Source organism: Pseudomonas sp. NFXW11 (assembly GCF_049887815.1).
Lineage (GTDB): Bacteria > Pseudomonadota > Gammaproteobacteria > Pseudomonadales > Pseudomonadaceae > Aquipseudomonas.
Genome location: NZ_JAGEKI010000001.1, coordinates 344074 through 401744, shown reverse-complemented (window position 1 = coordinate 401744; position 57671 = coordinate 344074). Strand labels below are relative to the sequence as shown.

General features: G+C 64.5%; 43 protein-coding genes (2 of these 43 only partly in view). 22 read left to right on the top strand and 21 right to left on the bottom strand.

What is annotated here, in order from left to right; translation table 11 throughout:
- Window positions 1-1038 carry the 5' portion of a flavin-containing monooxygenase gene (locus J4P02_RS01775; RefSeq protein WP_426187158.1) on the bottom strand. It extends 531 nt beyond the left edge of the window, so the window shows 1038 of its 1569 coding nt (coding positions 1-1038); it begins with the start codon at window positions 1036-1038; its stop codon lies beyond the left edge, outside the window.
- 268 nt (window positions 1039-1306) lie between these two features.
- Between J4P02_RS01775 and J4P02_RS01770 the strand changes: the two genes are divergently transcribed.
- From J4P02_RS01770 to J4P02_RS01725, 10 genes are all read left to right on the top strand, one after another.
- Window positions 1307-2302 carry an alpha/beta fold hydrolase gene (locus tag J4P02_RS01770; RefSeq protein ID WP_426187156.1) on the top strand — a complete coding sequence of 332 codons (996 nt, stop codon included), beginning with the start codon at window positions 1307-1309 and terminating at the stop codon, window positions 2300-2302.
- A 294-nt stretch (window positions 2303-2596) separates the two neighbouring features.
- Window positions 2597-3874, top strand: a complete 1278-nt coding sequence (locus J4P02_RS01765; protein WP_426187154.1) for an alkane 1-monooxygenase — start codon at window positions 2597-2599, stop codon at window positions 3872-3874.
- Window positions 3875-4033: 159 nt separating this feature from the next.
- Window positions 4034-4525: an alkane oxidation protein activator PraA gene (praA, locus tag J4P02_RS01760; protein ID WP_426187152.1), complete on the top strand. Its 492-nt coding sequence runs from the start codon at window positions 4034-4036 to the stop codon at window positions 4523-4525.
- 203 nt (window positions 4526-4728) lie between these two features.
- A complete protein-coding gene (gene praB, locus J4P02_RS01755) occupies window positions 4729-5220 on the top strand; it encodes an alkane oxidation protein activator PraB (protein ID WP_426187150.1) in 492 nt (163 codons plus the stop codon).
- A gap of 124 nt (window positions 5221-5344) precedes the next feature.
- Complete coding sequence (locus tag J4P02_RS01750; protein WP_426187148.1) at window positions 5345-6760, top strand: outer membrane protein transport protein; 1416 nt, start codon at window positions 5345-5347, stop codon at window positions 6758-6760.
- 276 nt (window positions 6761-7036) lie between these two features.
- The gene (locus J4P02_RS01745; protein ID WP_426187146.1) at window positions 7037-9586 is read left to right on the top strand and encodes an acyl-CoA dehydrogenase; all 2550 of its coding nucleotides are present in this window, start codon (window positions 7037-7039) and stop codon (window positions 9584-9586) included.
- A 30-nt stretch (window positions 9587-9616) separates the two neighbouring features.
- Window positions 9617-10969 (top strand): 3-oxoacyl-ACP reductase, encoded by a 1353-nt coding sequence (locus J4P02_RS01740; protein WP_426187144.1) that lies wholly within the window; start codon window positions 9617-9619, stop codon window positions 10967-10969.
- A 3-nt stretch (window positions 10970-10972) separates the two neighbouring features.
- Complete coding sequence (locus J4P02_RS01735) at window positions 10973-11863, top strand: MaoC family dehydratase (protein WP_426187142.1); 891 nt, start codon at window positions 10973-10975, stop codon at window positions 11861-11863.
- Window positions 11863-13161, top strand: coding sequence for an acetyl-CoA C-acetyltransferase (locus tag J4P02_RS01730; protein WP_426187140.1), 1299 nt, complete (start codon window positions 11863-11865; stop codon window positions 13159-13161). Before J4P02_RS01735 ends, J4P02_RS01730 begins: the two co-directional genes overlap by 1 nt.
- A gap of 19 nt (window positions 13162-13180) precedes the next feature.
- Entirely contained in the window at window positions 13181-14884 is a 1704-nt protein-coding gene (locus tag J4P02_RS01725) for an AMP-binding protein (RefSeq protein ID WP_426187138.1), read from the top strand.
- Window positions 14885-14956: 72 nt separating this feature from the next.
- On the opposite strand, the gene J4P02_RS01720 is transcribed toward J4P02_RS01725, so the two are convergent.
- From J4P02_RS01720 to J4P02_RS01705, 4 genes are all read right to left on the bottom strand, one after another.
- Window positions 14957-16240, bottom strand: coding sequence for an efflux RND transporter periplasmic adaptor subunit (locus J4P02_RS01720; protein WP_426187136.1), 1284 nt, complete (start codon window positions 16238-16240; stop codon window positions 14957-14959).
- Window positions 16221-17645 carry a TolC family protein gene (locus J4P02_RS01715; protein WP_426187703.1) on the bottom strand — a complete coding sequence of 475 codons (1425 nt, stop codon included), beginning with the start codon at window positions 17643-17645 and terminating at the stop codon, window positions 16221-16223. The genes J4P02_RS01720 and J4P02_RS01715 overlap by 20 nt, the downstream gene beginning before the upstream one ends.
- A 64-nt stretch (window positions 17646-17709) precedes the next feature.
- Window positions 17710-18909, bottom strand: a complete 1200-nt coding sequence (locus tag J4P02_RS01710; protein WP_426187134.1) for an ABC transporter permease — start codon at window positions 18907-18909, stop codon at window positions 17710-17712.
- A complete protein-coding gene (locus J4P02_RS01705) occupies window positions 18906-19610 on the bottom strand; it encodes an ABC transporter ATP-binding protein (RefSeq protein WP_426187132.1) in 705 nt (234 codons plus the stop codon). Before J4P02_RS01705 ends, J4P02_RS01710 begins: the two co-directional genes overlap by 4 nt.
- A gap of 354 nt (window positions 19611-19964) precedes the next feature.
- On the opposite strand from J4P02_RS01705, the gene J4P02_RS01700 reads away from it, so the two are divergent.
- Both J4P02_RS01700 and J4P02_RS01695 read left to right on the top strand, forming a co-directional pair.
- Window positions 19965-20705, top strand: a complete 741-nt coding sequence (locus tag J4P02_RS01700) for a TetR/AcrR family transcriptional regulator (RefSeq protein ID WP_426187130.1) — start codon at window positions 19965-19967, stop codon at window positions 20703-20705.
- A gap of 109 nt (window positions 20706-20814) precedes the next feature.
- Complete coding sequence (locus J4P02_RS01695; RefSeq protein ID WP_426187128.1) at window positions 20815-21762, top strand: alpha/beta fold hydrolase; 948 nt, start codon at window positions 20815-20817, stop codon at window positions 21760-21762.
- Window positions 21763-21817: 55 nt separating this feature from the next.
- Here the strand turns inward: J4P02_RS01695 and J4P02_RS01690 are convergent, their stop codons facing one another.
- Genes J4P02_RS01690 through J4P02_RS01680 form a run of 3 tightly spaced genes read right to left on the bottom strand, consistent with a single transcriptional unit; the run spans window position 21818 to window position 25624 of the window.
- A complete protein-coding gene (locus J4P02_RS01690; protein WP_426187126.1) occupies window positions 21818-23131 on the bottom strand; it encodes an NAD(P)/FAD-dependent oxidoreductase in 1314 nt (437 codons plus the stop codon).
- Window positions 23128-24216, bottom strand: coding sequence for a polyamine ABC transporter substrate-binding protein (locus J4P02_RS01685; protein WP_426187124.1), 1089 nt, complete (start codon window positions 24214-24216; stop codon window positions 23128-23130). The genes J4P02_RS01690 and J4P02_RS01685 overlap by 4 nt, the downstream gene beginning before the upstream one ends.
- A gap of 49 nt (window positions 24217-24265) precedes the next feature.
- Window positions 24266-25624, bottom strand: a complete 1359-nt coding sequence (locus tag J4P02_RS01680; protein WP_426187122.1) for a glutamine synthetase family protein — start codon at window positions 25622-25624, stop codon at window positions 24266-24268.
- Between the two features lie 163 nt (window positions 25625-25787).
- On the opposite strand from J4P02_RS01680, the gene J4P02_RS01675 reads away from it, so the two are divergent.
- The 4 genes from J4P02_RS01675 (at window position 25788) to J4P02_RS01660 (ending at window position 30510) form a co-directional block, all read left to right on the top strand.
- Complete coding sequence (locus J4P02_RS01675; RefSeq protein WP_426187120.1) at window positions 25788-26696, top strand: helix-turn-helix domain-containing protein; 909 nt, start codon at window positions 25788-25790, stop codon at window positions 26694-26696.
- A gap of 110 nt (window positions 26697-26806) precedes the next feature.
- Window positions 26807-28045, top strand: coding sequence for an MgtC/SapB family protein (locus tag J4P02_RS01670; protein ID WP_426187118.1), 1239 nt, complete (start codon window positions 26807-26809; stop codon window positions 28043-28045).
- Window positions 28046-28162: 117 nt separating this feature from the next.
- Complete coding sequence (locus tag J4P02_RS01665; RefSeq protein ID WP_426187116.1) at window positions 28163-29086, top strand: universal stress protein; 924 nt, start codon at window positions 28163-28165, stop codon at window positions 29084-29086.
- A gap of 62 nt (window positions 29087-29148) precedes the next feature.
- Window positions 29149-30510 (top strand): MBL fold metallo-hydrolase RNA specificity domain-containing protein, encoded by a 1362-nt coding sequence (locus tag J4P02_RS01660; protein ID WP_426187114.1) that lies wholly within the window; start codon window positions 29149-29151, stop codon window positions 30508-30510.
- A gap of 8 nt (window positions 30511-30518) precedes the next feature.
- Here the strand turns inward: J4P02_RS01660 and fnr are convergent, their stop codons facing one another.
- The 4 genes from fnr to J4P02_RS01640 form a co-directional block, all read right to left on the bottom strand.
- Complete coding sequence (gene fnr, locus J4P02_RS01655; protein ID WP_426187112.1) at window positions 30519-31271, bottom strand: fumarate/nitrate reduction transcriptional regulator Fnr; 753 nt, start codon at window positions 31269-31271, stop codon at window positions 30519-30521.
- A 97-nt stretch (window positions 31272-31368) separates the two neighbouring features.
- Complete coding sequence (locus J4P02_RS01650; protein ID WP_426187111.1) at window positions 31369-32058, bottom strand: peptidoglycan DD-metalloendopeptidase family protein; 690 nt, start codon at window positions 32056-32058, stop codon at window positions 31369-31371.
- Window positions 32059-32259: 201 nt separating this feature from the next.
- Window positions 32260-34260 carry a peptidase U32 family protein gene (locus J4P02_RS01645; RefSeq protein WP_426187109.1) on the bottom strand — a complete coding sequence of 667 codons (2001 nt, stop codon included), beginning with the start codon at window positions 34258-34260 and terminating at the stop codon, window positions 32260-32262.
- A gap of 124 nt (window positions 34261-34384) precedes the next feature.
- Window positions 34385-34765 (bottom strand): RidA family protein, encoded by a 381-nt coding sequence (locus J4P02_RS01640; RefSeq protein ID WP_426187107.1) that lies wholly within the window; start codon window positions 34763-34765, stop codon window positions 34385-34387.
- Window positions 34766-35076: 311 nt separating this feature from the next.
- On the opposite strand from J4P02_RS01640, the gene J4P02_RS01635 reads away from it, so the two are divergent.
- Window positions 35077-38523 (top strand): NACHT domain-containing protein, encoded by a 3447-nt coding sequence (locus J4P02_RS01635; RefSeq protein ID WP_426187105.1) that lies wholly within the window; start codon window positions 35077-35079, stop codon window positions 38521-38523.
- Window positions 38524-38541: 18 nt separating this feature from the next.
- Here J4P02_RS01635 and J4P02_RS01630 read toward each other — a convergent pair whose 3' ends face one another.
- The gene (locus J4P02_RS01630; RefSeq protein ID WP_426187103.1) at window positions 38542-39144 is read right to left on the bottom strand and encodes a TetR/AcrR family transcriptional regulator; all 603 of its coding nucleotides are present in this window, start codon (window positions 39142-39144) and stop codon (window positions 38542-38544) included.
- Window positions 39145-39267: 123 nt separating this feature from the next.
- On the opposite strand from J4P02_RS01630, the gene J4P02_RS01625 reads away from it, so the two are divergent.
- Genes J4P02_RS01625 through J4P02_RS01615 form a run of 3 tightly spaced genes read left to right on the top strand, consistent with a single transcriptional unit; the run spans window position 39268 to window position 44993 of the window.
- Window positions 39268-40419, top strand: a complete 1152-nt coding sequence (locus J4P02_RS01625) for a MexC family multidrug efflux RND transporter periplasmic adaptor subunit (protein WP_426187101.1) — start codon at window positions 39268-39270, stop codon at window positions 40417-40419.
- A gap of 27 nt (window positions 40420-40446) precedes the next feature.
- Window positions 40447-43578, top strand: a complete 3132-nt coding sequence (locus J4P02_RS01620) for a multidrug efflux RND transporter permease subunit (RefSeq protein WP_426187099.1) — start codon at window positions 40447-40449, stop codon at window positions 43576-43578.
- 5 nt (window positions 43579-43583) lie between these two features.
- Window positions 43584-44993: an efflux transporter outer membrane subunit gene (locus J4P02_RS01615; protein WP_426187097.1), complete on the top strand. Its 1410-nt coding sequence runs from the start codon at window positions 43584-43586 to the stop codon at window positions 44991-44993.
- Window positions 44994-45113: 120 nt separating this feature from the next.
- Here the strand turns inward: J4P02_RS01615 and J4P02_RS01610 are convergent, their stop codons facing one another.
- Window positions 45114-45665 (bottom strand): TetR/AcrR family transcriptional regulator, encoded by a 552-nt coding sequence (locus J4P02_RS01610; protein WP_426187095.1) that lies wholly within the window; start codon window positions 45663-45665, stop codon window positions 45114-45116.
- A gap of 270 nt (window positions 45666-45935) precedes the next feature.
- Here J4P02_RS01610 and J4P02_RS01605 point away from each other — a divergent pair, with 270 nt between their 5' ends.
- Window positions 45936-46373 carry a nuclear transport factor 2 family protein gene (locus tag J4P02_RS01605; protein ID WP_426187093.1) on the top strand — a complete coding sequence of 146 codons (438 nt, stop codon included), beginning with the start codon at window positions 45936-45938 and terminating at the stop codon, window positions 46371-46373.
- Window positions 46374-46400: 27 nt separating this feature from the next.
- Here J4P02_RS01605 and J4P02_RS01600 read toward each other — a convergent pair whose 3' ends face one another.
- On the bottom strand, window positions 46401-46658 hold the full coding sequence (locus J4P02_RS01600) for a hypothetical protein (protein WP_426187091.1): 258 nt from the start codon (window positions 46656-46658) through the stop codon (window positions 46401-46403).
- Between the two features lie 215 nt (window positions 46659-46873).
- Between J4P02_RS01600 and J4P02_RS01595 the strand changes: the two genes are divergently transcribed.
- Window positions 46874-47215, top strand: a complete 342-nt coding sequence (locus J4P02_RS01595; RefSeq protein ID WP_426187089.1) for a hypothetical protein — start codon at window positions 46874-46876, stop codon at window positions 47213-47215.
- A gap of 17 nt (window positions 47216-47232) precedes the next feature.
- Here the strand turns inward: J4P02_RS01595 and J4P02_RS01590 are convergent, their stop codons facing one another.
- From J4P02_RS01590 to J4P02_RS01565, 6 genes are all read right to left on the bottom strand, one after another.
- Complete coding sequence (locus tag J4P02_RS01590; protein WP_426187087.1) at window positions 47233-48171, bottom strand: MBL fold metallo-hydrolase; 939 nt, start codon at window positions 48169-48171, stop codon at window positions 47233-47235.
- Window positions 48172-48656: 485 nt separating this feature from the next.
- The gene (locus tag J4P02_RS01585; protein WP_426187085.1) at window positions 48657-49205 is read right to left on the bottom strand and encodes a hypothetical protein; all 549 of its coding nucleotides are present in this window, start codon (window positions 49203-49205) and stop codon (window positions 48657-48659) included.
- Between the two features lie 17 nt (window positions 49206-49222).
- Window positions 49223-51058 (bottom strand): hypothetical protein, encoded by a 1836-nt coding sequence (locus tag J4P02_RS01580; protein ID WP_426187083.1) that lies wholly within the window; start codon window positions 51056-51058, stop codon window positions 49223-49225.
- A 69-nt stretch (window positions 51059-51127) separates the two neighbouring features.
- The gene (locus tag J4P02_RS01575) at window positions 51128-52714 is read right to left on the bottom strand and encodes a hypothetical protein (RefSeq protein WP_426187081.1); all 1587 of its coding nucleotides are present in this window, start codon (window positions 52712-52714) and stop codon (window positions 51128-51130) included.
- Window positions 52707-56576 carry a hypothetical protein gene (locus J4P02_RS01570; RefSeq protein WP_426187079.1) on the bottom strand — a complete coding sequence of 1290 codons (3870 nt, stop codon included), beginning with the start codon at window positions 56574-56576 and terminating at the stop codon, window positions 52707-52709. The genes J4P02_RS01575 and J4P02_RS01570 overlap by 8 nt, the downstream gene beginning before the upstream one ends.
- A 5-nt stretch (window positions 56577-56581) precedes the next feature.
- Window positions 56582-57671, bottom strand: the end of a protein-coding gene (locus J4P02_RS01565) for a hypothetical protein (RefSeq protein WP_426187077.1). Its footprint extends 1286 nt past the window's final position; the window shows 1090 of its 2376 coding nt (coding positions 1287-2376); its start codon lies off the right edge, out of view — the gene reads right to left on this strand; it ends in the stop codon at window positions 56582-56584.

The following is a 57671-nucleotide window of genomic DNA, read 5'->3' as shown; positions in this document are numbered from 1 at the left end:
GAAGCCGGTGCCGAAGATGATGCAGTCGACGCTGTGGCGCTGGCCGTCGGATGTGACCACGGCATCGCCGTCAATGCGCTGGATGGCCTCGCTGATCACCCCGACATTGCCCCGAGACAGCGCCGGGTAGTAGTCGTTGGAAATCAGGATGCGCTTGCAGCCGATGGTGTAGTCGGGGGTCAGGCGCTGGCGCAACTGCCGGTCCGCCACCTGCTTGCGCAAATGGCGCAGGGCCACGCGCTGCACCACCTTCATCAGCGCGGGCCGGCGGGCGAAGGCGATCACCCGGCTTTCCAGGGCCCAGTACAGGGCCGAGCGCATCAGTCGCTGGGTGAACGGCAGGTGCTTGAAGGCCCAGCGCTCCGCGGCGCTGAGCGGGCGGTCGGGCTTGGGCATGATCCACGGCGGGGTGCGCTGGAAGAGTTTCAGTTGGGCCACTCGCGGGGCGATCTTGGGCACGAACTGGATCGCACTGGCGCCGGTGCCGATCACCGCCACGCGCTTGCCTTGCAGGTTGTAGCGATGGTTCCAGTGCTGGGAATGGAAGCGCTGGCCGGTAAAGGACTCCAGCCCGGGAATATCCGGGATTGCCGGGCGCGACAGGCCGCCCATGCCGGACACCAGCACCCGCGCCCTGACTTGGCGACCGTTGCTGAACCGCAGTTGCCAGCACTCGCGGGCTTCATCGAACTGCGCCTGTTCAAGGCCCATGTTGAACCGCAGGAAGGGCTGCAGGGCGAAATCCCGGGCGCAGTTTTCCAGGTAGTCGCGAATTTCCGGCTGTGGCGCGAACTGCCGGGTCCAGTTCGGGTTGGGGGCGAAGGAGAAGGAGTAGACGTGGGATTGCACATCGCAGGCGCAGCCGGGGTAGTGGTTGTCGCGCCAGGTGCCCCCCAGGGAGGGAGCCTGTTCGGCGACGAAGAAATCCGTGATTCCGGCTTGCTTGAGCTTGATCGCCATGCACAGCCCGGCAAAGCCGGCGCCGATGATGGCAATGTCGACGACTTCGGGGTCGTCGGGTGGCGAGTACGCATTCATGGTGTGTACCTCGATTGTGGTGACGCTGGGCTGACTTTCGTCGGTGGGTGAAATCTCAGGATTGCACAATTTAAAATAATGTTTTAAAAATTAATTTAAATAAATCACCTGGAAATGTCACCTGCGTCGTCCACCTGTGGATCTTGCGGGCTCATCTGCGCTCTGGATGAGGCGCCACCGGCGGCAGCAGACCAAGGCGACGGCGACGGCCACGGCCACGGATCATCCCGATCCCGAAGCCGGGCGCAGGGAGCGTGGGGGGCGGGTTATGCAGTGGCTGGTAGCGGCGGCGGTATTCCTGGGGGTCAGCCTGGTGCTCTGGTTGATCAGTGTGCGCATCAATCGGCAGATCGAGCGGCAGGTGCCGATCAATGGCCGCTTCCTCGAAGTGGCGGGCGAACGCCTGCATTACACCGATGAAGGGCGTGGGCCGGTGCTGCTGATGATCCACGGCTTGTCTGGCTGCGCCCGCAACCTGACCCATTCCCTGGCTCCGCAATTGAAGGAGCGGTTTCGGGTGATCAGCCTCGATCGCCCCGGCTCCGGCTACTCCACCCGGGCCCGGGGCGCGGCCGCCGACCTGCCGGCCCAGGCCGCCCTGGTGGCGAAGTTCATTCGCACCCTGGACCTGGGCCAGCCGCTGGTGCTGGGGCATTCCCTGGGGGGCGCGGTTGCACTGTCCCTGGCCCTGGACCATCCGCAGTCGGTGTCCGGGCTGGTGCTGGTGGCGCCCCTGACTCACCCGCAACGCATGCTGCCCCTGGTGTTCCTGTCCTTGGGAGTGCGGCCGGGCCTGCTGCGGCGCTGGATGTCCCTGACCCTGGCGGCGCCCATGGCCATGCTCGGCCGGCGCGGCTTGGTCAAGGCGGTGTTCGCCCCGGACCCGGTGCCCGAGGATTTCGCCGAACGCGGCGGCGGCCTGCTGGGCATGCGCTCGAACAACTTCTACAACGCTTCCAGCGAGATTGCCGTGGTCAATCGCGCCTTGCCCGAGATGGTCAAGCATTACCCCAGCCTGAAGTTGCCGGTGGGGCTGATCTATGGCTCGGCAGACCCGGTACTCAGTTATCGCCGCCACGGCCAGGCCATGCTCGGCAAGGTGCCGGGGCTGATGCTGGAGATAGTGCCCGGGCGTGGGCACATGCTGCCCATCAGCGCAGTCGAGCGGGTGGTGGCCATGGTCCAGCAGGTGGCCGAGCAGGCCGCGCCACAACGCAGCGCGGTGGTGCTGCGCCCGCCGTTCGCGGCTTCAAGAGCAAGCTAGAGGGGCAAGCGAAGGCGGTTCTGACCGTCGTCGAGGCGACTCTGGCAGCAGTGGTAAAGGCTTTACAGGCGACATTCGAAACAGGCCGAAAAAATAGTTGACGAGCTAACGAACCCGAGCTATTTTTTTAAAAAAATGTTTTGAATGTTTTTTTTGAAAGTGCATTTGAGCGGTTAAAATAATGAAAATAACGCCATTTCACGCTTTTGTTTTTTCCCCTGTTCGCGCTCGGCCCCGGGCCGTGGCGCTGTCCTTTATAGCACCGATGTCGACAGTCTTCCTGCGGAGGCTGCCATGAATCTTTCCGTGGCAGCACCTGGCGTCTGGACCGATGGCAAGCGTCACCTGTGGTGGCTCGGCACCTTGCCCATGATCACCCCATTGCTGGCCGGGATGTTCGCCCTGACCACCGGCGTCCAGGTGTTCTGGTGGAGCGGGGTGGTGGTAATCTTCGGCCTGATCCCGCTGATTGACGGGCTGATTGGTGAGGACACCAACAACCCGCCTGAATCAGCCGTCCCCGACCTGGAAAAACAACCCTACTACCGCTTTATCGTCTACACCTGCGCCCTGTTCTCGGTGCTGTCCCTGGTGGTCACCGCCTGGATGGCGATCTCCGGGGTGGACTGGATCAGGGCCGGCGGCCTGTTGCAACTGAGCGAGCAGTGGCACCTGCAGGGCGGCCTGGCAAGTTTCGCCGGGTTCCTCACCGAGCGTTCACAATTGCATGGCAGCGTGGGCTGGTTCACTTACCTGGGCATGGCCATGTCGACCGGTGCCGCCACCGGTATCGCGATCAACATCGCCCATGAGCTGGGGCACAAGAATCGCGGCATGGCCAAGTTCCTGGCCAAGCTGTCCCTGGCCTCGACCTTCTACGGGCACTTCTTCGTCGAGCACAACCGCGGGCACCATGTGCGGGTCGCGACCCCGGAAGATCCGGCCAGCTCGCGCCTGGGTGAATCCTTCTGGAGCTTCCTGCCGCGCACCGTGTGGTTCAGCCTGCGCTCGGCCTGGCACCTGGAAAGCGAGCGCTTGCACAAGCTCGGCCTGCCGACCCTGCACTGGAAGAACGCGGTACTCAGTTCCTGGATGTACAGCGTGGTGCTCTGGGGCGTGCTGATCGCCTGGCTCGGGGCGGCAGTGATTCCCTTCCTGCTGATCCAGGGCATCTACGGCTTCTCGCTGCTGGAAGTGGTGAACTATGTCGAGCACTACGGCCTGCTGCGGCAGAAACAGCCCAATGGCCGCTACGAACGCTGCTCGCCGCGCCATTCGTGGAACAGCAACCGAATCGTCACCAACATCTTCCTGTTCCAGCTGCAACGGCATTCGGACCACCACGCCAACCCAACCCGTTCCTACCAGGCCCTGCGTCATTTCGACGAGTCGCCGCAACTGCCATATGGCTACGCCACCATGATCGTCTGGGCCTATGTGCCGTTCCTCTGGCGCCGGCTGATGGACCACCGGGTGCTGGCGCATTACTCGGGGGATGTGCGGCTGGCCAATATGCACCCGGCCAAGCGCAGCGAATTGCTCAAGCAATACGGCTTCAACCATAGCGACTGATCCAGCGCTCTTTAGTTGTACCGCTCACCCCTTCAAGTGTTGGTGAACTGCCGGCGTTCGCCCGCAATTCGCCTGGCTTGAAGGGTGGGCCAGGCAAGACCGAAGTCCTTAAGCCAAGTTGACCGACAACAACAATAAGCAACTGCAAGGAAATCACGGATGTCTATTTCACCTCTGTTTGCTGCACGTCTGTTCGTGGTCCTGGTGGGGGTGTCGCTGCTCGGCGCCGCCGAGGCCGCGCGCATCGAGCCGGCCAATACCGAGTTCAGCGCCAAGGGCCCCATCAGTTTTGCCAAGAGCATCATCAATGCCGACTGCACCATCCAGGTCAGCGGCAAGGTCAGCCCTGACGGCAGTTTCGCCAGCGTTGACAAGGTGGATTTCAGCGGTGGCCTCAAGTGCGGCCAGGTGGAAGCCACGCACCTGCCCTGGAAGCTGATTGCCAAGGATGAAAGCAGCGGCGCCATGTCCGGCATCCGGGTCACCGTGCACGCCCCTCTGGTGGGCGGCGAGTGCGGCCCGAGCACCGCCGAGGGCAGCTGGAACAACCGCACTGGCAAACTCGAGGCGGCCCAGGTCGCCCTCGACGGTGGCTGCACCATCAAGACCGTATCGATCCAGATGCCACCGACCTTCCGGGTCGCGCCCTGAAACAACCGATTCCATGGAGGGACGCTGATGAACAAACAATCGAATCCGCAAGCCGTGGTGGTTCAAGCCGGGTCGATCTCGCCGTAGCGCGCTCCAGTACCGAATTCGGTCAAGCCGGAGCGCCGATGGCGTCATCGACACCCCTGGCAAGGCTGATAACCCCCTGGCAACTGCCTGTTGCCTAAATCTTGAGGAAAACAACAATGCAAAGCATCAAGACTCTGGTATCCGTAGCTTCCTTCGCCATCTGCCTCGGCGCCGCGTCGATGGCCAACGCCGCTACCATCGCTCCTGCCGGGGCTACCTTCTCGGCTCCGGGCACCATCGCTGTGACTTCGCCAGCTTCGTTCGGCATTCCGGTGAACTGCAACATCACCTTCACCGGTACTGTGGCCGCCAACGGTGCCAACGCCTCGATCACCGGCGCCACCGTCAGCGGCAGCAACTCGCTGTGCAGCGTGCCAGTGCTGCAGAACCTGCCTTGGACCCTGACCGCCACCAGCGCCACCGGCGGCACTGTCACCGGCGTCAGCTTCAAGATCGTCTCCAACTGCAGCGCCACTCCGGTGACCATCAACGCCACCTGGAACAACGCCACCAACACCCTGAGCATTCCTTCGGCGCAAACCGTCGGCAGCTGCAAGATCACTGCTCTGAGCGTCAACCCAAGCCCGGCTTTCACCGTGACTCCATGAAGTTGATGTGATTTCAGCCTGTTGATCACTTGCTGAAAAAAACAGGCGCCTCGTCAGGGGCGCCTGTTGCAGCACCCTGGATCGGTGATGGCCGATCGCGGTCGATAATAATAAGGAGTGGGGCATGAATAATAAGAAACAAAAAATCCAGACGGTCATCGGTCTGGCTGTACTGGGTGGCTTGATCGGTTCCAGCTCGGTGCAAGCGGGTGGCTTCACTACTCCGACCTTTGGTACCCCAGGCTGGGGCCGGGCATTCGGTGGGGGCTCGCTGTTCAAGAATGATCCCAGTGCGGCCTACAACAACCCGGCGGGAATGGCGTTCATCGATCAAAACGTGGCACAGATGACCGTCGACTACGCGCGGATCAAGCTCAAATACAAGGGCAGTGCCTACGATTATCAAGGCAATCCGGCTTCCAGTTCTCCGATCGACGATCCTTTCGCCCAGACCCCACTTGAAGGCAATGGTGGCGAAGGTGGCTTCACCGCCTGGTTGCCGACCGGTTTCTTGGTCATGCCAATCAATGATCGTTTTGCCTTTGGCCTGAGCCAGGTGGTGCCCATGGGCATGCGCAGCACCTGGGACAATGGCTGGAAAGGCCAGGATTTTGCGGTGGACACCAAGATCGAAACCTCAGGGGTCTCTGGCTCCTTTTCGTTCAAGGTCAACGATCAATTCGCCCTCGGTCTGGGCGCGATCCTTCAGCACACCAACGGCTTTGTCAGTCAGAACCTCAACTTGAGTGGCGCCGCGGGGGTTTCCCTGTTGCCGGGTGCGCCTTCAGGTGTGGGGTCCAACCTGATACGGGTCAAGGTGGATAACACTTCCGTCGGCTGGTTCACCGGGGTGACCTGGAAACCCACCGAACAGGACACCCTGGGGGTGAACTATCACGCCAAGATCAAGAACAAGCTGGAGGGTAAATACAGTATTCGTGCCGACGCGCTAGGACGGTCCTACACCGATTCCTCTTCAGGCCCATCCCTGGTGGAAATCGCTTATCCAGGGCTCAAGCTGTTCCCTGATGGCGCCAATGCTTCGGCTCAGCTGGATGTTCCAGCCAGCGCCGCTATCGACTGGGTACACGTGTTCAACGATCGCTTCACCCTCGGTGTCAGCGCACTGTGGACCCAGTGGTCGTCGTTCAAGGACCTGACCCTCAAGTCCGATGGCAACACCATCGTTTCGATCCCCTACAAATACAAAGACTCGATGATGTATTCGGTGGGTGGCGATTACCGTTTCACCGACCAGCTGACACTGCGTGCCGGTGTGGCTTTCGACCAGACGCCGACCCGTGGATCGACCCGTGACCCGCGGATTCCGGACAATGATCGCTGGTTCACCTCGCTGGGCTTTGGCTATGACATCAAGGCTGTTCCGGGGCTGACCATCGACGGCGCTTACTCACGGCAGTTTGTCAAGGAAGCGCGGATCAAGACCCAGAACCAGGACCGTCTTGGCGGCTCTCGCCTGGATGGCAAGGTCGAGGCCTCGGGTGAGGTAGTGAGCCTGTCGGCGACCTATCACTTCTGATTCACGTGGTGTCGTGGCTTGGGTGCGCGGCGGTGCGGGACGCTTGTCCTGTATTGCCGTAGCCCGGTCCGAGACCTGCATTTTCGCTGCAACCTATTGCTCTGGATGACCCCTGGCTGACTGTGTTCAGCCGTTGTGCTTTGTTTAAATCGGTTAAAAAAATATTTCAAAAATAAATTTGAAACGCGCTTGCTTCCTTTGTAGGGTGAGCTTCGAGGGGCCGGCACAACGCCCGGGCTCCAAGTGTTCGCCTGGTTAGAACAAGAGAGGTTTTCCATGATTGTCTGGTTATTGCTGGGAATCGCCGCAGCCTTGGTGCTGGCCTATCGACAAGCCGCCGCGACCCTGTGGCTGGGGGCTGGCCTGGTCTGGCTGGCGGTGGGCTATCTGTTCAATCTGACGGGCAACCTGGGCCTGACCCTGGGCGGCCTGCTGGTGCTGGCGCCGGCCGCGCTGCTGAGCCTCAAGCCGCTGCGCCGCGCGCTGCTGAGCCGCCGCGCCCTGGCCATGTTTCGCAAGATCATGCCGGCCATGTCCGATACCGAGCGTGCCGCCATCGAGTCCGGCACCGTCTGGTGGGACGCCGAGCTGTTCAGCGGCAAGCCGCAATGGAAACGCCTGCTGGAGGCCGCGCCGGCCCGTCTCAGCGCCGAAGAGCAGGCCTTCATGGACAACGAAGTGGAAACCCTGTGCGACATGGCCAATGACTGGGAAACCACCCAGGTCTGGCAGGACCTGTCGCCCAAGGCCTGGCAGTACACCAAGGACGCCGGCTTCCTGGGCATGATCATTCCCAAGCAATACGGCGGCAAAGGCTTCTCCCACTACGCCCATTCCCAGGTGGTGATGAAGCTGTCCACCCGTTGCTCGGTGGCAGCGATCTCGGTGATGGTGCCCAACTCCCTGGGGCCGGCCGAGCTCTTGCTGCACTACGGCACTGAAGCCCAGCGCCAGCACTACCTGCCGCGCCTGGCCCGGGGCGAAGACGTCCCGTGCTTTGCCCTGACCAGCCCCTATGCCGGCTCCGACGCCGGGGCCATTCCGGACACCGGAATCGTCTGCAAGGGCCAGTTCGAGGGCCAGGAAGTGCTGGGCTTCCGGGTCACCTGGGACAAGCGCTACATCACCCTCGGGCCGATCGCCACGGTGCTCGGCCTGGCCTTTCGCGCCGAAGACCCGGACGGCCTGCTGGGCACCCGGGGCAGCCTGGGCATCACCTGCGCGCTGATCCCCACCAGCCATCCCGGGGTTAATACCGGGCGCCGTCACTGGCCGCTGAACGCGGTGTTCCAGAACGGCCCGACCACGGGCAAGGATGTGTTCATTCCCCTGGAATGGGTGATCGGCGGCGCGGCCCAGGTGGGCAATGGCTGGCGCATGCTGATGGAATGCCTGGCCGCCGGGCGGGCTATTTCCCTGCCGTCGTCCAACGTCGGCCTGGGCAAGGTGGCGGTGCGCGGCACCACCGCCTATGCGGCGATGCGCAAGCAGTTCGGCCTGCCGATCGGCAAGTTCGAAGGGGTGCAGGCGCCACTGGCACGCATGGCCGGGCACCTGTACGCCTGTGATGCGGTGCGCAAGGTGTCGGTGGCGGCCCTGGATGCCGGCGAGAAACCCTCGGTGATCTCGGCCATCGCCAAGTACCACGTCACCGAGCGGGCGCGGATCATCGTCAACGACGGCATGGACATAGTGGCTGGCAAGGGCATCTGCATGGGCCCCAACAACTTCCTGGCCCGGGCCTACCAGCAAAGCCCGATCGCCATCACCGTGGAAGGCGCGAACATCATGACCCGCTGCCTGATCATCTACGGCCAGGGGCTGATCCGTTGCCATCCCTATGTGTTCCGCGAAATGGAAGCGGCGCGGGATACCGGGCGCAAGGGCCTGGAGGATTTCGACAGCGCGATGTTCGGGCATATCAGCTTTGTCTTGGCCAACACCGTGCGTGCGGCGGTGCACGGTTTCACCGGCGGCCGCCTGCTCAAGGCCCCGGCCGGCACCGACCGCGCCCTGGCGCCTTACTACCAGCAGATTCAGCGTCTGTCGGTGGTGCTGGCCCTGGCTTCGGACATCTCCATGGGGGTGCTGGGCGGGGCCCTCAAGCGCAAGGAAAGCATCACCGGGCGCCTGGGCGACATTCTTTCCCAGCTGTACATCCTGTCCTGCGTGTTGAAGCGCTTCGAGGACGATGGCCGGCCCCAGGCCGACCTGCCGCTGGTGCATTGGGCGGCCCAGGATGCCTTGCTGCGGGCCCACGAAGCCCTGGCCGAGGTGCTGGACAACTACCCCTCGAAGGCCGCGGCGCGAATCATTCGTGGCCTGAGCTTCCCCTTGGGCATTGCCTTGCGCAAACCCAGTGATCGCCTGCTGGCCGAGGTCGCCGAGCTGGTACAGACCCCGGGCGCGACCCGTGACCGCCTGCTGGGGGATTCCTACATGCCGCAACCGGATATCGACAAGCTGGCCTACGGCGAACTGGCGTTCCGCCTGCAGCCTGCGGTGGAGCTGATCGAGGCGCGGCTCAAGCCGGCGATCAAGCAGGGCATCCTCGCGCCGTTGCCGATTTCGCGGGAGGCCTTCGTGGTCTGGCGGGCCAAGGCCCTGGAGCTGCAACTGATCAGCCACGACGAGGACGAGCTGCTGGGGCGCTATGTGGAATACGGCGACCACGCGATCCAGGTCGACGACTTCCCCCAGGACTTCGGCTTGCTGGAGGCCCTGCAACAGCGTCAGGCGCACTTCGAGCAAGGCGCAAAACCGAGCGCGCGCAAACGCAACGCCAGCAGCGAAGACGCGGCGCTGGCCAGCGATTCGGCCTATTGACCTTCCACGGCTACTGATCGGGATCACTTTATGTCTGACGGTTATCTTTCCTTCGTCAACTCCGGCTGGGGGCGCTGGCTGGCCCAGCGCACCGGCCTGCCGCAACCCGTGCCGCTGCAACGGCACCGCGAGGGGCAGGGCGGCAACCTGTGCAACCCGGTGGTGCTCGCCGCCGCCCCGGGGGGGCGTTTGCTGGGCGAGCTGCAACGGATCTTCGCCGCCACCGACACCGTGGCGGCCCAGGCCGCGAGCATCAATGCACCGTCCACGGTCAAGGTCCAGGGCCTGGTGTTCGATGCCAGCGGCCTGGCGGATATCGCCCAGCTCGACGAGCTGTACCGCTTCTTTCATGCCAATGTGCGACGCCTGAGCGCCCACGGTCGGGTCCTGGTGCTGGGCACGCCGCCGGAACACTGCAAGGAACTGCCCCAGGCGGTGGCGCAACGGGCTTTGGAAGGCTTCGTGCGCTCCCTGGGCAAGGAGCTGCGCCGGGCCATCACCGCGCAGCTGATTTATGTCGAACCGGGGGCCGAGGCCGAGCTGGACAGCAGCCTGCGGTTCTTCCTGTCGCGGCGCTCGGCCTATGTCTCGGGCCAGGTGGTGCGCATTGCGGAATCGCGGGATGTGCTGACCCAGGTCGACTGGCAGCTGCCGCTGCAGGGCCGCCGGGCCCTGGTCACCGGGGCTTGCCGCGGCATCGGCCTGGCGATTGCCAAGGTGCTGGCCCGCGAGGGTGCCCAGGTGGTGTGCCTGGACATTCCCCAGGTCGAAGCCGAACTGCAACAGGCCGCAGCAGGGCTCAAGGGCAGTGCCCTGGCCCTGGACATCACCGCCGCCGATGCCGGGCAACGCCTGCTGGCCTTTGTCGGCGAGCAGGGGGCCTTCGATATCGTCGTGCACAACGCCGGCATCACCCAGGACAAGACCCTGGCGAAGATGACCGAGGCGGCCTGGCGCAAGGTCATGGCGGTGAACCTGGAGGCGCCGCTGCTGCTCAGTCAGGCGCTGCTCGAAGGCCAGGGCCTGAACCCCGGCGGGCGCATCGTGTGCGTGTCGTCGATCTCCGGCATTGCCGGCAACCTTGGGCAAAGCAACTACGCCACCTCCAAGGCCGGGGTCATCGGCCTGGTGCAGAGCCTGGCGCCCCTGGCGGCGCGCCAGCAGGTCACGGTGAATGGCGTGGCCCCGGGTTTTATCGAAACCCAGATGACCGCGAAGATCCCGCTGCTGATCCGCGAGGCCGGACGCCGCATGAACTCCATGAACCAGGGCGGGCAAGCCGTGGATGTGGCGGAAACCATCGCCTGGCTGGCCCACCCGGGTTCCGGCGGGGTCAATGGGCAGGTGGTGCGTGTGTGCGGGCAAAGCCTGCTGGGGGCCTGAAGCATGAGCACAGAGACCGCGATCCGCATCATCGAGCCGCCACCGAGCCGCCACCAGTTGCTCTACGAAGGTATCCGCAGCCTGCGCAAGCCCAAGCTCGAGGCCGCGCCCAGGCTGCCCGTCGAACGCCTGGTGCGCCCGGCGGTGGAGCTGGTTGGCGAGCAGATTGCCCGCTATGCCCAGGCCTGCGGTTTTCGCCGTGAGCACGGGGTGCCGCTGGCGTTTCCCCATACCCTGGCGTTTCCCTTGCATTTGCTGCTGCTCACCGCCCGCAGCTTTCCCTATCCGGCCAGCGGCATGGTCCACCTGGCCAATCGCATTCGCCAGTACCAGCCCCTGGAGGAAGGCCAGGCCCTGCGCCTGGAGGTGTTCGCCGAGCGCTGGCTGGCTCACCCCAAGGGCCAGGCGCTGTCCATCGCCACCCGGGCCTACAGTGGCGGCGGGCTGGTCTGGGAGGGCGACAGCCTGTACCTGCGACGCGGGGTGAATGAGCCGGTGGGCGAGCCCTGGAGCGGCGCCTTGGCGTTGCAGGAGGAAAGCCTGATCCGCACCCAGCGCTGGAACCTGGGGGGCGACCTGGGGCGGCGCTTCGCCCAGGTCAGCGGCGATTTCAACCCGATCCACACCTCCTGGCTCGGTGCCCGGTTGTTCGGTTTCCGCCGGCCCATCGCCCATGGCATGTGGACCCTGGGCCGGGCCCTGGCGGCGCAGCAGCCACCCCATGCGCTGGCCGCGGCGGAGCTGGACTGCGAGTTCAAGCTGCCGATCCTGCTGCCGGCCGCGGTGACCCTGTGGAGCCGTGTGCCCGATGGCCCGCGGCGTGAGTTCGAAGTGCGCAACAACGCCGGGGACAAGCCCCATATGCGCGGTCTATTTATCTGGGGGGAGCCTTGATGGCTGAGTACAGTTTCAATCCGGCGCCGGTGCGCCGGGTGGCGATCATTGGCGGCAATCGGATTCCGTTCGCCCGTTCCAACACTCTGTATGCCCATGACAGTAACCAGGATTTGCTGGTGGCGGCCCTGCAGGGCCTGGTGGACCGCTTCGACCTGGCTGGCGAGCGCTTGGGGGAGTTCGCCGCGGGGGCGGTGATCAAGCATTCCCGGGATTTCAACCTGGCCCGGGAAAGCCTGCTGTCCACCACGCTGTCGCCGCAGACCCCGGCCTATGACCTGCAACAGGCCTGTGGCACCGGGCTGGAAGCGGCGTTGCTGGTGGCCAACAAGATCGCCCTGGGGCAGATCGAAGTGGGCATTGCCGGCGGCGCCGACACCACCTCCGATGCACCGATTGGCATCAATGAAGGCCTGCGCCGCACCTTGCTCCAGGCCAATCGGGCCAAGGGCACCGGCAACAAGCTGCGCAGCCTGCTCAAGGTGCGCCCGGGGATGTTTTTCAAGCCGCTGCTGCCGCGCAATGGCGAGCCGCGCACCGGCCTGTCGATGGGCGAGCACTGCGAAGAAATGGCCAAGCGTTGGCAGATCAAGCGCCTAGCCCAGGACGAGCTGGCCCTGGCCAGCCACCAGCGTCTCGATGCGGCCTACCAGCGCGGCTTCTTCGATGACCTGATGACCCCTTACCGTGGCCTCAAGCGCGACAACAACCTGCGCGCCGATGCCAGCCTGGAGAAACTCGCTGGCCTGAGCCCGGCCTACGACCGCCACAACGGCAGCCTCAGTGCCGGCAACTCGACGCCCCTGACCGATGGCGCCTCGGTGGTGCTGCTGGCCAGCGAAGACTGGGCGGCGGCGCGCAACTTGCCGGTGCTGGCCTACCTGCGCACCGGCGAGACCGCCGCGGTGAACTTTGTCGACGGCACCGAGGGCCTGCTGATGGCCCCGGCCTACGCGGTGCCGCGGATGCTTGCGCGCGAGGGCCTGGGCCTGGGGGATTTCGACTTCTACGAGATCCACGAAGCCTTCGCCGCCCAGGTGCTGTGCACCCTCAAGGCCTGGGAAGACCCAGACTACTGCCGTGACCAGCTGGGCCTCGATGGGGCCTTGGGGGCCATCGATCGGGCCAAGCTCAATGTCAACGGCGGCTCCCTGGGCTGCGGCCATCCCTTCGCCGCCACCGGTGGCCGCTTGCTGGCGGCGCTGGCCAAGGCGATCCATGAGCGCGGTGGCGGTCGCGGCTTGATTTCCGTGTGTGCAGCAGGCGGGCTGGGCATCACCGCCATCGTCGAAAAATAAAACAACAAGGAGACTGCCAATGAGTGTCGTGAGCCTGCAACCTGCCGAGCGTATCTGGCTGAATGCCTACCTGCCGGGGGTGCCCAGCGATATCGAGGCCGAGATCGACCGCTATCCGTCCCTGCGCGAGGTGTTCCTCGAACACGTGGACAAGTACCGCCAGCGGGTGGCCTATGTGAGTATCGGCACCGAGATGGGCTACGACCTCTGGGAGAAACGGGTACTGGCCTTCGCCGCCTGGCTGCAATCGAAGGGGGTGAAGAAGGGCGACCGGGTGGCGCTGATGATGCCCAACAGCCTGCAGTACCCGATCTGCCTGTTCGGCACCTTGTTGGTGGGGGCCGTGGTGGTCAACGTCAACCCCCTGTACACCGCTCATGAACTGCGGCACCTGCTCAAGGACAGTGGCGCCGAGACCGTGGTGATCTTCGAGAACTTCGCCCACACCCTGGAGCAGGCGCTGCCGGGCAGCCAGTTGAAGAACATCGTGGTGGCCTCCATCGGCGACCTGGTGGGCACCTTCAAGGGCGCGGCCTTGAACTTCGTGCTGCGCCATGTGCAGAAGCAGATTCCCAAGTTCAACCTGCCGGGGGCGATTCGCTTCCCGGCGATGATGAAGCTGGCCGGGGTGTTGGAACACCGGCCGGTGGACCTCAAGCAGGACGATATCGCCTTCCTGCAATACACCGGTGGCACCACCGGCGATGCCAAGGGCGCCATGCTCACCCACCGCAATATCCTCGCCAACCTGATGCAGGCCAAGGCCTGGGTCGGCGACCAGCTGGACGAGAACCAGCAGGAAACCAACGTCACCCTGTTGCCGCTGTACCACGTGCTGTCGCTGACGGTGAACTGCCTGATGTTCATGTGCCTGGGCGGGCGCAATATCCTGATTGCCAACCCGCGGGACGTGAAGCGGGTGCAGATGATCCTGCGCAAGGAAAAGTTCAGCGGCATTGTCGGGGTCAACACCCTGTTCAACGGCCTGCTGGAGAACGAGGAATTCCGCGGCCGCGACTTCTCCGACCTGAAGCTGGCGATCGCCGGCGGCATGGCCACCCACACCGCGGTGGCCCGGCGCTGGAAAGAGGTCACCGGGGTGCCGATCATCGAAGGCTACGGCCTGACCGAATGCTCGCCGGTGGTGAGCATCAGCCCGATCGATATCGCCCGCATGCGTGAGGGCGATTTCACTGGCACCATCGGTGTGCCACTGCCTTCGACCTGGGTGCGTTTCGTGCGCGAGGACGGCGAACTGGCGGAGCTGGGCGAGGAGGGCGAATTGCAGGTGCGCGGCCCGCAGGTGATGAAGGGCTACTGGCAGCGCCCGGAGGAAACCGCCAAGGTCCTGGACCGCCACGGCTGGTTGTCTACCGGGGATATCGGGGTGATGAACGAGCAGGGTTTCATCCGCCTGGTGGACCGCAAGAAGGACATGATCCTGGTGTCGGGTTTCAACGTGTACCCCAATGAGATCGAGGACGTGGTGGCCCTGCACCCGGGGGTGGCGGAAGTGGCGGCGATCGGCGTCGAGGATGGGGTCAGCGGCGAGAAGGTGAAGATCTTCGTGGTGCGCAAGGACCCGAGCCTGACCCAGGAGCAGTTGCTGGCCCACTGCCGCGAGTACCTCACCGGGTACAAGGTGCCGCGCTATGTGGAGTTCCGCACCGAGGAACTGCCCAAGACCACAGTGGGCAAGGTGCTGCGCCGCGCCCTGCGCTGAAGCAGCAAAGCGGCAAGCGGCAAGCTACAAGCTTGAAACCCACAACTTGCAGCTTGAAGCTTGCAACTGCTCCTACTGCTTCACCCGTACCTGGCCGGGTTGCAGGCCGAACACTTCCACCCCCTCCGGGGTGGATTGGCCGACGCTCACCGGCAGCCGTTTGGCGGGCTGCTCGGGCGCTTGGCGGTATTCCACGCTCATGCCCTCGGCCTCGCGCTGCAGGGCGCTTGGCGGCACCACCAGGGCCTGGTCGTTGCGGTAGGTGATGATGGTCAGCCGCGCGCTCATGCCCAGGCGCACCCGTTGCAGCTGCTCGCGGCTGAGCTTGGGAATCGACAGGCTCACCGGGAACTGCGCGCTGGCGCTGCTGGCATCGCCGGGCAGGGCCAGGCTGCTGACGATATCGACCACGCCGCTCAAGCGTTCGCCATCGAAGCCGTCTCCCAGAATCTCCACGCTCTGGCCCTGGTGCAACTGGTTGATGTCCAGTTCGGAAACCTTGCTGACGATCTTCAACTGCTCGATGTTGGCCAGGCCGAACAGTGCCTGGCCCTGGCCAACCTTGGCCCCGGCCTGCACCGGGCCGACGCTGGCGCCGGCGCTATTGCTGGCCAGGCTCAGGCCCGGTGCCGGTACCACTATGCCGGTGAAGGGCGCGACCACATCCTTGCCCTCCAGCAGCTTGCGCAGGGCCTCGTACTTGACCGTGGCGTTGGTCAGTTCCATTTCGGCAATCTGCCGGTATTCGCCCTTGCCCTGGGCCAGGGCCTGTTGCAACTCGCCTTCGGCCGCCGCCAAGTCCAGGCGCTGGCTTTGCAGCAGTTGGCCCAGGTCGTCCAGTTCATTGCGCGGAATGATCCCGCGGCTGAACAGGTTCTGGCTTTCGCCGAGCTTGCGCTCGGAGTTGTTCACCGCCATCTGCGAGCTGCGCAGGGTGCGCCGGGCGCGGGCGACCTGGGCGCTGTTGTTCCAGTCCTGCAGGTCCTGCACCGCGCGGCGCGCCTTGAGCTGGTTGGACAGGGCCTCGCGCAGCTGGATCTCGATCAGGCTGGGGTCCATTTTCAGCAGCACCTGGCCGGCCTCGACCCGTTGCCCCTGTTCCACCAGGTTGGCCAGTACATTGCCGTCGAACGGCGCGGTCAGGCTGATGGTGCTCTGCGGTTCGATCTTGCCCACCAGGCCAATCTGGTGGATCAGCGGTGCCTGCCGCACCTCGATCCAGCGTCCTTGTTCGCCGGTGCTCTGGGGCGGCGCGCGGTAACCCACCAGGGCGACGCCGCCCAGCACCGCCACGGCCACGGCGGCCTGCAGCCCACGCTGGCGCCAGGGCTTTGCATCAGTAGTCGTTGAGCGCAATGTCCCAGGTCTCCAAGGTGGTGCCCAGGGTCAGATCCAGCTGGGTCTGGGCGTTGAGGTAGGCGATCAGTGCATTGAGGCGAGCGTTTTCGCTGTTGCGCAGATCGGCTTCGTAACTCAGCACCTGGAAGTTGCTGGAGCGTCCGGCACTGAGTTTTTCCCGTTCGATATCCAGCTTGCGCCGGGACAGGTCCACGGCGCGCTGGGCAATTTCGTACTGCCGCCAGCGGGTGCCAAGGTCGCGCACCACGTCGTCGACATCGCGCTCCAGGGCCTGGCGGGCGTCGGCCAGCACCAGTTCCTGTTTCTCCACATCGACCCGGGCATGGACTTCCGCCTGGCGGGTGGCCAGGTCGCCGATGGGGATCTGCACCTGGACCCCGGCGTAGCTGTCCCAGGTACGCCCGGCACCGTTGCCGCTGTCATTGTCGTAGCGGTTGCGCACCTGGTTGGCCCCGGCCACCAGGGACACGTCCCAGCGGCCCTGGTCCTTGGCAATCACCAGGTTGAGGTCGGCCTGCTGGCTGCCCAGCAGGGTGGCCAGGTAGTTGGGTTGCTGGATCTGCGCCAGGCGCAAGGCATCTTCGCGCTGGATGCTGATGCGTGCGGCGTCCAGGCCGTCGCTGGCGCGGATTCGGGTCGAGAGGTCCAGGGCCAGCAGGCGCAACAGGCTCAGGCGGTTGATGTCCACCTGGTTGCGCGCTTCCTCCACCCCCAGTTCCTGGCTGGCGATATCGGCTTCGGTCTGCACGATTTCGAACTCGGCCATGCGCCCGGCACCGATCAGCGCCCGGTTGACCTGGAGCAGGGCATTGGCGCGCTTGAGGGCGTCCTCGACAATGGCCAGCTGTTGCTGGGCCCGCAGCAGCTCGCGGTAGGCGCCGATGATGTCGCTGATGGTCTGCGCCACATTGGCCTTGAGGTTGAGGCGATAGGCCTGCTCGTTGATTCGGGCCAGGCGCAGCGGGGCGGTGGTCACATCCCAGCCGGCGCCCTTGAGCAATGGCTGGATAATTGCCAGGTCGAGGCCGTCGCGGCGGTAGTAGCCGGCGCGGTTGGCGTCGTTGAGTTCCTGGCGCCAGGCCAGGTTCAGCCGCGTGCCGTATTCCCCCAGCAGGCTGGAGGTGGGGTTGAGGGTGGCGTTGCGCACGCCGTCGTTGCTGCCGCGGTTGGCCTGGTAGGCGCCGGCCAGGGTCAGCTTGGGGTTGAAGGCGTCTTCCGAGACCCGCAGGTCGAACTTCTGCGCCACTCGCTGCAGGTAGGCGCTGCGGATGCCGCGGTTGTTGCGCAGGCCCAGGTACACCGCGTCGGCCAGGCTCAGGCTGGTCTGTTGCGCATTCAATGAAACGCTGCGTTCAGGGCTGCTGCGCAGGCTCGGCGCCGAGGCCTGGCGGGCCACGTTCATGTCCACTCCGGCCTGGCTCAGAGGGCTGAGCAGGCACAGCAGCAAGCAAGCGATACGCTGGCGATCATTCATCGCGCAGGGCCTCCACCGGTTGCAGGCGCGAGGCCGCGACCGCCGGGTACAGGCCGAAGAACAGGCCGATCAGCAAGGTGCTGCCGACCCCCAGGGGCAAGGAGGCGCTGGCCAGGGAAAACCCCCAGCCCGAAACCCGGGCATAGACATAGGCCGCGCCCAGGCCCAGAACTGCCCCGGACAAGGCGCCGACGGCGGTCAGGGTCACCGCCTCAAGGAGGAACAGGTTGCGGATATCCCGCCGCCGGGCGCCGAGGGCCATGCGGATGCCGATTTCCTTGCGCCGCTCGGCCACGTTCATCAGCATCACGTTCATCACCCCAACCCCGCCGCCCACCAGGGAGATGCCGCCCAGGGCCATCAGCAGGTAACCGAAGGTGCGGCTTTGGCGGGTCATGCCGTCGATGATTTTCTGCGGAATCTGCACCTCGATGTCGCGCCCTGGCAGCAGTGTCTTCAAGGCTTCGCCGAGGGCGCTGGCGAGCGAGTTCATGTCCTGGGCCGGCGCGGCACGGGCGATCAAGTTGCTGATCTGCGGGGTCGAGGAAATCCGCCGCATGCCTTCCAGCGGGATGAACAGCGACTCGTTGCTCTGCACCGGGATCAGCACCGCGGCGGGTTGCTCCTGGAGAATGCCGATGACCTGGAACAGGTAGTCGTTGATGCGAATCCGCTCCCCCAGGCGCAACGGGTCATTGGGCCGGCCCAGGGCCTGGGCGACTTGCGCGCCGACCACGGCGTAGGTTTCAGCGCTGTCGAATTCAGAGAGAAAGCGTCCTTCGCGCAATTGCAGGCGCATGGCCGCGGCCAGGTCGGCGGTGCTGCCCACCAGGTTGGCGTTGCTGGTGCGGCCCTGATAGACCACCGGCCCGCTGAACAGCGCCACCGGGGCGATATGCAAAAGGTTGGGCAGGCGTTGATACAGCTGCTGTACATCCAGGGTGGGCGGCATCGGGTTGCGGTTCGCCGATGAATCGGGGAACTGCACTGCCAGGGTGTCGGTGCCCATGTCCTGGAAAATCGCCGCGGCGTCCTCGGCGGCGTTGTGGCCGATATTGATCAGGGCCACCACCGAGGAGCTGCCGATGACGATGCCCAGCAGCGCCAGGATCGAGCGCTTGCCCAGGGTGCGCAGGCTCACCAGGGCTTCGTGCAGCAACTGGCTGGCGCTTTGCTCGACCACAAGGCTCATGCCGGGCACGCCTCCTGGACCACGCCGTTGCTGACCCGGATCTGTCGCTCCAGGCGCTGGGCGATATGCGGGTCGTGGGTGACGATGATCAGGGTCACATGGCGCTCGCGGTTGAGGGCCAGCAGCAGGTCCATGATCTCCTGGGCGGTATGGCTGTCGAGGTTGCCGGTGGGTTCGTCGGCAAGGATCACCGCCGGTTCGCCCACCAGTGCCCGGGCTATGGCCACGCGCTGGCGCTGGCCGCCGGAGAGGTCGGCGGGGCGGTGCTCGGCGCGCTGGCCCAGGCCCACCAACTCGAGCATGTGCCGGGCCCGTTCCAGGGATTCGCGGCGGGCTACGCCGCGATAGCTCAGGGGCAGGGCGACGTTGTCCAGGGCACTCAGGCGCGGCAGCAGGTTGAAACTCTGGAACACGAAGCCGATCTGCCGATTGCGGATGGCCGCCAGCTGGTCGGGGCTGGCGCTGAAGATATCGTGGCCGGCGAAGCGGTAGTCGCCGCTGTCGGGCAGGTCCAGCAGGCCGAGGATATTCAGCAGGGTGCTCTTGCCCGAGCCCGAGGCGCCAAGAATCGCGCAGCTCTGGCCGGTGTCTATGGACAGGGAAACGTTCTTGAGGATATGGAGCGGTTGCTCCGCCAGCCGATAGCTCTTGCCTATGCCCTGCAGGGAGATGAAACCTTGTTCGATTCTCGTCTCTGTCATTGCGACTGCGCCGGCTGGCTCGACGGCTTGCCCGAGCAAAACCATGCCCTGGAACCTCAGGGGCAAGGGGCTTTGCAGGGCGACGCCAAGCTCTGGTTTTATTTATTATTTTAAAAACTTTGTTTGAATAGTAACTGCGTTCATCCTGGCGCGCCAGCCGTCTGAACCGGGTAATTGCGGGCTTTTTTCCAGGTTTTTGCCACAGGAACTCGCGAGTCACAAAACGGCCTTCGGCTGCGCAAGACGTCCGCCGGGGCCTTGCTTTTAGGACTTCTCGCAGGTATAAAAAATCAAATTTTTTTTTAAAACACTGTTCAAACGGTCAGTTTTTCACCCCGCAAAGGTTAGTCCTAAATGGTCGCCAAGAAACTCAGTGCACCCAATGTCACCAAGACCCGACTGCTGGAAGCGACCGAGGCATTGTTTATCAAGTACGGCTACGACGCCGTGCTGCTGCGTCAGATCACCGAGCGGGCCAAGGTCAACCTGGCGGCGGTGAACTATCACTTCGGCGACAAGGACTCGCTGATGAAGGCCCTGCTGCAACAGCGCCTGGGCCCCCTCAACGATCAGCGCCTGGAGCTGCTGGCCAAATGCGAAGAGCAGGCTTCGGGCCCGCTGGACTGCGAAACCCTGCTGGGGGTGCTGTTCGCCCCGGCCATGGGTCTGGAGCGCAGCGACGAGAATGGCGGCCTGGAAGGTCGTTCGTTCATTCGCTTTCTCGGGCGGGTCTACAGCGACACCTCGCCCTTTATCCAGGAGTACCTCAAGGAGCATTACCAGCCGGTGTTCGAGCGCTTCTTCAAGGCCTTCGCCCTGGCCTTGCCGGACCTGCCGCGCAACGAGCTGGGGGTGCGCCTGCAGTTCGCCCTCAAGGCGATTTCCGGGGTGATGGCCGGCACCGAACTGCGTCTGCTGATGCAGGCCATGAGCCTGGGCCGCCCGGCCACCGACGCCGAGGTGATGGCCAAGCTGATCAGCCTGGTGTCGGCGGCAATTCGCGCGCCCATGCAAGACCCGGATTCCGAACAGGCCCTGGAGAAGGTGTTGGCCACCCAGCGGCTGATTCGCCAGCAGGGCCATTCCCCGGCCTGAACCCTGCCACTTTCCGCTACCGCGAATCATTCGGCGCATCAATGATGCTCGGGCGCTTGCGCGGGATCTGCTAGGTTCGGCTCCCGGCATGGGCCTTGGAGTCTTGCATATGATTCGCCTGCAACAGCATGTTCTGGCCGTCAACGGCATCGAGCTCAGTGTGCATGTGGCCGGCCCCGAACAGGGGCGGCCGGTGTGGTTGCTGCACGGTTTTCCCGAGTGCTGGCATTCCTGGCGTCATCAGGTGCCGGCGCTGGTGGCCGCGGGCTTTCGGGTGTTTGTTCCGGAAATGCGTGGCTATGGTCGCAGCTCGGCGCCCGAGGCGGTGCAGGCCTACGATCTGCTGACCCTGTGTGCGGATATCCAGCAGGCCATGGATGCTTTCGGCCAACAACGGGTGTGCATGGTCGGCCACGATTGGGGCGCACCAGTGGCTTGGCACCTGGCATTGCTGGAACCGCAGCGGGTGGCGGCCCTGGTGACCTTGTCGGTGCCCTTTGCCGGACGGCCGAAACGCCCCGCCACCGAGATCATGGGTGAGGTGCATGGCGGGCACTTCAACTACATCCTCTATTTCCAGCAGCCGGGGCTGGCCGAGGCCGAGCTGGATGCGGATATCGACGCCAGCCTGCGGCTGTTCATGGGCAATGTGGGGGCCTTGCTGGAGCCCAAACCAGCCAGCGCCCAGTTGTTCGATGGCGTGCAAGTACCCGCCGAGCTGCCGACCTGGTGCAGCGCGGAGGATTTCCAGGCCTATCGGCAGACCTTTGTCGGGCGTGGCTTTCGGGGTGCGCTGAACTGGTATCGCAACTTCGAGCGCAACTGGCAGCGCACCGAGTTCCTGGCGGATGCCCAGGTGCTTCAGCCGACCCTGTTTCTGCTGGGGGACAGTGACCCGGTCGGGGTGCTGGAGGCCCATACCCTCAAGCGCATGCCGAGCCGGGTGAGCGATCTGGAGCAGCACCTGCTGGCGGATTGCGGGCACTGGATACAGAACGAAAAGCCGCAGCAGGTCAATGAGCTGCTGCTGGATTTTCTTCAGCGTCGATATGCCTAGCCATCGTTCCTCTGCCCGGTTGTTGTAGGAGCCGGTTTGCCGGTGAAGGGGCGCGTCAACCCAGCACTTCGCGCATTCGATGCCAGAGCATGCCCAGTGCCAGCAACGGTGCGCGCAGGGCCGGGCCGCCGGGGAAGGTCATGTGCGGCACCGCACTGAAGATATCCAGGCCCTGGCTGTGCCCGGCATGGATGGCTTCGGCCAGCAGTCGCGCAGTCCAGTGGGTGACATTGAGGCCATGCCCCGAATAGCCCTGGGCGTAGTACACATTGGGGTACTGGCGCAGGCGCCCGACCTGGGGAAAGCGATTGGCGGTGATGCCGATCTTGCCGCCCCACTGGAAGTCGATGGCCACATCCGCCAATTGGGGAAACACCTTGAGCATTTTCGGCCGCATATAAGCGGCGATATCCGCAGGATCCCGCCCCGAGTAATGACAGGCCCCGCCAAACAGCAGGCGCCGATCCACGGTGAGCCGGTAGTAGTCGAGCCCGACTTTCTGGTCGCACAGCGCCAGGTTCTGCGGGATCAACTGGGCAGCACGCTCTTTCGCCAACGGCTCGGTGGCGATGACATAACTGCCGGCCGGCAGCACCTTGCCGCTCAGGCGTGGCTCCAGCTTGTCGAGGTGGGCATTGCAGGCCAGCACCAGGCGCCCGGCGCGCACCGTGCCTGCGGTGCAGCGCACCTGCACGGTGTCGCCATGCAGCAGTTCCAGCACCGGGCTCTGCTCGAAGATCCGCACCCCCAGCGCGGCCGCCACGCGCGCCTCGCCCAGTACCAGCTTGAGCGGGTGCAGATGCCCTGAACCCATGTCCACCAGGCCACCGGCATAGACCCCGGAGGCCACCACCTGGTGCATGTCCTGCGCGGCCACCAGGCGGGTCGGGTGCTGATAGCCCAGGCCGAGCAAATGTTCCTGCTCGGCCTGGAAGGCGGCGAATTGGGCCGGGGTGTTGGCCAGTTCGCAGAAGCCCCAGCGCAGATCGCAGTCGATGCCGTGTTCAGCGATGCGCTGGCCCACCAGTTGCACCGACTCGATGCCGGCGCGCTCCAGGTAGCCCACGCCTTCACTGCCGACATAACGGGCGAAGCCGCTGACATCATGGCCAATGCCGCGGATCAGCTGGCCGCCATTGCGGCCGCTGGCGCCCCAGCCGATGCGCCGGGCTTCCAGGAGGATCACCGACAACCCGCGGCGGGCCAGCTCGATGGCGGTGTTGACTCCGGTGAAGCCGCCGCCGATCACGCAGACATCGGCGTTCAGATCGCCGCACAGCGAGGGATAGCCGGGCAGGGCGCCCGCCGAGGCGGCGTAGTAGGAGCGGGCATGGCCGCTGGCGGTGTTGGCAAAGATCGACGGGTTCATTGCTTGGACTTCACTTTGCTCCAGGAGCGGGTCATCAGGCGCATGATGTTCGGCGTCGGGGTGCTGGAGATATACAGCTTGTCCAGCACCTCCTGGGGCGGATACACCTGGGGATTGTTCACCAGCTCGGCGTCCATGTACCGCTGGGCCGCCGGGTTGGGGTTGGCGTAGCCGACATAGGCGCTGACCTGGGCGATCACCTGCGGGTCCAGCAGGTTGTTGATAAAGGCGTGGGCCTCCTTGACGTTGCTGGCATCGGCGGGAATCGCCAGCAGGTCGAACCACAGGTTGCTGCCCTCCTTGGGAATCGAGTAGGCGATGTTCACCCCGTTCTTCGCCTCCTTGGCCCGGTTGGCGGCCTGGAACACATCGCCGGAGTAGCCGAAGGCGATGCAGATATCACCGTTGGCCAGGTCCGAGACGTACTTGGAGGAGTGGAAATAGGTGATGTAGGGACGCAGGCTGAGCAGCTTGGCCTCGGCCTTCTGGTAGTCCTCGGGTTTCTCGCTGCGGGGGTTCAGGCCCAGGTAGTTGAGCACCGCGGGCATCACTTCATCCGGCGAATCCATCATCGCCACCCCGCACTGCTGGAGCTTCTTCAGGTTCGCCGGCTCCAGCAGTACCGCCCAGGAATCGATGCGTTCGATGCCCAGCACTTGCTTGACCTTGTCGACGTTGTAGCCGATGCCGTTGGTGCCCCACAGGTAGGGCACCGAGTACTGGTTGCCGGGGTCGTTCTGCTCCAGCAGGGTCAGCAACTTGGGGTCGAGGTTCTTCCAGTTGGGCAACTGCGAGCGGTCGAGCTTGAGGAAGGCCCCGGCCTTCACCTGGCGCGCGAGGAAATGGTTGGAGGGCACCACCACGTCGTAGCCGGTGCGTCCGGCCAGCAACTTGCCCTCCAGGGTCTCGTTGGAGTCGAACACGTCGTAGACCACCTTGATCCCGGTCTTGCCCTGGAAGTCGGCGAGGGTGGTCTGGCCGATGTAGTCGGTCCAGTTGTACACGCTGACGCTGGGTTGGGCCTGGGCGGCGGTGCTGCCCAGTACCGCCAGGGCAGCCGGGATCAGAGCCTTGAATAAACGCATGTCGACACCTCTTCGAGTTGTTTTCGGTGGTTGCACAATCAGGGGGGAATCAGACGCTGAGCAGCAGGAACTCACGTTCCCAGGAGCTGATCACGCGCTTGAAGTTCTCGTGTTCGGCGCGCTTGACCGCCACATAGCCGCGGACGAACTTGCGTCCCAGGTACTGCTCGATGGTCGGGCAGTCTTCCATGTGCGCCAGGGCGTCCTCGATGGTGATCGGCAGGCGCAGGTTGCGCCGCTCGTAGGCTCGGCCTTCCACCGGCGCACTGGGTTCCACGCCCTCGACCATGCCCAGGTAACCGCACAGCAGGCTGGCGGCGATCGCCAGGTAGGGGTTGGCGTCGGCACCGGGCAGGCGGTTTTCCACCCGCATGGCATCGGCGCTGGAGGTGGGCACCCGCAGGCCCACGGTGCGGTTCTCTTCACCCCACTCGACGTTCACCGGGGCCGAAGTGTCCGGCAGGAAGCGGCGGAACGAGTTGACGTTGGGGGCGAACATCGGCAGCACCTTGGGGATGTACTTCTGCAGGCCGCCGATGTGATGCAGGAACAATGGGCTCTTGTTGCCCTGGGCATCAACGAAAATCGGCTTGCCGGTGGCGATGTCCACCACGCTCTGGTGCAGGTGCATGGCGCTGCCGGGCTCATCGGCCACCGGCTTGGCCATGAAGGTGGCAGTGACATTGTGCTTGAGCGCCGCCTCGCGCAGGGTGCGCTTGAACACGGTGATCTGGTCCGCCAGGTCGAGGGCGTCGCCATGGCGGAAATTGATTTCCATCTGCGCCGGGCCGTCTTCGTGGATGAGCGTGTCCAGGTCCAGGCCCTGGGCTTCGCACCAGTCGTAGACGTCTTCGAACAGCGGGTCGAACTCGTTGGCGGCATCGATGGAAAACGACTGGCGACCGCTTTCCGCGCGGCCGGACCGGCCCAGGGGCGCCTTGAGCGGCAGGTCCGGGTCTTCACAGCGCTGGGTCAGGTAGAACTCCATTTCCGGGGCGACAATCGGCTGCCAGCCCTTGTCGGTGTACAGCTTGAGGACCTTCTTCAGCACGTTGCGCGGCGACAGCTCGATGGGGTTGCCGAACTTGTCGAAGGTGTCGTGGATCACGATGGCGGTGGGCTCGATGGCCCAGGGCACGAGGTAGGTGGATGACGAATCGGGGCGGCAGATCATGTCGATGTCCGCCGGGTCGAGCAGTTCGTAGTACAGGTCGTCGTCGACAAAATCCCCGGTTACCGTTTGCAGCAGGACACTTTCCGGCAGGCGCATGCCGCGCTCATGGAGGAACTTGTTGGTGGGCGCGATCTTGCCACGGGCAATGCCGGTCAGGTCACTGACCACGCACTCTACTTCGGTAATCTTGTGATCTTTCAGCCAGGAGGAAAGCTGATCGAAAGGGGCGTTCATAAAGACCTCGATGATTGTTTTTATCTGCTCCGAGGTGAGCGGGAGTATCCCGGCAAGGCTTCCCCTGCGGCGCATTGGCGACTATCTTGGGCAAGCCTTGGCGTTCCATCTATCCACTTTCAGCAGCACTAAAGCGCACCAAAAGAGTGCGCAAGGTCCCCCGATGACAGCGTCCCCTGGGCTTCAGGTCCAAGCCTTCAACACCTTCGATGTGGCCGAACAGATCCGTGCCACCCCCGGCTGGGTGCAGCACTACCAGCAGATGTCCCCCGGGCATTTCAATGGCCTGGTGCGCTACCTCGACCTCGAGGGCGTGGAGGTCTACGAGGAGTGCATGAACACCCGGGTCGAGCAGAATTTCAGCGCCCCGCAAGGCGCCCTGGCGTTCTGTTTCGATCGCAGCGACAACGCGCTCTATGTGCTCAATGGCGAGAGCCGCAATATCTGGATCACCCCGGAGAACTACCAGGAAGTGGCGGTGGTGTTCGGTGCCGATTTCCTCCGCGGCCAGGGCCTGGGTGTGGAACGCCTGGACGGCCTGTTCATGGCGCCCTTGAGCAGCCAGCAGAACGCCTTGTTCTGCGGGTGGTTGAGCAGCACCCTGACGCGCCTGTCGCAGACCTTCGACCCTTCCTGCCGCGAGGCCCTGACCCAGCAGTTGCTGGATGATTGCCTGTACATCCTCGACAACGCCTGCGTGCGCCTGGATACGGGCGGCCTGCAACGGCGCAGCGAGGAGCGGGCGATCATGCAGCGAGTGGCACAATGGGCCGCCGACGTGCCCGAGGAAACCCTCAACCTGCTGGAGCTGTCCCAGGTGGCCGAGGTGTCCCTGCGCCAGTTGCAGGGGGCGTTCAAGGCCTTCACCGGGATGAGCCCCAGCCAGTGGCTGCGCCTGCGCCGGCTCAACAGCGCGCACCGCGAACTGCTGGCCCGCGATGCCGGGCAAACCACCGTGGCCGAGGTGGCCATGCACTGGTCGTTCTGGCACCTGGGGCGCTTTTCCAGCAGCTATCGGGCGCTGTTTCGCGAGTTGCCCAGCGAGACCCTGAAGCGCCAGCGGCACCGCTGAGCCTCGGGAACAGGTTGCTCATGTGCTCCTGCGCCGTCATCCCGGGCTGATTCGCGAGGCTTGTGACAGCGCTCTATGCTCGCTATGAGCCATGGCCATCGGGGCACAGCATGATTACCACCATCGACCTGAGCAACGCCGCCGCCGCCCTGGGGGTCGGCATGCTAGTGGGCCTTGAACGCGAACGGCGCAAGGGCCAGGGGCCTCGGCGTGGCAGCGCCGGGCTGCGTACCTTCGCCATCACCGCACTGTTGGGCTTCACCAGCCTGCGGGTGGGCGGCACGCTGTTGCTGGCCACGCTGGCCATGGCCGTGGCGGTGTTGTTGACCGTGGCCTATTGGCGTAGCGAGGAAGACGACCCGGGCCTCACCAGCGAAGTGGCACTGCTGGCAGTGCTGGTGCTGGGCGCGTTATGCGACACCGCGCCACAACTGGCGCTGGCCGTTGCGGTGGTCATGACGGGTTTGCTGGCCTATCGGCAGACCCTCCATCATTTTGTGCGCAGCCAGTTGAGCGATCGGGAAATCGCCGATGGCCTGACGCTGCTGGTGGCGGCGCTGGTGATCCTGCCCTTGGCACCGGACCGGTTTATCGGCCCCTATGCCGCCTTCAACCTGCGTACCATCGGCACCTTGACCGTGTTGCTGATGGCGGTGGGGGCCTTGGGCCACATCGCGATGCGAACCCTGGGCGCGCATTACGGCTATGCCCTGAGCGCGGTAGCCTCGGGGTTCGTATCCAGCACGGTGACCATCGCCTCCATGGGGCAGCGGGTAGCCAACGCACCTGGGCAGGTCAAGACTCTCGCCGCGGCGGCGATCCTTTCCAACCTGGGCACGGTGACGCAGATCGGCCTTATCCTGACCACGGTGGAGAGCGGGTTGCTGCGTGCCATGTGGCTGCCTCTGTCACTGGGCGTCGCCTGCACGGTCCTGTATGCGGCCTGCCTGATGTTTCCTCGCTCCGACCCCGGCCGCACCGAGCCGGTCACCGACAAGGGCGCATTCAACCCCAAGCTGGCATTGATCGTGGCCTTGAGCATGACGGTCATCACCTTCGTCTCCTCGGTCACACTCAACTACTTCGGCCAGTTGGGGGTGATGCTGACGGCGCTGGTGGGCGGTTTTGCCGATGCCCATGCCTCCACGGCGTCCATTGCTTCGCTGGTGAAGTCCGGGCAACTGAACAGCACCGCCATCGCCAGCCTGGTGATGCTGGCGGTCAGCAGCAACTCCCTGAGCAAGTGCGTTCTGGCGGCCATCAGTGGCGGACGGCGCTTTGCCCTTTGGGTGATTCCGGGGCAGGTGCTGCTGACCTTGGCCATGTGGGCTGGGGCATGGCTGCAATAAGTGCCCCTGGCCCGAAAAAAGCCTGACGACTGACAAATATCAACTCAACCCTGGCCACAGCGCTCAGTCTTGAACGACCCCCTGTGATGGTTTCAAGTACCGATGCCGAGGTGAGCCATGTCGCAAACTCCGCGTTTACTCTTGATCGCCCCCCAGCAGATGCAGCGCACCCCGGCTTTTGCGCGCACCGCGGAGCTGGCCAAGGCCATGCAACTGCCGGTGCATATGGTGGCCATGGATCACCTTCAGGCCCTGACGCTGGCGGGGCTGTTCGAGAGCAGTCAGGCCCAGCAGTTGCAGGTGGCCTATCTGCAACAGCGCCGGCAATGGCTGGAACTGCAGGCGCAACCCATGCGTGAGCAGGGGCTGCAAGTGACCTGCGAGGCGCTGTGGGTCACCCAGCCGTATCAGGAGATCCAGCAATTCGCCAATGAGCTGCCCCTGGCCCTGATCATCAAGGATGCCCATGCCGAGTCGGCGATGCGGCGGATCTTCTATACCCCGCTGGACTGGCAATTGCTGCGCGACTGCACGCTGCCGGTGCATCTGGTGACCGAGGCCCGGCACCCAAGGCCGCGGCGGGTGTTGGCGATCGTCGATGTGCTGCGCAGTGAAACGCAGGATCTGCAATTCAATGATCAGATCGTCGAGGCCGCTCTGAAATTGGCCGAACAGTGCGCTGCCGAACTGGACTTGCTGCATGTGTACGACTGGGTGGCGCTCTATGCCAAGGACACGGGGGCCGCAGCGCTGCCGCTGGCCAGCGGCTTTTATGAGGCCCTGGGCAAGGCGCAGCATGATGCCTATGGCGCTTTGGCGCAGCGCCACGGCGTGCCCGCGCAGCGCAGCCACTTCATCGAGGGCTTGCCCTTGCAGCAGATCTGCCGCTTCGCCGAGGAGCAGCAGAGCGACGTGATCGTCATGGGCACCACCCAGCATCGTGGTCTGCATAAACGCCTGGGCAGTACCGCCGAGCACCTGCTGTTGCAGGCCCCCTGCAGTATCTGGGCGGTCAAGCCGCCGCGTGAATCCCAGCCATGAGATGCCCCTGGGGTGAAGTTCAGCACTGAACCAGGGCGTTGCCCGACGCTAAGGAGACACCCATGCGCATGAGTTTCCTCGGTGCCGCCGGCACTGTTACCGGCAGCAAATACCTGCTGGAGCATGAGGGCCAGCACCTGTTGGTGGACTGCGGGCTGTTCCAGGGCTACAAGCAACTGCGTCAGCACAACTGGGAGGCATTCGGCCTGCCGATGCGCGAGCTTCACGCCATTGTCCTGACCCATGCCCACCTCGATCACAGCGGTTACCTGCCGGTGCTGGTGCGCAACGGGTATCGCGGTCCGGTCTATGCCACCGCGGCGACCTGCGAGCTGGCGAAAATTCTGCTGCGCGACAGCGGTCGCTTGCAGGAAGAGGAAGCGGCCTATGCCAACCGCCATGGTTTCTCCAAGCATTCCCCGGCTTTGCCGCTGTACACCGAGCGCGATGCCGAGCAGGCGCTGAAACTCCTGCATCCGCTGCAACTGCGGCATCGGGTGGAAGTGCTGCCGGGGCTGCACCTCGAATTGCGTGGAGCCGGGCATATTCTCGGCGCCGCCACGGTCCAGATAGACGCCGCGGGCATGAGCCTGGTGTGCTCCGGGGATCTGGGGCGCATGCAGGACCCGCTGATGTTCGCCCCCGAAAGCATCGAACAAGCCGACTACCTGCTGGTGGAGTCGACCTATGGCGATCGCCTGCATCCCCGGGAGGACCCCGAGCAGCAACTGGCCGATGTCATCAACCGCACCACCCGACGGGGCGGCATTACCCTGGTGCCGTCCTTTGCCGTGGGGCGCGCGCAGCTGTTGATGTATCACCTGTATCGCCTGCGCCAGCGCCAGGCGATCGCCGACTTGCCGATCTACCTCAACAGCCCCATGGCCATCGACACCACCCATCTGTACCAGCGCTTTCGCAGTGACCACCGACTGTCCAGGGAAGAATGCGAAGGCATGTGCCATGTGGCGCACATCGTGCGCAGCACCCAGGAGTCCATGGCCCTGGACCGCCTCAAGGCCCCGGCGGTGATCATTGCCGCCAGCGGCATGGCCACCGGCGGGCGCGTGCTGTACCACCTCAAGGCATTGGCGCCCGATCCCGCCAATAGCCTGTTGATTCCAGGGTTCCAGGCCGGCGGCACTCGCGGGGCGCAGATTGTCGCCGGCGCCGAGTCGGTGCGCATCCATGGGCAGGAAGTGCCGATCCGCGCCGAGGTCAGCGCCATGCAGAGCCTGTCGGCCCACGCCGATGCCGATGAGATCATGCAGTGGCTGCGGGGCTTCAAGCGGCCGCCGAAACACACCTTTGTGGTTCATGGCGAGGCCAATGCCGCAGACACCCTGCGTCGGCGTATCAGCCTGGAACTGGGCTGGTCGGTGTCGGTGCCCGAGTACCGTGACAGCCTGGAGTTGCAGCCTTGAGCGGCGACCTATTCACTGCCGGGGTTCTGGCAACCCGTCACCCGCCGTTTCAAGCCCTCCGGGTCAAGGATCTCCACATGCTTGCCATCGATATGGATCAGGCCCTGATCCCGCAGATGGGTGAAACCCCGGCAAATGGTTTCCAGGCGCAGGCCCAGGTAGGAACCAATCTCCTCGCGGCGCATGCGCAGCACCAAGGCTCGTGATGAATAGCCTCGCAGGCTCAGGCGCTGCGACAGGTTGAGGAGAAAGGCCGCCAGGCGCTCGTCGGAGCTCATATTGCCCATCAGCAGCAACATGCCGTGATCTCGCACGATCTCCCGGCTGAGGATCTTGTGCAGGTTGTGCTGCAGCGAGGGCAGGGCCTGGGAGAGTTGCTGCAGTTGGGCAAAGGGAATCGGGCACACTTCGCAATCTTCCAGGGCAATGGCGCTGCAGGCGTGCCGATCGGTGCTGATGGCATCCAGCCCGAGGATTTCTCCGGCCATCTGGAAGCCGGTGACCTGCTCACGGCCATCCACCGATAGCACGCTGGTCTTGAAAAAACCCAGGCGCACCGCGTACAGCGAGTGCAAGGGATCCCCCGCGTGATACAGGGCGTGGCCCTTTCTCACCTTCACCCGTTGCAGGATCAGGGTGTCCAGGCGCTCCACTTCGTGATGGCTGAGGCCGATGGGCAGGCACAATTCCAGGACGCTGCAACTGGAGCAGGCGGCCTTGAGGTAGCGCACCTGAATCGGCTGAGTCTCGAATGGCGGCATGGCGTGCTCTCGTCGGTTGCAGCGGATCAGGCAGGGTGAGGAGGCTAGACCTGATGCTTAACTGTAGACCGATGGCGTATCCCACGCTGCCGCCGACTTAACCCGGCGGCAGCAGCCGCAACGGATCCACCGGCACGCCATTGGCGCGAATCTCGAAATACAGCTGCGCGCGGTCGGTGTCCTGGGAACCGGCCTCGGCGATCTTCTGGCCCTTGATCACCATCTGGCCTTCCTTGACCAGCAGCTTGCTGTTGTAGGCGTAGGTGCTGGTGTAGGACGGGCCGTGCTGGAGAATCATCAGGTTGCCGTAGCCACGCATATAGCCTGCGAACGCCACCTTGCCGCCCAGGCTGGCATGCACCGGCTGGCCTTCGCTGGTGGCCACGCGAATGCCCTGGTTGAGCTTGCCGGTGGGCGAGAAACGCCCGATCAACACCCCGCGCAGGGGCCAGGTCCAGCCTTGCAGAGTGACCTTGGGCATGGGCGGGGCAGACGGCGCAGGCCGGCTCTTGCTGGCAGTGGCCCGCGGCTTGCTGCTGGCCACTCGGGTGGCCTTGGGTGCGCCGCCGACCCGCAGCACTTGGCCGACTTCCACGGTGTAGGGCGCCTTGAGGCCGTTGAGCCGCGCCACTTCCTTCCAGTTCGTGCCGTTGCGGCTGGCAATCGAATACAGGGTATCGCCGCGCTGTACCCGGTACTCGCCGGCCTTCAGGGGGCCAGAACTGGAGGAGTTGGAACTGCAGGCCGAAAGGCTCAGCAGCAGCGCAATCAAAAGAAGTCTCAGCACAGGGCAACCATTAGATCCTGATGAAGCTCGGCCAAGCGAGCTGCCCGCGACACCTCGGGCAAGGCGGCGACTATACCTGTTTGCCGCAGCAGAGGCGCGCACTAGACCGCCGGCACCCCAGTTAAATTCAATCCGCATGTCACCGGGGCGGCTGGTTGGAGAGGGCCCCGGTTACTCTTGGAAACCGGGGCAGGGCGTGCCTCAGTGCGGCGCGCGGGGAATGGTCTTGAGCAGGTCTTCGGGGCTGATATGGCCGACGATGGCCTCGGCGGCGCTGCCCGGCAGCGGCAGGTCGAGGATGTGGCCCTTGATCTTGCCCACCACGTGCATCTCGCAGGGCTTGCAGTCGAACTTCAGGGTCAGCACTTCGTCACCGTGCACCAGTTGCATCGGCGCCACCTTGGTGCGCACCCCGGTCACGCCCTTGGCCTGCTTGGGGCACAGGTTGAAGGAGAAGCGCAGGCAGTGCTTGGTGATCATCACCGGCACATCGCCGTGCTCTTCGTGGGCCTCGAAGGCCGCATCGATCAGTTGCACCCCGTGGCGGTGGTAGAAGTCCCGGGCCTTCTGGTTGTAGACGTTGGCCAGGAACGACAGGTGCGACTCGGGGTAGACCGGCGGCGGGTTGCTCTCGGCCTTGCGCCCGCCCCGTGGGTGAGCCTCGATGCGCGCGGCATCCAGGGCCTCGATCACTTCCCGGCGCAGGGCCTTGAGCTGGGAGTTGGGGATGAAGTACGCCTGGGGCGCATCCAGCTTGATGTCGGTGGCGTGGTAGAGGGTGGTGCCCAGTTGGCCCAGCAGGTCCTGCAGTTGCCCCAGGGCCTGTTCCGGTTTGTTGGCCACGCCGAACGGGCCCTCCAGGGCGACGCTGGCGCTGATGCCTTCTTCGCTGGTGGCGGTCAGTTGCAGGCGTTCTTCACGCAGGTTGGCCTGCCAGGACAGGCCGATGCGCCGCTCGGCGGAGGTGCGGGTCAGGGCCTGCTGCCAGTTGTGGTCGAGGTTGCGGCTCAGGGGATGGTTGGGACGCAGGCGCTGCAAGGCCTCGGGCATCTCGTTGGGCTCGACCCGGTAGCGGTAGCGTTTCTCGCCGTCTTCCTCGAACTCGCCACGGGCCTCGGCGATATTGGCGCGGAAACCCACCACCTCGCGCTTGACCAGCAGGTTCAGGCCGTCGCCATTGGACAGCGGTTCGAAGGTCGCTACTTGCAGGTCGCGCTTGCCGACCTTTTCCACCACGCCCACCGGCAGGCCGGTGAAGGTCGGCGAGTCGAAGGCGCCGATATCGATCTTGCGCTCGCTGACGAAGTAGTCGGTGCTGCCGCGGTGGAAGGTCTTGTCCGGGTCGGGCACGAAGAAGTGCGCGGTGCGGCCGCTGGAGGCGCGGGCCAGGTCCGGGCGGTCTTCCAGTACGTCGTCGAGGCGCTGGCGGTAGTAGGCGGTGATGTTCTTCACATAGGCCATGTCCTTGTAGCGGCCCTCGATCTTGAACGAGCGCACGCCGGCCTCCACCAGGGCACGGATATTGGCGCTCTGGTTGTTGTCCTTCATCGACAGCAGGTGCTTTTCATAGGCGATCACGCCGCCGTGCTCGTCTTTCAGGGTGTAGGGCAGGCGGCAGGCCTGGGAGCAGTCGCCGCGGTTGGCGCTGCGGCCGGTCTGGGCGTGGGAGATGTTGCACTGCCCGGAAAACGCCACGCACAAGGCGCCGTGGATAAAGAACTCGATGGCCGCGTCGGTTTCGGCGGCGATGGCGCTGATTTCCTTGAGGTTCAGCTCACGGGCCAGCACCAGCTGGGAGAAACCGGCCTGATCGAGGAACCTGGCCCGCTCCAGGGTGCGGATATCGGTCTGGGTGCTGGCATGCAGCTCGATGGGCGGAATGTCCAGCTCCATCACCCCCAGGTCCTGGACGATCAGCGCGTCGACACCGGCGTCGTACAACTGGTGGATCAGCGTGCGCGCCGGTTCCAGTTCGTTGTCGTGGAGGATGGTGTTGAGGGTGGTGAACACCCGGGCGTGATAGCGGCGGGCGAACTCCACCAACTGGGCGATCTCGCCCACCTCGTTGCTGGCGTTGTGCCGGGCGCCGAAGCTCGGGCCGCCGATGTACACCGCGTCGGCGCCGTGCAGGATGGCTTCGCGGGCAATCGCCACGTCGCGGGCAGGGCTGAGCAGTTCCAGGTGATGTTTGGGCAAGGACATGTTTTTTTAGTCAGGCTTATCAGGGTCAAGGCGCGCATTGTAGCGGCGAAACGCTTGCCCGGCACCCGTGTACTGCCAGGTGGCGGCCGCGTATTGCCCGCGGCCGCCGCAACCGGGCGCCGACTCAGGCCTTGGCGGCCATTGCGGTGACTTCCACGCGCATGCCTGCAACCGCCAGGGCGGCCACGCCAACGGCGGCGCGCACCGGCCAGGGCTTGGCGAAGAAACGCTGGTAGACCTGGTTGAAGGCGGCGCGGTCGGCCATGTCGGTGAGGTAGATGGTCAGGTGCATGACCCGGTCCAGGGAGCTGCCGGCCCGCTCCAGGGCCACCTTGAGCGCTTGCAGGGTGCACTCGCTTTGCAGGGTGATGTCCCCCAGTTCCAGGCTGCCGTCGGCGCGGGTGGGGATCTGCGTGGACACCAGGATGCCGTTGAAATCGGCAACGTCGGAGGAGATGGAATCGGCGTCCGGGTCGGGGGTGAAGATGATGTCTTGATGGGCCATGGGGGTCTCTTGAACAGGTCGCTCGACAGAGCGGGAAAGAACAGTGGGCCAGCAGGGCTGGCTGAGTCGCCAGTCTAAACTCACCGCCGGGCGACTGGCATGGCCGGGTGCTTAAAAAATCGCTGCAGTGGTTCGTGTCTGCGCTTGCGCTCAGACAATTTCCTTCGCCACATCACCAGTCAATCCGTTACAACTCCCGAACTTGCCGCTAGTCTGCTGCCTTCGACGCAGGCCGCGATCCGCCGAGGGGCGTTGCGCAAGTGCCTGTGCCGTGCTCGAAGGGTGGTTTTTTTCCAGGTGAGGAACAGCTTTTGATCGACCGCAAGGTTAGGGCAATAGATGGCAGCACAGGATGCTTTGGCGATTTTCAACAGGCCAGTTGCCTGGTGCTCCTGGGGGACCCGGGGGCCGGCAAGAGCCATCTGTTCGAGGCCGTTGCCCAGCAGTCCGGGGCTCGCTACCTGCAGGTTCGAGAGTTCCTGCGGATCAAGCCCGGAACTGTTGCTGCGGGGAGCACGCTGTTTCTCGATGCCCTGGATGAGTACCGGGTGCATTACGGCGATGCGCCGGCGATCGACCGCCTGGTCAGTCACCTGGGGGAGTTGCAGGGGTGTCGGGTGCGCATCTCCTGTCGCAATGCCGACTGGATTCGCAGTGACGACCTGCAAGCGCTGAAAGACTGTTTTCCCCAGGAGCACGCGGTGCAGGAACTGCACCTGCTGCCCCTGGACGAAGCCGAGCAGTTGCAGGTGCTTGGCAGTTTGCCGCAGGTTGCCGAAGACTTTCTGACCCAGGCCCGGCAGCGCGGGCTGGAGGAGATGCTGGGCAACCCCTTGACCCTGCGCATGCTCGCCCAGGTGGTGGCACAAGCCCAATGGCCGCGCACCCGTCGCGAGTTGTTCGAGCGCTCTTGCCAGGTGTTGCTCAGCGAAGACAACAGCACCCACCGCAATGACCGGCGCTTGCGCGCCGAGCTCAGTGAAGCCGAATTGCTGCGTGCCGCGGGGCTGCTGTGTGCGGTGCGCTTGCTGGCGGATATCGACGGTTTCAGTGTCCAGCAGCAGGGCAGCCAGCGACTGGCGTCCCTGGCCGCGCTGAACCTGTGTCCGCCCAAGGCACTGCGAGCCGCCCTGGCCAGCCGAGTGTTCAGTGCTTGTGCCGAGCCGGGGGTGTTTGATCACAGCCACAAGGCGATTGCCGAATACCTGGCTGCCGGTTACCTCGGCGAGCTGTTCCAGGAGGGGCTGCCGCTGAGCCGGATTCGCCTGTTGCTGGGGGGCGAGGGGCGACCGGTTTCTTATCTGCGGGGCCTGCATGCCTGGTTACCGTTCACCCTCTGCGCCCATGCACTGGAGTTTATCCAGGCCGATCCGATGGGGGTGTTGCGCTACGGCGATGCGGCGTCGCTGAGCAGCCATGGCAAGCGCCAGCTGTTCCAGGCGCTGGCCGACCTGGCCGAGAGCGACCCAGGGTTCCGCGGCCAGGATTATTCCTCGCAAGCCCTGGCGGGGTTGGCGGAGCCGGCCCTGGTCGAGTGTTTCCGGGGCATCCTCGAAGCCCCGGCCAAGCACCATGAACTGAAGATCCTGGTACTCGATACTTTGCGCGTCGGCCAGCCCTTGCCGGCGTTGCTGGAAGTGCTGGCGCAGTTGCTGGCCAGCCCCGATGCCCACGCCAATGAATGCGCCTATGCCGCGCAGATACTGTCGCAGTGGGGCGAGCAGGGGCTGCAGGCCTTGCATGGGGCCTATCAGACGTTGCTCAGCGATGGCCGGGGCCGGCGCCTGCGGGCCTTTATCCTCAGCCGCGTGCTGGGCGCCGCCGATTACCCCGATCTGCTGGCGCTCTATCGGCTTAATGCCCAGCGCTTGCAGGAGCATGAAGCAGCGTTGGCCCGCTGGGAGCTGCATAAGTTGGTGGCCACCGGGGACATCCCCCAGTGCCTGGACGGCCTGCTGGCGATCGACAGCAGCGGCCTCAGCGAAGCTGCGGCCCTGGATGCGATCAATTTTATGGTGCCGTTGATCATTCGCTACCTCGGAGCTCAAGAGCCCCCGGACGAAACCCGGTTGTTTGGCTGGCTGGCCGGTTGCAGCGGCCTGTCGTCGTACAAGGGCTACCGGCCGTTCCAGGAACTTGCCGAGGCCCTGAGTAATTGCGAACAATCACGAGCGCCGGGCCTGTTGCTGCGGGCGGCGGATTATCCCGGCCTGGAGGATTTTCCATTTCCCAAGGCGCCGGCGGACAAACCGGGAGAAATCGACGCAGAGTTTGAATGCATAGAGGCAGAAGACGGCCTGGACGACCCCTTTCTGGCGCTGGTCAACAGCGCCGTGGATGGGCTTGAGCAGCAGCTGGATGGCGGTTATCCGGTGCAGGACAGCGATCCGTTTTTCCTTGGGGAAGTGCTGTTCAAGTTGATCAAGCAAGAGGCGCTGGCGGACAAACCCTGGTTCCAGGCGCTGCGCCGGGACCATTACGGTTACTACATCGACTGCCTCGCCCAGCACCTGCTGAGCGAAGTCATCACCTCTGGAATGAGCCATTGCCTGCGCTTGAAGCACACCGGGCAAGTGCCCCTGGCGGACAAGCTGGATGCGGTTCGGCAATTGCTGAAGTACGCGCCGAACCTGGACCAGACCCAGTTCTACCATCTGCTCCGGCATTACTGCCGACACCTGAGCCTGGATCAGTTCGGTCCGGAGCTCCAGGACCTGCTGGCAAAGGATGAGGCTGCGCAGCATCACGCCTTTATCACCGCCCTGGGCCTGCTGATGTCATTGGAGACCTTCGCGCCCCACCTGGAAGCGTTGGACAGCGCGGGGAAAAATGCAGTGCTCTGGTACCTGCGCGACTGGACGGGCCTGGTGCGCGGTTTCGATGGGCCCATGGACATGAGCGCCCAGCAGGTGGCGTGTTTCTGTCGCCTGATGGCTGATCAGTATCCGGCCACTCCCGAGGCCTTTGACTGGTTCACGCCCGCCAACACCAGGCCTGAGGATGCCGACGAGTTTATCTGGGCGCTGATCGGCTTTCTCGCCGGCCAGCCCTCCAGGGCCGCGGGCGAGCATCTGTTGAGCTTGCAGGTCCATCCTTCCCTGGCATCCTGGAAAGGCCATCTGAAGCACGCCTTGGCGATCTACCGCACACGCCAGCACGACGCCCAGTTCATCCGCAGCAGCTGGCAAGAGGTGCGTGACGTACTGCAAAACGGCGCACCGGCCAACATCATGCATATGCAGGCCCTGGTGCTGGACGAGCTGCACGCCGTGGCCAGCCAGCTGCGCAGCAACCTTAACGGGCACAAGTTCTTCTGGAACGAAGTCAACGGCAAGATCGACTCGCCCAAGTGGGAGAACAGCTGTCGCGACGCCCTGTTGAGCCTGTTGCGCCCGCGCCTGGATCGCCGGGGCATCAGCGCCGAGCCGGAGGGGCAGATGCTCCACGGCAATCGGGTGGATATCGCGGTGCAGCATGGTTCCATCAAGCTGGTGATCGAACTCAAGCGCACCAGCCACGTCGACTTGTGGACCTCGATCGAGAAGCAGTTGGTGGCGCTCTATACCTCGGACCCCGGAGCCCGCGGCTATGGCATCTACGGGGTGTTCTGGCATGGCCTCGGCGCGCCTATTACCCAGCGCCCTGGAGAGCCCGGGCCGCAGTCGGCTGCCGAGCTGAAGCAACAGTTGGAGGCCACCATCGCCGAGGAACTGCGGCCCTATATCAAGGTGTTCGTGCTGGATGTTTCCGGGGCTTGAGGCCTGAGGCCTCGCGGCTCAGGCCGGGGCAGTGGCCTGCACCGCCCCGTACAGGAACATCTGCAGCAGGGTCTGGGCGCTATTGGCGCTGGCTGCGCGACCCCGTTGCTCGGCATCCACCATGCCGTAGACCAGGGTGATGAACAGCTCGGTGAGAATCGCCGCGGTGATATCGATACGCAGCACGCCTTGCTGCTGACCGCGCAGAAAAAAGCCGTCCAGGGCATTCAGGTAGGAGCGCCAGGGCGCGCCGTCCCCCTGTTCAGCGAGGAAGTCGGGCCGGTACTGGGCCACCAGGAAGGCCAGCAATTCGCGGTGCGCCAGGTGCTCGCCGATCAAGCGCTCCAAGGCCGCAAGAAAGCCATCCTGCTGCAAGCGGGCATTCTCGATGATCTGTTCGAGCACCTCCCGGGCATGGGCTTCCAGGCGCTGCAGCAGGTTGTCCCGGGTGCCGCAGAAACGATGCAGCGTAGCCTTGCTCACTCCCACCATCTGCGCCAGTTCGAGCATCGAGGCGCGGGGCCGGTTGACGATTGCCGTGGTCAACAGGCGCAGCAGCCGTTCCTCATGGGGGGACGGGGTATTCGCCACTTCTCGGTAGGATTTTCCAGATGCTTGCATGGGCCGATCGGTCTCCAGAAGGGCAAAAGCTCAGGTCTTATATTGATCAAATGAGACATAGTTGACTCATTAGGGTTTGAAACGTACCATTCGATCCGTTTTCAATCAACCCTCGGGTGAGTCATGGGCAAGTTGCGTGCAGTAGGAATGGCTGGGTCATTGGCAGTAGCCATCGCATTGGCCGGGTGTGGTCCAACAGGTGAACAGAGCGCCGCCGTGGAAGTGGCGCGTCCGGTAGAGGTGCTGGCGGTGGCCAGCGAGCCTTTGGCGCTGGTCTCGGAATTGCCGGGTCGGGTCGAGCCGGTGCGGGTGGCGCAAGTGCGTGCCCGGGTGGCGGGCATTGTTCTGCACAAACGTTTTGTCGAAGGGGCTGACGTCAAGGCCGGCGATCTGTTGTTCCAGATCGACCCTGCGCCGTTCAAGGCCGCGGTGGCGCGGGCCGAGGGCGAGCTGGCCCGGGCCCAGTCCGGAATGCTCGAAGCCCAGGCGCGGGTCAAGCGCTATGAGCCGCTGGTGAAGATCGAAGCCGTGAGCCAGCAGGATTACGACAGCGCTACCGCCGAACTGCGGCGGACCCAGGCGGCCACTCGTTCTGCCGAGGCCGACCTGCAGACCGCGCGCCTGAACCTGGGCTATGCCTCGGTCACCGCGCCGATTTCCGGCCGTGTGGGCCGGGCGCTGGTCACCGAAGGCGCGCTGGTGGGGCAGGGCGACGCCACCCTGATGGCGCGCATCCAGCAACTGGACCCGGTGTATGTGGACTTCACCCAGCCGGCGGCCGATGTCTTGCGCCTGCGTGAAGCCCTGAAGAACGGCACCTTGGCCGCCGATTCGCAGCAAGGCTTGTCGGTGCGCATCGAAGGCACCTCCTACGAGCGCAAGGGCTCGCTGCTGTTCACCGATGTGGCGGTGGACCCGGGCACCGGCCAAGTGGCCCTGCGCGGCCAGTTCGACAACCGTGACGGCAACCTGCTGCCCGGCATGTATGTGCGCGTGCACACCCCCCAGGGCACCGACAGCCAGGCGATCCTGGTGCCACAGCGTGCAGTGCAGCGCAGCCCCGACGGCAGTGCCTCGGTGCTGGTGATGGACGACGACGGCCGTGCCCAGCAGCGCCCAGTGCAGACCGGCGCCATGCAGGGCGCGCGCTGGCAGATCCGGGACGGCCTGAAGGCCGGCGACCGGGTGATTGTCAGTGGCCTGGCGGGCCTGCAGCCGGGGACCAAGGTCGAGCCCAAGAGTGCCCTGGCCACAGCGTCCGGGTCTCAACAGTAAGGGCGAAATCGCCGCGAGGATTCTTCGATGTCGCAATTTTTCATCAGACGCCCCAACTTTGCCTGGGTGGTCGCGCTATTCATTTCACTGGCTGGCTTGCTGGTTATCTCCAAGTTGCCAGTGGCACAGTACCCCAACGTGGCGCCACCTCAGATCATGGTGACCGCTACCTATCCCGGCGCTTCGGCCAAGGTGCTGGTGGAGTCGGTCACCAGCGTGCTCGAGGAGTCGCTCAACGGCGCCAAGGGCCTGCTGTATTTCGAGTCCACCAACAACTCCAACGGCACGGCCGAGATTGTCGTCACCTTCGTCCCGGGCACCGATCCGGACCTGGCCCAGGTAGACGTGCAGAACCGCCTGAAGAAGGCTGAGGCGCGCCTGCCCCAGGCCGTGCTGACCCAGGGCCTGCAGGTGGAGCAGAGCAGCGCCGGTTTCCTGCTGATCTACGCCCTGAACTACAAGGACGGCACCCAGCACACCAACACCACGGCCCTGGGCGACTATGCCGCGCGTAACATAAACAACGAGTTGCGGCGCCTGCCGGGGGTCGGCAAGTTGCAGTTCTTCTCCTCGGAAGCGGCGATGCGGGTCTGGATCGAACCGCAGAAGCTGGTGGGCTATGGCCTGTCCATCGATGACGTGAGCAACGCCATCCGCGAACAGAACGTGCAGGTACCCGCCGGTGCTTTCGGCAGTACCCCGGGCAGCAGCGTCCAGGAGCTGACCGCGACCCTGGCAGTCAAGGGCACGCTGAACAACCCGCAGGAATTCAGCCAGATCGTCCTGCGGGCCAATCAGGACGGCTCCACGGTGAAGCTGGCGGATGTCGCGCGGGTGGAACTGGGCCAGGAAAACTACAACATCTCCTCGCGCCTCGACGGCACTCCCGCAGTAGGCGGCGCGATCCAGCTGTCGCCGGGGGCCAACGCCATCCAGACCGCGGGGCTGGTCAAGCAGCGCCTGGCGGAACTCTCGGCGTTCTTCCCCGAGGACGTGCAGTACTCGATACCTTATGACACCTCGCGCTTTGTCGACGTGGCCATCGAAAAGGTCGTGCATACCCTGATCGAAGCCATGGTCCTGGTGTTCCTGGTGATGTTCCTGTTCCTGCAGAACGTGCGCTACACCCTGATCCCGTCGATCGTGGTGCCGGTGTGCCTGCTGGGCACGCTGCTGGTGATGTACCTGCTGGGTTTCTCGGTGAACATGATGACCATGTTCGGCATGGTGCTGGCCATCGGCATCCTGGTGGACGATGCCATTGTGGTGGTGGAGAACGTCGAGCGGATCATGGCCGAGGAGGGGCTGTCGCCGGCCGATGCCACCCTCAAGGCAATGCAGCAGGTATCCGGGGCCATTGTCGGTATCACCCTGGTGCTGTCGGCGGTGTTCCTGCCGCTAGCCTTTATGTCCGGTTCGGTGGGGGTGATCTACCAGCAGTTCTCGGTATCCCTGGCGGTCTCCATTCTGTTTTCCGGCTTCCTGGCCCTGACCTTCACCCCGGCGCTGTGCGCCACCCTGCTCAAGCCGATTGCCGCAGGGCATCACGAGAAGCGCGGGTTCTTCGGCGCCTTCAACCGCGGTTTCGCGCGGATGACCGAGCGCTATTCGCTGCTCAATGGCGCACTGGTCAAGCGCGCCGGGCGCTTCATGCTGGTGTATGGCGGCATTGTCGCGGTGCTCGGCTACAGCTACCTGCGCCTGCCGGAAGCCTTCGTGCCCAGCGAAGACCTGGGCTACATGGTGGTCGACGTGCAACTGCCGCCAGGCGCCAGCCGCGTGCGTACCAATGCCACCGGCGAACAGCTGGAGGCCTACCTCAAGTCCCGCGAGGCGGTGTCCTCGGCATTCGTGATCTCGGGTTTCAGCTTCTCCGGCCAGGGCGACAATGCGGCGCTGGCCTTCCCGACCTTCAAGGACTGGTCCGAGCGCGATGCACAGCAGTCGGCCGCGGCGGAAGTGGCGGCGCTCAACGAGCACTTTGCGGTGCCCGACGACGGCACGGTGATGGCGGTGTCGCCACCGCCGATCAACGGCCTGGGCAACTCCGGTGGCTTCGCCCTGCGCCTGATGGACCGTGGCGGCGTTGGCCGCGAAGCCTTGCTGCAAGCCCGCGATACCTTGCTGACCCAAGCCTACGGCAACCCGGTGTTCCTCTACGCGATGATGGAAGGCCTGGCCGAAGCGCCACAGCTGCGCCTGAAGATCGACCGCGAGAAGGCCCGCGCCCTGGGGGTGAGTTTCAGCACCATTGGCAGCACCCTGTCGGCGGCTTTCGGTTCCGACGTGATCAACGACTTCACCAACGCTGGGCGTCAGCAACGGGTGGTGATCCAGGCCGAGCAGGGCGAGCGCATGACCCCGGAAAGCGTGCTCAAGCTCTACGCGCCCAACCAGCAGGGTGAGCAGGTGCCGTTCAGTGCCTTTGTCACCACGGAGTGGGAAGAGGGCCCGGTGCAACTGGTGCGCTACAACGGCTACCCGTCGATCCGTATCGTAGGTGACGCCGGCCCCGGCTTCAGCACCGGCCAGGCCATGGCCGAGATGGAACGCCTGGCGGCGCAACTGCCGGCCGGCATCGGCTACGAGTGGACCGGCCTGTCCTACCAGGAGAAGGTTTCCAGCGGCCAGGCCACGGCCCTGTTCGCCCTGGCCATCCTGGTGGTGTTCATGCTGCTGGTGGCGCTGTACGAGAGCTGGTCGATCCCGCTGTCGGTGATGCTGATCGTGCCGATCGGCGCGGTGGGCGCGGTACTCGCGGTCAGCCTGGTGGGCATGCCCAACGACCTGTACTTCAAGGTCGGCCTGATCACCATCATCGGCCTGTCGGCGAAGAACGCGATCCTCATCGTCGAGTTCGCCAAGGAGCTCTGGGAGAAGGGCTACAGCCTGCGTGACGCTGCCATCGAGGCCGCGCGCCTGCGCTTCCGGCCGATCGTCATGACCTCCATGGCCTTCATTCTCGGCGTGGTGCCCCTGGCCCTGGCCACCGGCGCCGGCGCGGCCAGCCAGCGTGCGATCGGCACCGGGGTGATCGGCGGCATGCTCAGCGCCACCCTGCTGGGGGTGATTTTCGTACCTATCTGTTTTGTCTGGGTGCTGTCGCTGCTGCGCAGTAAACCCGCCGTGCTCGAGCACGCGGCCGAGGGCCAGGAGTGATGCGCATGCCTATACGAAGTCTTTCCCTGTCGCTGTTGCTGGCCCTGGGCGGTTGCTCTCTGGCGCCGACTTACCAGCGCCCTGAAGCGCCAGTGGCCGCCAGCTGGGAGCAGCCGGCCACGGCGTCGGGGCAGCGCATTGGCGAGCTGGACTGGCAGGGCTTTATCCTCGACCCGCAACTGCGGCGGCTGGTGGGCATCGCCCTGGACCACAACCGTTCGCTGCGCCAGACCTTGCTGGATATCGAGCAGGCCCGGGCCCAGTACCGCATCCAGCGTGCCGACCGAGTGCCGGGGCTGAACGCCGGGGCTTCGGGCAATCGCCAGCGCTTGCCGGCGGATCTGGCCAGCAGTGGCCAGGCCGGGGTCGCCAGTACCTACCAGGTGGGCCTGGCCCTGCCGGAGTACGAACTGGACCTGTTCGGCCGGGTCAAGAGCCTCAGCGACGCGGCGCTGCAGCAGTACCTGGCCACCGAGGAGGCTGGGCGTGCGGCGCGCATCGCCCTGATCGCCGAAGTCAGCCAGGCCTACCTGCAGCTCGACGGCGCCCAGCGACGCCTGGAACTGACCCAGCAGACCCTGGTCAGCCGCGAATATTCCTTCGCCCTGATCAGCCGCCAGCGTGCGGTGGGCACCGCCGGTGCCCTGGACTACCAGGAAGCCCTGGGGTTGGTGGAGCAATCCCGGGCCGACCAGGAAAACAACCTGCGCCAGCAGCAACAGGCGTTCAACGCCCTGGTGCTGCTGTTGGGCAGCGCGGATGCGGCGAAGTCCATTGGCGACCCGCGTCAGGAGCGGCCGCAACTGCTGCAGGACATCGCCGCCGGTTCACCATCGAGCCTGATCGAGCGACGCCCGGACATCCTCGCCGCCGAGCACCGATTGCAGGCGCGCAATGCCGATATCGGCGCGGCACGGGCGGCGTTCTTTCCGCGCATCAGCCTGACCGGCAGCCTGGGCACCTCCAGTGCGCAGATGTCCGGGCTGTTCGATGGCGGTTCGCGTTCCTGGAGTTTCGTGCCGACCCTGTCGCTGCCAATTTTCGACGGCGGGCGCAACAGCGCCAACCTGAGCCTGGCCGAGGCACGCAAGGACTCCGCCGTGGCCGCCTACGAGGCCACGGTGCAGAGTGCATTTCGTGAAGTGGCGGACGCCCTGGCGGCCAGCGACACCCTGCGCCGCGAGGAAGCGGCCCGGCGTGCCCTGGCGGACACCAGCGAGCAATCGCTGAAACTGGCCAAGGCCCGCTACGAGGCCGGCATCGACAGCCACCTGCGTTACCTGGACGCCCAGCGCAGCCGCTTCGTCAACGAAACCAGCTTGATCGAAGTCAGCACCCAGCGGCAGATCGCCCTGGTGGACCTGTTCCGCGCCCTGGGCGGTGGTTGGCCGGAAACCACTCAAGCCAGTCGCTAAGACTCGGCAATGGCTCCTTTGGTTGGCCGCAACCAACCAATTTTAGCCCCGTCGCCCCTTGGGTTGCGGGGCTCTTTTTTGGCCCGGAGAAAGCCTCGGGGCAAATTCCTGGGGCAAGGCTTAGGCCGATGCCGCGGCTCCATGCAGGAACATCTGCTCCAGCACCTTGGCCGAGTTGGCGCTGGCGGCGCGTCCGCGGCGCTCGGCGTCGACCATGCCGAAAATCAGGGTCAGGAACAGTTCGGTGAACACTGCGGCGCTGATATCGATACGGAAGGTGCCCAGTTGCTGGCCCCGCAGGAAGAAGGCGTCCAGCGCCTCGGTGTAGGACTTCCAGCGAGCGTCCTCCTGGCCCAGGGTGTCGGGACGGTACTGGAACAGCAGGAACACCAGCATCTCGCGCTCGGCCAGGTGTTCGGCGATCAGCGTGCGCAAGGCTTCCATGGGCTCGGCTTGCTGCAAGTCGATGGCCTGGATGGTGCGGTTGAGCACGGCATCGCCATGTTCTTCCATCAACTGCACCAGTTTGTCGCGGGTGCCGCAGAAGCGGTGCAGGGTGGCCTTGCTGACGCCGGCGGCCTCGGCCAGGTCCTTGAGCGTGGCCCGGGGGCGGTCGACGAAGGCCAGGGCCAGCGCCTTGATCAGTCGTTCGTCTTGGGGCGTCAGGGACATCAGTGAACCTCGGGTGAATAGACAAGTGCAGGCATTGTGCAGAAATAGCCGCGGGCTTCAACGCCAATCAGCGCCCAGGGGGGCAAAAAAACGCCTGGATGCCATGGGCCAGAGCGCTTTATCCGCATATTCCAAGCCTGTTTGCAGGTTGTTCCGGCGTTTTGTGTCGCAAGCACAACGGGGCAAATTTATCACAGCTAAGAATCTTGACGCAGCTAAGATTGACCCCTAGCCTCGTGACACAACAACCCACCCACAGAGGTAACCTTCATGTCCGAACTGCAACTGCAAGCCCCGGCCCAGGCCTCCCTGCAACGCTGGCACGCCATGGTCGCCAGCCAGGATCTCGGCGCCTTGACGGAAATCCTCGCGCCCCAGGCGCTGTTCCGCTCGCCCATGGCCCACACGCCATACCCCGGGGCGCAGGTGGTGGCGACCATCCTTGGTACGGTGCTCAGGGTGTTCGAAGATTTCGCCTACCACCGCGAGCTGGCCACGGCCGATGGCCTGAGCGTGGTGCTGGAGTTCAGTGCGCGGGTGGGGGACAAACAGTTGAAGGGCATCGACATGATCCGCTTCGATGAGCAAGGCAAGATCGTCGAATTCGAGGTGATGGTGCGGCCCATGAGCGGGCTGCAAGCCCTGGGCGAAGAGATGGGCCGGCGCTTGTCCGGCTATCTGGCGGCGCACAAGGGCGCCAAGGGTTAGGCAACACCTCTTGGGAAAAGGCGGCGATCAGTCTTCGTCCGTGGCCTCGGGTGTCAGCCAGGAGGCCAGCACCCGGCGGTCGAGTTCTTCCCATTCGGCCATGCCCAGCACCCGGGTGGTGTTCAGGCCGCGCAAGTAGCCACGCAGTTGCCAGGCCACCGCCAGGTGCGCCTCGGCCGACAGGCTGGCATCGGCCAGGGCGCTTTCGTATTCGATCAGGTAGTCGGCCACCCGCTCGCGGAATTCCGGCAGTACAGCGTCGCGGATCAAGTCAAAGGTTCGCACACAATAATCCTTGTTCTAGTTGTAGTAGGGGCTGCCAGGCAGTCTGCACGGGGCGTCACTATCGGTTCAAGTGATAGTCACAATCAAGCCAGGCAAATACTGTCGGGGTCACTGATCTGGGATAATCGCCGCCAGCAAAAACCATGATCGCAAGGGCGGCGCCGTGAAGCCGGCCCCTTGCGCACCGAACCCGGCTTACACCTCAGGATGACCCGATGCGCGCTTTACTCGTTCCCGCCATGACCCTGGCCACTCTGCTGCTGAGCGCCTGTGCCTCGGCGCCCAACGACCCGAGCCTGGTGCTGCAGACCCACAAGACCCCCAGCGAATACGCCGATTGCGTGGTGCCCAAACTGCAGCGCGATGCCCAGGCCCCGACCGTGTCGCAGAACCAGCGCGGCTATCGGATCGTGGTGTCGAGCAAGGTGGCGGCGGACAATGTCCTGGAAGCCTACAAGGCGCCCAATGGCGGCAAGGTGTTCCTCTATGAACGGCACTTGCTGGCGTCGAGCTTCACCCCTTCGCATTTCGAGCGAGTGGCCCAGGACTGCCTGTAACGCGGCGCGTGGCCTACCTAGCAGTGGAACAGCCCCTGTTCGTCAAGATGCACCCGGCCCTGGGCCAGCAGTTCGTCCAGGTGCTGGTTGAGGGTGCGGGTCTCGGCGTCCTCGACCCAGGGGCCGCTAAAGCCCTGGGGGTACAGCAGTCGCCGTTGCACCAATTGCGCAAGGTTCAGGGGCTGGTCCTGCAACCAGTTCAACAGGCGCTGCTCGCGCTCATCGATCTTGCCAGCGAAAATCGCCAGGTGGTCGAGGAAACGCTGGCGGTCGGTGTAGACCCCGCGATGATGGGAGGTGACCCAGACCCGTGCCGGAATTTGCGCCAGGCGCTCAAGGCTGCGGCGAAAATCCCCCAGGCTGGATGAAGCATCGGCGTAGTAGGGACCGAAGCCGGTGAGGTCGATATCGCCAATGAACAGCACGCCCTCGGGTTCCACCAGCAGCGCCGTATGCCCAGCTGTATGCCCTGGCAGATGCAGGGCGCGGATGCTGCTGCCCCCCAGCTCCCAACATGCGCCATCTTCATAACCCAAGGCATCGGGGCGTGGTGTGTAGAAGAACTCGCGCTGCAGCTTGTCGAGCATCTGGGCTGCGCGATCCTTGTCAGCGATGCCGAAACTGGCCTGCAAGCCCTGCCAACTGCGGGCCGCCGCCAGATCGGCCTGGTGCACATAGACCTTGGCCTGGGGCACGCGGTGCAGGCCGGCCATATGGTCTTCATGGGCGTGGCCCAGCACCACCAGCTCACTGCTGTCGAACAATGGGCCTATATGATTGGCCACCAGCGGCGTATCCAGGGCGGCGCGGGTGTCGGTGCCACGGATCAGGATCTGGTTGCCGTCCGGGTACTTGCCGTTCCTGGCACCGAAGAAAATCGCCACCCGGCCGAAATCCAGGCGCTCCAGGGCGATGGGGGGAAGCTGGTTGGGACTCTGGCGGGGATCGCTGGACATGCTGGCAGGCTCCTGGCTGGCATGGGGGCCACTGTGTCGCGGGCCCCGCTACTGGAAAAACCGCCACGCAGCCCAGGGCTGCGCCCGGCACTCTTGGCACCGCAGCAGCCTAGCATTGCGGCCAGGAGTGTGTGACGGCCTTCAGCGGGTCGCCAGCCACGCTTTGCACCGCCGAATGCCAAGATCCCAGCGCAATTGGCCCGCGAACCGGGCACCTGGCGTGCCCCGCAAGCCTAGTTCGACGCGGGCCTGTTGCATGCCGTCAATGCCCGTTCATTCAGCGAATTGCCCAGGCCGCGCTATTGCGCCGACGCGCAACCCGGCAGCCGCTTGCGCAATGACTAGGCGATACGCGCCTTGCCAGGTTGAATGTCGAGATCCCCGCGCAGCTGCCGTTCCGCCAGCGACTATAAGCGAAGGTTGTGCCCCTGAGCTGAGCCCGGAACCTGCCGGCCGGCAGTCTGGCGCTGCCGACCGGTGGGTTTTCAGGCCACCCGCAACGGCTGGCCCCAGCGGTTATGGTCCGGGCGCTGCGGGTCGGCCCCTGGGCAATGCTCGGAACTCATGCGCGCCTTCTTCTCCACATCGCAACCGCACAATGCGCAACGGGCCCGGGTTTTCAGCAGCCGGTGCAGGGCACTGGCGGCGTCGTCCGAGGGCCTGAGGTTGGGGCAGGCCAGGCAGGCCCCCAGGCGTTGTTCGAGCAGCCCATCGTCCACCACCGAAAACCCCACGCTGCCCCAGCGCGCCAGGGCACCGGAAGCCTGTTTCATCAGTGCCACGGCACTCTGCTCAAGCTTTGGCTCGGGCTCGGTGGCTGGCGGCGGGCGCACCGGGTTGGCCAGCAAATTGTCGAGAAAGGCCGGCGTACGCCGGCAGATCAACAGGTTGCGGGCATATTCCTCGGACTGCAGCGCCGCGATCAACACCTCGGGGGCGACCGGGTTGCTCAGTTCGAGGATATCGGCCAGTTGCCGGCAACCGTCCTCGATGGAGCGCAGGCGGATACCACTGATCTCTTGTAGCTCGCTCATGCTGGCAATCCCCTTGGCTACTTGTGCGACATAAAGGCGAAGCTGGCGTTGTTCTGTTCGCCAAGCACCGAGCCGTTCGCCCCCCAGACATCGGTGAGGAACACCGTGAACTGGATGTCCAGCGGCGACTGTAGCTGCAGCACCACCACCGATGGGTTCAGCGGGCTGAGGCTTGCCGCCAGCACCTTGGGCAGCCTGGCGTTGTTGTCCTGATAGCCGGGCGGGAGGAACTTGTAGTTGTACAGGTCCTTGATGCTCAGCGGGTCGATGGCCTTGTTGAAGTTCAGCTCCAGGCGCAGGTGGTAGGGCTCGGAAGCATCCGGCACGGCGCTCACCAGTGCCAAGTCGTCGCAGGCGCAAGGCAGCACGCCACCGCCGAAGATCCCGGTGTTGATCGAACCGATGCGGCAATCGATCGAAGGATCGTTGGCCAGGTTATTCGGATCGCCAGCAGCATTGGCAGGAGAAATGTAGCCGAAGACTGTCTTGATCTGATTGGGTGCGTTGTTGATCAAGTCATTGGAGTCGAGGAAGAACACCTCGCGGAAAATCGATGACACCGCGTAGAAGTCCGCTGCAGCCGTATAAGTGAAGCCATACTGGTCTTTCGGCGTGCTGCCCAGAAGCCGGGCAATGCCCTGGGCGATGATGAATTTGTAGCCATCGGCGTAGAGACCGTTGAGTCGAGTGATCTCTCCGCTGATTACCAGATGCTTCTGCCCGTACATCTCGAAGCCGTAGGTATTGAAGTTGGGGTTGGGTACGTCGACCAGGAAATTGATCGAGGGGTAGAAACCCTTGAATACCTTCAGCAAAAAATTGACAGCATCGAGGCCTGATTCGCTGGTCAGGTCGCGAAAGCTGGCGTTGCTGTTATTGACGATGTCTGTGGCCTGGGCATCGGTCAAGAACTGCGCTGCGCCGGCTGGAATATAGATACTGCCGTTGGGGTCGAAGGCGGTAAAACCCTGGGGCAAGGCCTTCTCGGCCAGATTCTCGCCACTTTTCACTGCCGAGGCGCGAGTCACCTCAAGATGCGGGTTGGCATCGGCAAAGGCCCTGCTGCCATGGGCCGGAGTGTTTTCTGCGGAGTCCATCAGGCCCATCTTCACCAGCTCATGCTGGTTGATCTGCAGGCAGTAGTCGCCGGACACCACCCCCGCTGAGTTGATCAGGTGGCCCTTGAGCGAGCCATCGAAGTGCATATCGGTGGCAATGTGATGCAAGCCCTTGTCCCAACTGCCGGAGATACTGCTGAGAACTTCGAGTGCCTGACCTTCGGAGCCCATCAGGTGATCCTTGTGGGGCACCAGGCGATCGGCGCGCTTGAGCTTGCCGCTGGCGAGAAAAAACAGGTGATCGACCGAGGCGATCACCTGTTTTTTTCCCGCTATCTCGATGAACATCATAGTGTTTTTCCAGCCGGCGTCGCTGCCACTGGAGAATTTCACCGACCCTGTGGTCCACGACAGCTCATGGCCGCGCCAGTCACCGACCGTGACGGCATCGCCAATGGCGAATTGCTCGATGGCCTTGACGCCCTCCGGAATGGCGATCGGTGTGCCGTTGGCCAGGCAGGAACAGCAGCAGTAGCACTTCAGGTTGGCATAGCCGTCGGGGCAGGCGTAACCCCACTTGCCCAGCACCGGCTCGGTGATGTCGTGGGGCGGGTTGGTGTTGATGCATTCTGCGGTGGATATCGGATAGAGCGGATGGCCCTTGCCGAAGCTGTCGCACTCCTTGTGAAAGGTGTCTGATTCCGTGAATTTGTCGCAGTGCTGCTCACTGCAAACAATGGCATCCGGATTCAGGTCATGGACGGAAGTCTCGCACCCTGGATAAATCGATCCCATTTCAATTCCCTCTGGTTCAGGCCAACGTTTTTTTCAATAACATCTGCCGGCGGCGCGCCGTGCAGCAGTTCAGGAACCGGTACTCACGCAGGCGGGCAAACTCTCGCCAAAAATGCCTGAGGTGATTGCATTGAAGCGGCAAGGAATACCCGGATTGGCCGCAAGATTGCCGGGGTCGGGCATCTGGTTCTGCTCCGATATGCCTTTCTGGAACAGCGTCTTGATCTGGATTTCGATACCGCTGTTCAGCGCGCTGTTGTCGGAGATGGAGAAGAACACCCGCGGCAACAAGGTGATGGTGGTGTAGTAGTCGGCCACCCCGACGTAGCTCAGGTTGTTGCCGTCCACCGGGGGCTGGCCGCTGAAGCGCGCCACGCACTGGCCGACGATAAAGCAGAAGGCTTCGTAGTACAGGCAGGCGATGCGCACCAGGGCGCCATTCACTACCACCTTCTGCCGGCCGTCGATATACACGAAGCTGCGGGCGTTGGGCGTGGGGTTGGCCCAGTCGAGGTAGAAGTCGATATCCGGGTAGGCCGCCTTGAAGGTACTGAAGATCTCTTCCATCAGTTGCGGCACCACCGGGTCGTCGATGGCCCGGGCCGGCATTTTTGCCAGGTCGCTGGCCTGGGCGTCGGTGACGAACTGCCCGTAGTGACTCTTGAGATAGGGAATGCTCGCGCTGACCGCGATGCTCAGGGTGCTGCTGGCCACTAGCAGGGGCGCGCCTTCGCCTTGGGCGTTCTCGAACACCTGGAACCGGTACTGCGCCGACATCGAGATGGCCGGCAGAGTGACCGTCAATTGCCCTTTGGCCAGCGCCGCGGCATTCAGGTTCCAGCTGGCACCGCTCTGCAGGCAGGTGAGGGTGGCGCTGGATACCGAATCGACAACCCGCCAGTTGAGCTGCACGTTGCTGCCGGGGGCACCCACGCTTTCCGCGGCCCAGAACGCGCTGATCGCCGGGTTGACGGTGATCGGGTAGACGCTGGACTGCAAGGTGAAGGAGGTGTCTTCATCGGCCGCGGCCTTGACGTGCAGGTAATACACGCCGGAGCTCTCGACCGCGTTCAGGGTGTAGATATAGGTGCGCGCCGGAATGTTCATCAGGGTGGTCTGGCCGCCGGCGCTGTAGCTGATGCTGTAGTTGGCCAGGTGCAGGTTCTGCCCGGTCCACACCAGGGTCACGCTGTCGCCCTGGTTGATGATCGGCGTGGCGCTGTAGAAGGCGTCCAGGCGAAAGTCCTGGGGAAACTTGGGCACCGCCAGAGTGCCGCGATTGGCCCGTTGCCCGCTGCCGGTGTCGATATGTTCGGTGATGGCGATCTGCGCGGTGCCGACCATCGAACTGACGGTAAGGTCGAAGACGAAGATCAAGCCGTCGCGGCCAATGCTGTAGGGCGCCGGCGGTGACATGGAGAACCGCCCGCCGCTCGGGGTCGGGTGCGACCAGCCTTCGGGCAGGCTCGGCGTGGTGGGGGTCACGCCACTGGCGATATCCCGCGCGCCGCTGCCCTGGGTCAGCACGAAGTCGATGCCCTTGAGGGTGAAGGGTGCTCCGGCGTTGGACACGATGATGGTCAGCCGCGCGGTATTGCCCGCTTGCAGCACCGCCGGTTCAGTGAGGAACGAATAGGACAGCAGCAGCTCACTCATCGGCGACATTCCTATCAAGTTGGGTGAGGAACCGCAGCCAGCCGTCCTGCACCTGCATGGACGGGGCCGACAGCTGGGCATTGGGCGAACTGAAGTCCACCGCCGAGGTGGTGAACTGGCTGCTGCTGGAGTGACTGACCCACGACCATTGGCCGTTCTGCTCTGCCAGCCGGGGAATCTGGATCGACGCCGCCGAAGTCAGCAGCGAGCCGACGCTGAAGGTGATCTCCATCTGGCTCAGGGTGCTTTCGACAAAGTGGTTGGGCAGCGAGATGTTCTTCACCGGCACAATCCCGGTGCTGCCGTGCAGGGTGCCCCGGGGGTCCATCAGCAGGGTGACGAAGGTCGGGCTGCCATCGCCGGCCAGCTCCAGGTAGTTGCCGGCCTTGCCGCCAATCGCCTTGACGTAGCTGGAACCGGTATCCAGGCCGCTGGGGTAGTGCACCGAGTTGAAACTCTGCAGGTTGCTGTCGGCGTAGTAGCCGATCAGCCCGTCCTCGCGCACCGCCAGGCTGCCCAGGCGCAGGGCGAAGCTGCTCTGGCCCACGCCATTGTCATTGCCGGTGAAGGTGTCGCCCCAGCTCTGGTTGGTGTAGCGCTCGCCGGCCAGTTGCAGCGCCAGCTTCAGCCGCAGCACCGCCAGCGGCCGACCGATCAGTACCGCCAGGTCCGGGTCGCTGCGCGGGCCCAGGGGGTCCACTAGCCACAGGGATTCGTCGATCACCTTGAGGAAGTTATCGAAGGTGCTGGCGGCCTGGCGCTGCGCCGCCATCAAGCCGCAGACCACGCCGCGCAGGTGCAGGTTGGCAATCTGCTCGGGGCGGGTGACGGGCTGGGTGCTGTCGGGTGCCGGGAACCAGGCCACGGTCTGCCGGTTGAGGTCCTCGCGTACCTCGCCCAGCAACTGGCCCTGCTGGTCATAGATGGCCAGGGCCCCATCCAGGTGATTGGGCAGCACCCAGCCGCACACCGGGTTGGCCTCGGCCACCAGCCCCACTTCATTGGCGTCCTGCTCGGCGTCGAGCCAGCGCATCGCCAGTTGCCCGGGCTGCACCAGGCCGTAGGGCTGTTGCACGAACTGCGCCGGGCTGTAGTCGCCCACGGCGATATTCGGGTTGGCCGGGGTCAGTTGTCGCGAGCGGATCGGGGTGAAGGCCGAGGCCTTGCCGCCGGTGGGGTTGTTGTTCGCCGGCAGCAGGCTCACGGCCTGGCCGAAGCTGTCCACCACCTCGATATCGTCGATCACGAAAAAACCGCCCATTTGCGGGAAGAAGGTCGGCGACACCGGGCCGAAGTCAGAGTCCTGATCGCCCTTGCTGGGGTCGGGCGCGCTCTGGTACTGGTTCTGCACCAGGGCGGCGATATCGCCGATGGGTGGCCAGGACTGGCCCGCCGAACGGGTGGCGAACTCGCCATGCAGGCCGCTCAGGCGCTGCGACATCACCCCCCAGGAACGGATGGCCTGGAGCAGGGCGTCGAGCCTCTCCAGCTTGGGCTGCGGGGTCCGGGACTTGCCGATGTAGTCCCGCAGGCGGTTCTCGAAATTGAACACCGAATGCGAGGAGAGCAGGGTGCGACCGCTGTAGCCGACCATCAGGCGCTCGTCCAGGTGCACCCCGGTCCAGTTGTAGTCGTCGCCGTCGAACTGCCACTCATCGCGCTTGAACTGCCAGGGCGAGTCGCCGTCCTTCTGGCTGTAGGTGGGGAACCACTTGATGCTCCACTCCAGGAACAGCGGGTTCCACGGCTGTACCCAGGCCGCCAGCGACAGCGCCAGGGGCGCCTGGGAAGCGGCCAGTGCCCAGGAACCCTGGGCGATGGCGCTGCCGATATCGGCCGGCTGCACATTGCCGCGGAACAGGTTGTTGGCGATGTTGCTCCAGTTCGCCGGGTCGAGGAAAAACGCTTCGTTGCACAGTGCATAGACCGCTGCTGGAACCCCTGGGTTGGCCAGCGGCAGGGGAATCAGTGCCTTGGCGTTGTCGGCGGTGACGGTCTTGTCGCCGATGCGCAAGCCGCTGACGATCTGCTCCAGGGTGCGGCACTGCAAGGCCTGGCGGGTGCTGTCGTCGTCCGGGTTGGCGATCCCGGCGACCACCAGCACCGGGTCGTTGGGTTGCCAGTAGCGCGGCGCGTTCTTCGGTTTGAGCAGCAGCGAAGCTGGCAGCTTGAGCACCTTGCGCGCGTACTCCTCGATGGCCTGCGCATCGCTGTAGAGCGGTACGCGGCCGCTGCTGAAGGCGTTGCTGATGCTTTGCTGCAGTTGCTGGATCTGCCCGACCAGGGCCTGGTACTCGCTGGAGCTGGGGTCCAGGGCGCTGGCGATCTGGGTCATGTCGGCGGGCGGGTTGGCCGGCCCCAGGCCCAGCACGTTGTAGTTCTGGTTCTTCCACCAGCGCGCATACAGGGTCCATTGCAGCGAGGCCAGCTGGCGCTGGCTGGCATTGACCTGGGCCTGGGCCTGGTTCAGCGCGGCCAGGCCGGCGGCATAGTCGCCGCTGTCGGCGGGTTGCTCGGTGCCCAGGGTCGCGCCGTTTTCTTCCCGGGCACGCACTTCCCAGGCCTGGCCACCAGCGATAGCGCCATAGCGTGCCTGGCGCGCCTTGTCCGCCACCAGGGTGCGCCCGCCCACCTGGTCGAGGCTGTCCAGCGAGCCGTATTGCAGGGCTTCGAGCAGGGTCAGGTCGATGTCCTGATCGCCGCTGGTGACGCCCACCAGCGCCGCCAGGGCTTCCACCGAGGTATTGCCGATGGCCACCTTGACCTGCTTGCCTATATCCCCCGGCACTTGGGTCTGGTTGCCCGACGGCATGGTCGCGGTCTGCCACACCAGGGAGTGGCGCAGGCCGTGCACGATGCAGCGGTTGGCCAGTGGCCCGCTGTACTGGCTCAGGTCGGGAAACCCGGCCAGGTTCCAGTTCAGCTCATTGAGCTGGCCACTGAAGGCCTCCAGTTGCGCGTCGGCACCGTGCAGCGGGTCGAAATCCGGGTTGGCATACCAGCCGGCCACCAGGTAGCTCAGGGCGGTGTTTTCCGGCAGGTTGGCGGCGTCGCTGTCGACAAAGCTGAAGACGTTCTGCGCCGCCGGGGCGTAAGCGCAGAAGGTCACGTCCCCCGGGCCTATGGCCCGCAGGAACATCGCCTCACCGGCAGCGCTTTCGCTCCAGCTGGCGCTGAGCAGTTGCGACTTGCCGATCTTGGTCACGGCATTCGGGCTGCCCAGGTTCTGCGCCTTGGGGTCGAGAAAGGACATCGAGCCGGCGCTGGCATTCAGGTAGTCGCTCTCGATGATCCAGGAGGTCGGCTCGAGCTTGCTCGCGCCGTGCTGGAAGCGGATCACCAGCCAGCGGTTGGGCACCTCGGGAAAGCTGATCTGCGCATCGCTGACCGCCAGGTACTCCTGGTTCGCGCTGTCTTGCTTGAGTTCGATCAGGTAGTGCCGGGCGTTGCTCCAGTCGATCAGTTGCCAGCCATCGTTGCCGGTGTCGGCCTGGGGTGCCAGCGACACGCCGCTGGCCGCTAGCGCCAGGCCATGGCTGCTGAAGGCGGCGAGCAGCTCGCTGCTCGGCTGGTTCTTGTCCAGGGCCCGGGTGATCGCGGCCACTGCCGTGTCGATGCGAAACAGCAGGGCGCCCGGGCGGCCATGCTTGAGCGCCTGGGGCAGTTGCCAATGCAAGTGGATGCCCTGCTTGGGAGGATCGCCGCCGTCCTGGAAGGGCGCCGGCATCGGGCTGTCCATGTTGTTGACCAGGTAGTTGTAGTTGTTGCGCCAGCGGCGGAACTTGCTGCCGTTGAGCACCGGCTGGTTCACCAGCATGGCTTGCAGGGCCATGGGCACCAGCAGTTGGGTCGTCCCTGTCATCCTTGTCACCCGGCCGTCTGTGGCTGATTGGTAAACACCATCTGCTCGGGCACCTTGACCAACTGCAGCGCGAACTGCGCAGCATTCAGCGTCGGCTTGCCCAGCTTGGCGGCCAGCGCCGCGTTGAGGTGCTTGATGTTCAATACCCGCCCGGACTGCGGGCCACGAAAGTCCGCCACCTTGTCCAGGCTGTAGACCAGGTTGGGCAACACCTCGCCGTTGTCCGGATCGCGCAGGGCGATGTCCAGGTCCTGCTCTGCAGGCTCCACGCCGAAACACAGGCCCTCACTGGGCTGGTCGAACTCGATCCAGGCCGGGGCATCGGGAAACAGGCAGATCAGCACATTGGGCGACAGCCGATCCATCCGCAGGATCTGCATCCGATCGATACCCAGCGGCGCGCCGTCGTCGTTCCGGCCCACGGCGCGGTAGCCCTTGATCTCGATCCCCGGGTACTGCACCAGCACGTCGGAGCGCAGCAGGAACCCGGCGATCACCCCGTCGGTGGGGTCTTGCTGGCTGGCGGGCAGGCCCAGGAGTCGCTCGCGAATGCCCAGGGTCAGGCGGTCCAGGGCATCGCGGATCAGGTCCTTGGTGATCTTGTAGTAATGGCTGTCCTTGGACGACTGCACGCCGATGCTCATGGCGCCGTCCACCAGGCTGTCGATCCAGCTGCGGTCGAGGTAGAAAAAGCGGATCGACTCGATCGGCAGCAACCGCGGGTCGGCCACCAAGTGGTCGAAGGGCACGTCGTACAACAGCGAGGTGCGGGCCAGCCATTCGACGATGGTTTGCAGCTCCTGGCCCTCGACATCATTGAGCAGCGCCGCCACCTGGGGGTTCTGCAACAGCTTCTGCAGCTCCTTGACCAGTTGCGGCGGCAACTCGTTATCGGCCTTGGTCAGGGCGTTGGGCGGCGGTGCGAAGCTCACCTGCTGCTGGTTGAGATTAGGCGCGATCAGGCTGGAAAACTCGCCGAGCATGAAATTCAGAAAGCCCTCGGTAATCAGCTGGTCGTGGAAGAACTGGTTGATATCGCCGTCGTAGGTGTCGAGGAAATCCTGCAACTGGTCTTCCTGGGCCAGGTTGGCCAGC

What these genes read in the sequence shown, in the direction of transcription:
- J4P02_RS01770 (WP_426187156.1), top strand. Translation starts at nt 1,307, where the DNA reads ATGCAGTGGCTGGTAGCGGCGGCGGTATTCCTGGGGGTCAGCCTGGTG.
- J4P02_RS01765 (WP_426187154.1), top strand. Translation starts at nt 2,597, where the DNA reads ATGAATCTTTCCGTGGCAGCACCTGGCGTCTGGACCGATGGCAAGCGT.
- praA (WP_426187152.1), top strand. Translation starts at nt 4,034, where the DNA reads ATGTCTATTTCACCTCTGTTTGCTGCACGTCTGTTCGTGGTCCTGGTG.
- praB (WP_426187150.1), top strand. Translation starts at nt 4,729, where the DNA reads ATGCAAAGCATCAAGACTCTGGTATCCGTAGCTTCCTTCGCCATCTGC.
- J4P02_RS01750 (WP_426187148.1), top strand. Translation starts at nt 5,345, where the DNA reads ATGAATAATAAGAAACAAAAAATCCAGACGGTCATCGGTCTGGCTGTA.
- J4P02_RS01745 (WP_426187146.1), top strand. Translation starts at nt 7,037, where the DNA reads ATGATTGTCTGGTTATTGCTGGGAATCGCCGCAGCCTTGGTGCTGGCC.
- J4P02_RS01740 (WP_426187144.1), top strand. Translation starts at nt 9,617, where the DNA reads ATGTCTGACGGTTATCTTTCCTTCGTCAACTCCGGCTGGGGGCGCTGG.
- J4P02_RS01735 (WP_426187142.1), top strand. Translation starts at nt 10,973, where the DNA reads ATGAGCACAGAGACCGCGATCCGCATCATCGAGCCGCCACCGAGCCGC.
- J4P02_RS01730 (WP_426187140.1), top strand. Translation starts at nt 11,863, where the DNA reads ATGGCTGAGTACAGTTTCAATCCGGCGCCGGTGCGCCGGGTGGCGATC.
- J4P02_RS01725 (WP_426187138.1), top strand. Translation starts at nt 13,181, where the DNA reads ATGAGTGTCGTGAGCCTGCAACCTGCCGAGCGTATCTGGCTGAATGCC.
- J4P02_RS01715 (WP_426187703.1), bottom strand. Translation starts at nt 17,645, where the DNA reads ATGAACGTGGCCCGCCAGGCCTCGGCGCCGAGCCTGCGCAGCAGCCCT.
- J4P02_RS01710 (WP_426187134.1), bottom strand. Translation starts at nt 18,909, where the DNA reads ATGAGCCTTGTGGTCGAGCAAAGCGCCAGCCAGTTGCTGCACGAAGCC.
- J4P02_RS01705 (WP_426187132.1), bottom strand. Translation starts at nt 19,610, where the DNA reads ATGACAGAGACGAGAATCGAACAAGGTTTCATCTCCCTGCAGGGCATA.
- J4P02_RS01700 (WP_426187130.1), top strand. Translation starts at nt 19,965, where the DNA reads ATGGTCGCCAAGAAACTCAGTGCACCCAATGTCACCAAGACCCGACTG.
- J4P02_RS01695 (WP_426187128.1), top strand. Translation starts at nt 20,815, where the DNA reads ATGATTCGCCTGCAACAGCATGTTCTGGCCGTCAACGGCATCGAGCTC.
- J4P02_RS01690 (WP_426187126.1), bottom strand. Translation starts at nt 23,131, where the DNA reads ATGAACCCGTCGATCTTTGCCAACACCGCCAGCGGCCATGCCCGCTCC.
- J4P02_RS01685 (WP_426187124.1), bottom strand. Translation starts at nt 24,216, where the DNA reads ATGCGTTTATTCAAGGCTCTGATCCCGGCTGCCCTGGCGGTACTGGGC.
- J4P02_RS01680 (WP_426187122.1), bottom strand. Translation starts at nt 25,624, where the DNA reads ATGAACGCCCCTTTCGATCAGCTTTCCTCCTGGCTGAAAGATCACAAG.
- J4P02_RS01675 (WP_426187120.1), top strand. Translation starts at nt 25,788, where the DNA reads ATGACAGCGTCCCCTGGGCTTCAGGTCCAAGCCTTCAACACCTTCGAT.
- J4P02_RS01670 (WP_426187118.1), top strand. Translation starts at nt 26,807, where the DNA reads ATGATTACCACCATCGACCTGAGCAACGCCGCCGCCGCCCTGGGGGTC.
- J4P02_RS01665 (WP_426187116.1), top strand. Translation starts at nt 28,163, where the DNA reads ATGTCGCAAACTCCGCGTTTACTCTTGATCGCCCCCCAGCAGATGCAG.
- J4P02_RS01660 (WP_426187114.1), top strand. Translation starts at nt 29,149, where the DNA reads ATGCGCATGAGTTTCCTCGGTGCCGCCGGCACTGTTACCGGCAGCAAA.
- fnr (WP_426187112.1), bottom strand. Translation starts at nt 31,271, where the DNA reads ATGCCGCCATTCGAGACTCAGCCGATTCAGGTGCGCTACCTCAAGGCC.
- J4P02_RS01645 (WP_426187109.1), bottom strand. Translation starts at nt 34,260, where the DNA reads ATGTCCTTGCCCAAACATCACCTGGAACTGCTCAGCCCTGCCCGCGAC.
- J4P02_RS01640 (WP_426187107.1), bottom strand. Translation starts at nt 34,765, where the DNA reads ATGGCCCATCAAGACATCATCTTCACCCCCGACCCGGACGCCGATTCC.
- J4P02_RS01630 (WP_426187103.1), bottom strand. Translation starts at nt 39,144, where the DNA reads ATGCAAGCATCTGGAAAATCCTACCGAGAAGTGGCGAATACCCCGTCC.
- J4P02_RS01625 (WP_426187101.1), top strand. Translation starts at nt 39,268, where the DNA reads ATGGGCAAGTTGCGTGCAGTAGGAATGGCTGGGTCATTGGCAGTAGCC.
- J4P02_RS01620 (WP_426187099.1), top strand. Translation starts at nt 40,447, where the DNA reads ATGTCGCAATTTTTCATCAGACGCCCCAACTTTGCCTGGGTGGTCGCG.
- J4P02_RS01615 (WP_426187097.1), top strand. Translation starts at nt 43,584, where the DNA reads ATGCCTATACGAAGTCTTTCCCTGTCGCTGTTGCTGGCCCTGGGCGGT.
- J4P02_RS01610 (WP_426187095.1), bottom strand. Translation starts at nt 45,665, where the DNA reads ATGTCCCTGACGCCCCAAGACGAACGACTGATCAAGGCGCTGGCCCTG.
- J4P02_RS01605 (WP_426187093.1), top strand. Translation starts at nt 45,936, where the DNA reads ATGTCCGAACTGCAACTGCAAGCCCCGGCCCAGGCCTCCCTGCAACGC.
- J4P02_RS01595 (WP_426187089.1), top strand. Translation starts at nt 46,874, where the DNA reads ATGCGCGCTTTACTCGTTCCCGCCATGACCCTGGCCACTCTGCTGCTG.
- J4P02_RS01590 (WP_426187087.1), bottom strand. Translation starts at nt 48,171, where the DNA reads ATGTCCAGCGATCCCCGCCAGAGTCCCAACCAGCTTCCCCCCATCGCC.
- J4P02_RS01585 (WP_426187085.1), bottom strand. Translation starts at nt 49,205, where the DNA reads ATGAGCGAGCTACAAGAGATCAGTGGTATCCGCCTGCGCTCCATCGAG.
- J4P02_RS01580 (WP_426187083.1), bottom strand. Translation starts at nt 51,058, where the DNA reads ATGGGATCGATTTATCCAGGGTGCGAGACTTCCGTCCATGACCTGAAT.
- J4P02_RS01575 (WP_426187081.1), bottom strand. Translation starts at nt 52,714, where the DNA reads ATGAGTGAGCTGCTGCTGTCCTATTCGTTCCTCACTGAACCGGCGGTG.
- J4P02_RS01570 (WP_426187079.1), bottom strand. Translation starts at nt 56,576, where the DNA reads ATGACAGGGACGACCCAACTGCTGGTGCCCATGGCCCTGCAAGCCATG.